The sequence below is a fragment of the Streptomyces sp. NPDC050433 genome (genome assembly GCF_044458565.1).
Classification (GTDB): domain Bacteria; phylum Actinomycetota; class Actinomycetes; order Streptomycetales; family Streptomycetaceae; genus Streptomyces.
Map to the genome: position 1 here is coordinate 1 of NZ_JBITIB010000015.1, position 57,051 is coordinate 57,051.

A 57,051-nucleotide genomic window follows, 5' to 3' on the forward strand; every position below is an offset into this window, starting at 1 on the left:
GTTGGCCGAGGCGTAGGCGGCGAACACGCCAATCTGGCAATTCTCCGTCCGGCCCGCAGTGCCCGAGTACTGCCGCTGGACACCGGCCGAGGTGACGCCCTTCTTGATGAACCCGGTGTCGTCGATGATCAGGGTGCCGTCTTCGTCGCCGAGCTTCTCGGCGACGTACTCCTGCAGGTCGTCGCGGAGCTCCTCCGCGTCCCAGCGTGCACGGTTCAGCAGGTTCTGAAGCCCGTCCGGTGTGCTGTGACCTGCGAATTCGGCGAGTTGCCAGCCGTTCTTACGGCTTACCGAACCCAGCAGGCCGCGCACATAGGCCCGCATCCGCCACCGAAGGTCCGCCCGACTGAACCGCCGCCCCACCCGCAACAGCAGCTCTTCCAGTTCAGCCGCCCACTCTGCAACCAGTTCCGTCTCTTCCACAACCATGACAACGGACACGCCGAACCGCCGGTCACGAACTGCCGCAACATGACGGGCCGTCAGCTCGCTACACTCGGAAAGAGGCACCTGACCAGCCACGATAGCGAACTACCGCTGGAGTACTAGCCGCGCCGAACTGCCTGTGGAGCCGCCATCTCGACGACACCCCCGGCGACCAGAAGTACGGGGCGCCCGCCGGACCGGCCGTGAAATTCGGATGAGCCGGCCGGCGGGCGTCGGCTATGGTCATTCAAGTCCGGTCCGAAAGGCGCGAGTTGACCTTACGGAACGGATCCATGAATTCATGAGCAGCACCTCCCGGTGCGTGGGCCGCGGCTACTTCATAGGGTGAAATCACGCCGCACGCCGTTTTGATCTCGGGGGGCACAAGCATCGGGGCGTCCGGTGCGCAGGTGACGGATACTTCTTTCTTCCAAAAGGGGACCCGGGTTCGAATCCCGGCGGTCCGGCTCCGGCCGGGCTGTGGTGCAGTGGCCCAGCATCCATGTCTCCGTCGCCGACTTCGATCTCGGGCGCCCCGATGCCGTGTTGTTGCCCCTCACCCTTTGCCCCCGCCTTTACGGGGCGCAGGCCTCTGCGATCGAGAGGCTGTTCTCGTACAGGTGATGCCGGGTGATCCGGCCGTTCTCGACGGTGAGGCGCAGCGCGAACGGGCCCTCGAAGGACTTTCCCGTCGCGCGTACTGTCCCCGACAGGTGCCCCGTCAGGACGGCGTCGGTGCCGTCGACGAGGAACGTGTCGACGGAGGCACGTGCGTCCTCCGGCACGGTGTGTTCCATCAACTCCGTGAACTGGGCGGCGCATTCGGCCGCGGTGGAGCGTGGGCGGATCCACGGAACGGTGGGGTTCTCGGCGAGCAGCCAGTCGACCTCGTCGGAGAAGAGTTCGAGGAGCCGACCGGTGTCCCCGGCCACGCGGGCGGTAAGGAACTCCCGAACGACGGCCCGCGTGTCCTCGGCGACGGAACTCGTGGCGGTGAACTTGACGGGCATTGCGCTCTCCTCGCTGCTGCACCGGATCCGGCGGAGGCTCCCGTCGGTGTGACCGATCCTCACAGGGGGAAGGGGGACCGGTCGATTACCCCGGAGGTAAGCCCCCGTGGGACGGTGGCGCCAGCGCCTGGAGTGCGGACAGGGCGCCGCCCGCGAGCGGCGACGGCGGTGCGGACTCCTGCGGGACCGTTCGGAAGGCGCTCGGCGACATTCCGTAGACCGCGCGGAAGCGGCGCGAGAAGTGGTACGCGTCGGCGAAGCCGCATTGGACCGCTATGGCCCGCAGCGAGAGGTTGCTCAGCCACAGCAGCGGCTCGGCCCTCGCCAGGCGGAGCCGTTCGATGCCTTCGACGGGGCTGACACCGAGCTGTCGCCGGCAGATACGGCACAGCGTGCTCTCCGAGATCCCTGCCGCCCGCGCCAGCCGCCCCAGGGCCAGCGGCCGGGCCACTCCGTCGGACCAGTGGGCGCGGACCGCGGCCATCATCGCGACCAGCGGTTCGGGGAGCGTGTGCGCGCCGGTTCCGTCGCCGGGGCCGGACGCGAAGATGAGAAGCAGCAGCCGCAGGGTCTCCTCGGCGTGCCGTTCCCAGGTCGGCGGGCGCGTCGCGCCGAGTGTCAGGAGGTACTGGCAGAGCGCGGCCATCGGGTCGCCGCGCCCCGTCAGATCCCGGACGACCGGCCAGCCCGTGTCGTCGGGCGCTTCCGCGCCGCCTCGCGCGCCGGAGCGCAGCCGGAAGTGCGTGTAAGCGTGCCGGGTGGGCCGGTGGGTGTCCCAGTGGAAGGTGTCGCGCATACCGGGCCGTACGAGCAGCAGTGCGCTGAGCGTCAGCGGGACGGTCAGGTCGCCGCAGACCCAGCGGGCACTGCCGTGCAGCAGCCAGACGAACTCGTACGTTCCCGCGTCCCTGGGGCCGAACACCGAACCGGGCGGGTAGTCCGCCACCGCGGGCCCCAGCCGGGCGACAAGCGGGCGTGAACGGCTTGCCCGCGGAGCTGAAGCCGCCGGTGGGCGGGTCAGCTCTCCAGGGGTTCGGCGTAGCGCCGGAACTCCGCGCGGTCCCGGTGCATCGCCCAGAGCGTGTCGGCGAGCACCGCCGGGTCCTTGCGGGGATGGCCGGGGGTGATCGCGCCCGGAATGATCAGCTGCGCCGCGTGGATGCGATCGCCGGCGAGGACGTCGTGCAGCATCTGCGCGTAGGCGCTCTCGGCCGCGAAGGCGATCGAGGTGCCGGCCCGCTCGGGATGGGGCTGGACAGCGCTGCCGCCGTTGATGAACAGCAGCGTGCCGCGCCCGAGGGAGCGCATGCCGGGAAGAACCTGCCGGACGGCCGTCATCGGTCCGACGACGGAGAACGCCAGCGGGCCCTCGATGTCGGCCGGGCCGGTCTCCAGGACCGGCTTCATGAAGTCCTGGCGCGGGATGGGGCTGTACTGCAGGACCTCCACCGGCCCGAGGTCCGAGGCGGCGGCGTCCAGGGCGGCGGCGAGAGCGGCCGGGTCGTGCACGTCGGCGGCGAAACCGCGCGCGTTCACGCCCTCACCGCCGAGGTCGGCGGCGAGGGCGTCGACGTGCTCCTTGGTACGGGACAGGAGGGCGACGTCGAAGCCCTCACGGCCGAACCGGCGCGCGACCGCGCCGCCCAGACCCGTGCCTGCTCCGACGATGGCGATGGTGGTCATTCGGGGTCCTTGTCAGCGGGGGACGAGCCGGAGGGTCGCGCCGCGGGCGTCGTCGGCGACGACGGGGTCGACATACGTGTGGCTGTAGTGGGCGTACTTGGTGCGGTAGGCGTTGTCGATCCGGTCGTTGACGGCCGGGTCGTCCTCCTCGACGAAGGTGACGTCCTTGTCCACACCGCCGGAGCTGATGTGCCCCTCGTGCCGGGCGGTGGCGGCGCGGTACCAGGTGCCGTGCCGCCCACGGACGGCACGCACGTGCAGGTCGTCGCCGTCGCGGACCACCCAGATGGTCGTCGACTCGCGTGGTGTGTTGTCGCTGCCCAGAGGGGCGATCTCCAGTTCGTCCGTGTGCTCGATCTTGTTGAGTTCGTCCTTGGTCCAGGTGGCCATCGAAGCGCTCCTTCGTCGGGCCGGCGTATCCGGTTCCACTCCGGCAACCATGACGTGTGACACGCACCTTTACGAGTCGGACACGGCATCCAGGCGCCGGAGCGGTGCTCGCCGCCCTCGCCGGATTACTCCATCCGGGTGATGGACAGTTCGGAGATTCAGGGGCTCAGCCGCTCAGTGGAAGACATGCGAGCGGTTGGCCTCAGGACCCGGATTCAGTCCCCAGCATGATGTGCGGATCCTGTACGCCCGCGAGCTTCGCGAACGCGAGGACGTACTCGCGCGTGGCTGCCTGCAACTGGCGCAGTTCACCGCGACATTCCGCCGCGCGTGGCCAGGCGGACTCCGGCTGGTCGGGGTTCGCGTTCTCGAACTCCCGCAGCAGTGGGTGCCACTTGGAGAGGAACGGGCGGAGCTCACGATTGAGCAGGGTCACCGCCAGGTTCTCCACGGTGAAGCCCTCGCTCAGCGTGGACGGGCGGCTGGCTTTGAGGGTGTCGCGTGTGGTGGCGAACAGGCCGTAGAGAGAAGTGAGAGCTTCGCGGATCAGTCCTTCGTCGTCACCGAGGCGCTGGGTGGAGGTTCGGGTGACCGACTCCACGAACAACTGCCACGCCACCTGCTGGGCGTCGTTGTTCACCACGAAGGTCAGCTCGCTCAGTTGGGGCACGGTGATCCTTACCTCGGTCAGCCTCGCTGTCCTTCGGTAGAATTCCGCCGCGAGAGCCACCACCACGCCGACGATGGCGCCGACGATGGCGAACGCGTAGCTGGTGTCGGCTCGGCTGATCGCGTGGAGGGCGACGCCTGCCCCGCAGCCTGCCAGGGCCGCCAGGACCACCCGCGTTATACGCCCGCTGAACAACGTCGTCATCGATCCCTCGCTTGTGCTTCCACGTGTGAGATGCCCGTCAACCGTGGTTGACGGGAGGTTCCTGGTCGTTCATGCCCACCGGCTGACGTCCCATGGCCGAACATCATGCCGAACAACCCTCGCTCGACGAGGGGCGGGTGGGAGAATCGCGTCGTTCAGCGGCAGGGCGCCTCCACGTCCAACCCCTCCAGGTAACGGTCCCGTTCCTGATGGGACAGGGCTGACTCACCAGCCCGCACAGCAGGTCGCGCCACGGCTCCACGCCGACCGTACGGCGGACGACCTTGAGGTCGGGGCCGAGAGTGAGCATGCCGTTGGCAGGGCCGGGGACGACCTGCATGTTGGCGCCGGGCTCCGCGAAGGCGGCCGGGGGATCGGTGTCAGGGTAGGAGCCCGCGATAAACGAACGCACCACGTGGAGCGCGCGGCCCGAGGCCGACTAGTGGCGGGGCCATGGCCTTCCGCCGAGCCGTTCGATGTCGGTGTTGAACCGCTTCAGATACGCGGCGAACGCGGCGATGTCCTCTTCCGGCCAGTCGGCCATCACCCGGTCCAGCGACCGGACGATGCCCTCCCGCTCCTCGTCCAGCACGCGTGCGCCCTCGTCCGTGATGCGGAACTTGCGGGCCATACCGCCGTCGGGATCCGGGATGCGTTCCACGAGGCCCGCGCGCATGGCCGCGGCCGTCTGCCGGTTCAGGGTGGAGGCGTCGAGCCCGAAGGCGTCGCTGAGTTCACCGATCGACATCGGCCCCTGCAGACGAATGCGGCTGAGGAGGATGTAGGCGCTGCGGTCCAGGAGGGCGTCTTTGCGGCGTCCGCCTTTCTGGTTCAAGAACGTGTGGCGGCCGAGCAGCATCTGCTCGTACTCGACCTCGTGCGTGGCCCCTGCCATCCCTGTGTCGCCTCCTGCCTCTCTCGCCGGGCCATTCTCGCACCACGACGGAACGGCCCGGACATCATCTTCTCATGATTATGCATCATGCATGTAACGTGCGAGATGCACACGATATGTATGATGCACATGTTCGTTTCAGGTTGGACAGTCCTAGGAGTCCCTTTTCATGGATGCCCCACAGCTCGCGTCCCGCTCGGGCGGTGTGGTCGCCACGCTGGCGCTCGCCGGCACCACGGCCGCGATCATGCAGACACTGGTCACCCCGCTCATCGCGGACCTGCCGAAGATCCTCAACACCTCGGCGTCGAACGCCACTTGGGTGATCACGACGACCCTCCTCGTGGCGGCGGTCTGCGTGCCGGTCGTCGGCCGGCTGGGCGACCTGATCGGCAAGCGCCGCATGCTCCTCATCTGCTCGGTGCCACTCATCCTGGGCTCGGTGGTCTGCGCTCTCTCGTCCTCCGTCATCCCGATGATCATCGGGCGCGGCCTCCAGGGCATGGGTATGGGCATGGTGCCGCTGGGCATCGCCCTGCTGCGTGACGTCGTTCCGACGGAGAAGCTCAGCTCGTCCATCGCGCTGGTGAGCGCGTCCATGGGCATCGGCGGCGGCCTCGGCCTGCCGATCGCCGCAGCGGTCGCGCAGTACGCGAACTGGCGGGTGCTCTTCTGGGGCTCCGCCGTTCTGGCCACGATCATCGCCGCTCTGATCTGGTTCCTGATCCCGAGCGTGCCGGCCAGCGCCAAGGGCCAGCGGTTCGACGCGCCCGGTGCGCTCACCCTCGGCGCCGGTCTGGTCAGTCTGCTGCTGGCGATCTCCAAGGGCGCCGACTGGGGCTGGAGTTCGGGGACCACGCTCGGTCTGTTCGCCGCCGCCGTCGTGCTCCTGGTCGGCTGGGGCGCGTGGGAACTCCGTACGACCGACCCGCTGGTGGACCTGCGCACCACGGCCCGCCCCCGGGTCCTCCTCACCAACATCGCGTCGATCTTCGTCGGGTTCGCGATGTACTCCAGCATGCTGGTGATGCCGCAGCTGCTCCAGTTCCCGGAGGCCACCGGCTACGGTCTGGGGGAGTCGATCCTCGCCTCCGGCCTGTGGATGGCACCTGGCGGCATCATGATGATGATCGTCTCCCCGCTGGGCGGCAGACTGACCAACGCCCACGGCCCGAAGCTCACCCTCCTCAGCGGGGTCCTGGTCATCGCCGCGGGCTACGGACTGTCCATCGCGCTGATGGGGTCGGCATGGGGAATCATGCTGGCCATCATGGTGATCAACAGCGGTGTGGGCCTCGCGTACGGTTCGATGCCGGCGCTCATCATGAGCTCCGTCCCGCTCTCCGAGACCGCCGCGGCGAACAGCTTCAACACCCTCATGCGCTCGCTCGGCACGTCGATCGGCGCCGCGGTGATCGGCCTGGTCCTCTCCCAGATGACGACCGACTTCGGTGGCTTCGCCATCACCTCCGAGAGCGGCTTCCGTACGGGCCTGCTCATCGGCTGCGGCGTCGCCCTGGTCTCCGCCGCGATCGCGGCCGTCATCCCATCCGTGCGCACGGTCACCGGCGGCCTGGAGAAGACAGACGCGAGCGCCGCCGAGCCGGAGAAGTCGGTGGCCAAGGCTTGAGCTGCGCGCGCCGCCCGGTGTCACCACGTCCGCGCTCCCACAGCCCGGTCAAGCGCCCGACGTCGGTCGGCGCGGCACCGACGAACAGCAGCGGGACCAGCATGCCGTCGCCGGTGAGGGCCGTCGTGCGGGACGAGTTGGGGGTCTTTTCCGGGGCCAGGGCCAGCACGTCCCGCCAGGCGATGCGCCACGTACGGAACAACTGCCGTGCCACCAGCCGGTCTTCGTACACCACCGTCCCGCACCGCCACAGCGCGACGACCCCGAGGAAGACCGGCGAGAGCAGGGCGGCCACGCTGAGGACGATCAGCAGCGGGAGACCGTCCACGAGAAAGGGCGAGACGACGACCAGTATCCCGCCCCCGCCGCACAGCAGAGTCACCAAGGCCCGGAAAATTCCGGGTGGGCGGTACTTGATGACCGGAGTGCCCGTGTCCGCGGTGTCGTCCGTCATCGGACCATGCCACCACAGGATCCCGGCGGTCAGGACGCGTTTCGGCCGGGCTTCACCCGTAGTTTCACCGCCAAGAGCCGGAGCGCACCGCGCCGGGGGATGACGGCCACGCACGCCAGTGCCGCCAAGGCCCAGAGCAGCGGTACGACCATCGCCCAGGCTGCCGAGGCCGAGTACACCAGCGCGGCGCCGGCCGCGCCGGCGGTCAGTGCGAGAAGCCGGGCCAGGGGGCCCAGGTCCGCGCGGCCGACGCCCCGTGGCCCGCTGGCGCCGACGACCAGGTGGGTGAGGGTGCCGGTGAAGTACGTTCCCGGCCCGCCGGCCGCGCCCGCCCCGGCCAGCGCGGCGGACTGAATGCCCATCGCGGCGGCCACCGCGACGAGCACGACATCGCGCCACGGCTGCGCGGGCGCCCCGCCCGCCACGCCCCAGGCGACGGCGACCGCCACCAGGACCACGACCTCGACGGCGAGCCAGTGCACCACCGCGCGGGGCCAGCGCGTCTCCGATGGTTCCGGCAGTCGCCCGGTGAACGGCGCCACGACGGCGACCCCCGCGACATAGCCCGTCAGTGCCAGCAGCGGCACGGCCGGTCCGCCCTCGTCGCCGGTCCCCGTCAGCGCGAGACCCAGTAGCACGAGATTGCCGGTCATCACGCCCGCGAAGACCCGCCCCAGCGCGGTGAACGCGAGCACGTCCACCGCGCCCGAGGCCCCGGCGAAAAGGATCAGCGCACCCCACTGGGCGCGCCCTGGACGCACCGGCTCGGTCGTCGACACCCCGTTACCCGCCTCCGCGTCAGCTGCCCGAAGAGGCCACCAATACGGCGCCGAGGCCTGCCCCGCAGCATGCCGAGCCGATGCCGCCGACCCGCTCACCCGTCCGGCGCAAGCCGTGCCGTGCACCTAGTCTTCCTTGGGGTCCTCCGCGTTGCGCCAGATCGTCAAGTCGAAGGTGAGGTAGGTCGAGTCGCCCGTCTCCGCCTGGCCGCGGTACGTCGCCACCGCGATGTGGCCCGCATCACTGAGCACGCAGAACTGCGATCCGTCGCTGACCTGGTCGAGGGTGATCTTCTCCGTATAGCGGGTCTCGGTACGGCAGGTCTCCAGGGAGCCCTTCTGCGAGTTGTTCAGCAGGACGAACTTTCCGTTGTCGGAGGCGATATGGTCGTCCGTGAACGTTTGGTCGGAGTAGTAGTACAAGTCCCGGCCGCCGTAGAGATCGTCCCCCTGTTTCGGCTTTGGGGGGTTGTCGGCGAGCATGACCACGTAGTTCTCCGACACGTCGATGCCCTTGTACGTGGCGGGCTTCGGGTCCGGCCGCTTATTCCCCTCGCCGCTGTCCGAATTGTTGCTGCCGCTACTGCCGCTACTGCCGCTACTGGCGCTGCTGCCGCTGCCGCCGGGCGAGTTGGACGCGTCGTCATTACTGGAGCCGTCCGGCAGCAGGGAGCCGATGACCCCGAGGACGACGATCGCGCCCACGACCGACGCGGCGACGATCAGCCCCGTCCGCTTCGACTTGGGCTGCCGAGGGGGCACATAGGGAGCGTGGACGACGGGCGGCGCGGGGTGGTAGCCGATCGGCCGGGTCTGGTGGCCCGGCGGAGGCGTGGGCTGCATCGGGTGGCCGGGCGGCGGCACCGGGCCGGGCACGCCCGGCGCGCTCTGCGTCGGCGCGGCGGCGGCCGGGGAGAACCCGGTCGGCGCATACGGGTTCACCGCTCCCGGTGCCGGATTCTGCGGCGCGAACTGCGTCGGCGGGTGCTGCGGCGCGAACTGGGTCGGCGTCGGCGCCACGCCGGGCATCGGCGGCGGCGTCTTCGCCGGTTCGGGCAGCCGCAGCCGCTCGGTGATCGATCCGGCGACTGCCTGCGGCAGCCAGTCCTCGCCCTGGCGCAGCGCGACGGGTGAGATCTCGTGGCACAGCTCGATGATCTCCGTCAGGCTCGGCCGGCCGTCCGGGTCGCGGGTCAGACAGCGGGTCACCAGCGGCAGCAGCTCGGTGGGCACCCGGCTGAGGTCGGGATCCTCGTGCACGATCCGGTAGAGCACCGCGTGCGACGACCCCTCGCCGTACGCCGGCGAACCGATCGCCGCGAAGGCTGCGATCTGGCCGAGGGCGAAGATGTCGGTGGCGGGGCTGACCGTACCGGCCGACGCCTGTTCGGGTGCCATGAACGACGGGGTGCCCACGCTGACCCCGGTGCCGGTGAGCGCGGTGGTGTCGGCGGCTCGGGCGATGCCGAAGTCGATCACGCGGGGGCCGTCGGAGGCGAGGAGCACGTTGGCGGGCTTCAGGTCGCGGTGGACGATGCCCGCGCCGTGGATGACATGCAGCGCCTCGGCGACGCCGACGGACAGCAGCAGCACGCTCCGCAGCGGCAGCGCGCCGTGCTGGGCGACGGCGTGCGCGAGAGAGGGACCCGGCACGTACGCCGTGGCCAGCCAGGGCTGTGAGCCGTCGGTGTCGGAGTCGATGACCGGCGCGGTGTACAGACCCTGCACCCGCTGCGCGGCCTGGACCTCCCGCTGGAAGCGCCGCCGGAACTCGGGGTCCTCGCTGAACTCGGGCCTGATCACCTTGAGTGCGATGGGCCGCCCGCCCGGTGTGTAGGACAGATACACCTTTCCCATGCCGCCGGTACCGAGGACGGCCGCGAGGCGATATCCGCCGACGACGGCAGGGTCGCCTTCCTCAAGCGGTTTGAAGAGGTTGGCGGAAGGTGTACTGGTCATGATGAATCATCCCCTGTTAACGGCAGTTCGGCTCCTGCCGATGCCCCGAAGTCAACCGGGAGCGTATCGACTTTCCTTCCCCGTCCTCGCCACCAGGCGCAACAACCGTGCAACAACCCGGTCGCGACAGCGCTGCGCCCCCCCCGGCGACTTCGCGCATTGCCAGGGTCCTTCGCTTCGCTTACCTTTGCATCGTGCATCCAGGTGTCAGTCTTGTCACGCGCATTCACGTCGACCTTCTGCGGTCGGCCAGCGCGCTCTGTCTCTGAGCGCCGCCTGACGCGTAGTCGCGCTTCCTCGCGCCGCGCGCGGCACCGAGTTCACCTCTGAGATCGCGCGACGTTCGTCGCCTCTTCATCCTTCCTTCCCCCTTCCTTCTTCTTTTCTTCTTCCATCGCCCCGCGCTCCACCGGGGGTTGCCGCGTTCGGCTGCCACGTGCTGCCCGCGTGCGGCGTGTGCGGTGAACAACTCACCCCGCTCGACAGCGAATCGGAGTACTGACATGAGCGACGAATACCTCTGGTACATCCCCAACACCGTCGAGTCCGGCCACCGAGGTGACGACACGACCGACGGGTGGGGCACGCTCGGCTTCTCCACCGAGATCGCCCGAGCCGCCGAGGACCACGGCTGGGGCGGCGCCCTCATCGGTACGGGGTGGGGCCGGCCGGACACCTTCACCCTGGCCACCGCGCTGGCCGCCCGTACCACCACGTTCAAACCGCTGGTGGCGATACGGCCCGGATACTGGCAGCCCGCGCACTTCGCGAGCGCCGCCGCCACGCTCGACCGGCTCAGTGGGGGACGCCTGTTGGTCAATATCGTCAGCGGACTCGACAACGCCGGGGCGTACGGCGACGGCGAGAGCGACCCGGCCCGCCGGTACGACCGCACACGGGAATTCCTCCAACTCGTACGCCGGCTCTGGACGGAGGAGAAGGTCGCCTTCCGGGGCGAGTTCTTCCAAGTCGAGGACTCGACGGTGAGCCCACGGCCGTACGACGCCGAGAACGGCCGGACCCCGAGGCTCTACTTCGGCGGCGCCTCGGCGGCGGCGGAGGCGGTTTCGGCCACCGAGGCCGACGTCCAGCTCTTCTGGGGAGAACCGCTCGACGGCGTGGCCGAGCGGATCGACCGTCTCAGGAAGCTGAGCCAAACCCTCGGACGTACCCACGCACCGCTGGAGTTCGGCCTGCGCGTCACGACGCTGGTCCGCGACACGAACGAGGAGGCCTGGCGCGACGCCGAGGCGAAGGTGGCCAAGCTGGCCGGTGGCCCCCGTGATTCGACGATGGACAGCGGGCGCCGTCGGGCCGTCGGCCAGCAGCGCCTTCACGACCTCGCGGAACGCGGTGAGGTGCTGGACTCCTGCCTCTACACCACCCCCGGCCGGGTCGGCGGCGGGGGCGCCGGGACCACCTGGCTGGTCGGCTCCCCGGACGAAGTGGCCGCCGCCCTGCGCAAGTACGGCGAACTCGGCATCACCCACTTCGTGCTCTCCGACACGCCGTACAAGCCGGAGGTCGCCCGCATCGGCGACCAACTGCTCAGCCGGCTCCGGGAACGCGCCCCCGTGTGACGGCCCGGTCGGACAGTGGCCGGAGCCGGCCATGTCACGGCGACTGAGTTCGTACGGCTCCGAGCCCTCGCCCGTCGCCGCCGTCCACCCGGACGGCACCCGAGTGGCGCTCGCCGTCAAGGGCGGTATCGCCGTCATCCGTGTGCGCTGAGTCGGGCGGAGCGCGCGGGGTCCGGGGCCGGCATGAAGAAATCCTCATCCCGGCTTCATGCTGCCGATCGCCCAGCTCACCACGATGGAGACATGGCTTTCTCACCACGTCTGGCGGCCCTGGCGGCGGTCGTCGTCATCCCGCTCGGTATCGCCGCGACCAGCTACGCTATGACCGACAGTCCCGAGGCACCCAAGGTGCCCCCCGGTGTACAGCTCGACAACACGCCGAGTGATTCGCAGAGCGGCACACCGGGCGACCGGGGGAGCACCGGACCCGGCTCCTCGCCCACGGGTTCACCCACCGGCACGCCCACCGGTTCGCCGGGCGCGACACCCGGTGGCACCGTCGTTCCGGGGCCGTCGGCCGGCGACGGTGACGACGATGACGACGACTTCGGTGATGACGGTTGACGTTCCGAGGATCTCCGCCCGTGTGCGGATCCTGCTGTGGCTGCTGGTGGTGATGACGGTGTCCCTGGGCGCCGTGGCCGTTACGGTGCGTTCGATCCTCCACCGGGACGTGGAACACCGCATCAGCCAGTTGCTGTCCCAGGAGACGGGCGAGTTCGCGAACTTCGTGGTCCAGGGCGTGGACCCGGACACCGGCCGCAGTTTCGGTGATTCGCGCAAGCTGCTCCAGACCTTCCTGCAACGCCAGTACGCCGACCGGGACGAGGAACTGCTGGGCCTGCCCCGGTCCTCCGCGAGCCGGTCCGACATCGTCAGACAGCGCCGCGACATCCCCGACCACATCGCCCTGTGGCGAGACGGCAAGTCGCTCACCCGCATCGTGGCGGCCAAGGAGTCCTCCGGCACGCTGCACCGCTCGCAGGGGGAACTGCGCTGGGCCAAGGTCACCATCCGGCCGCTCGGCGACGAGCCTCCCGGCGCCCTGATCGTCGCCTTCCACACGGACCGTGAACGGGCCGTCGCCGACAAGACGTTCTGGACGCTGCTGGCCCTGTCGGGCATGGCGCTGATCCTGGCGAGCGGCATCGGCTGGGCCGTCGCCGGCCACATCCTGGCGCCCGTCCGCCTCGTACGGAAGACCGCCGCCGAGCTGACCGAGCGTGATCTCACCCGGCGTATCCCGGTGGAGGGGCGGGACGACATCGCGGCGCTCGCCGAGACGTTCAACGGAATGCTCGACCGGCTGGATCAGGCGTTCGCCGCGCAGCGGGTGTTCGTCGACGACGCGGGGCACGAGCTGCGTACGCCCATCACCATCGTGCGCGGGCATCTGGAACTGATGGGCGACGATCCGGCCGACCGGGAGGAGACGATACGTCTCGTAACGGACGAACTCGACCGGATGAGCCGCATCGTCGAGGACCTGCTCCTGCTCGCCCGAGCCGAGCGGCCCGACTTCGTCCGACCGGAACCGGTCCAGCTCGCGGAGCTGACCGCCGACGTCTTCGTCAAGGCCAGGACGCTCGGCGAGCGGGAGTGGCTGCTCGACACGGTCGCCGACCGTGAGGCACCGCTGGACCCGCAGCGGATCACTCAGGCGATGGTCCAGCTCGCCCAGAACGCCGTCCAGCACACAGTGCCCGGTCAGCGCATACGGATCGGTTCGCAGACGCACGGCGAGCGGATCGAGCTGTACGTCGCCGACAACGGCCCCGGCATTCCGCCGCAGGACGCCGACGTGATCTTCGAGCGGTTCCGGCGCGGTACGGCCCGCCGGGGCGCGCGCACCAGTGGCGCCGGACTCGGACTGGCCATCGTCAAAGCGATCGCGGAAGGCCACCACGGACGGGTCGAACTGCGCCGTACCGACGGCGGCGGTGCCACCTTCGTACTCATTCTGGAGACCGACTCATGAATCGCATTCTCATCGCCGAGGACGAAGAACGGATCGCCTCCTTCGTCGAGAAGGGGCTCCGTGCCAACGGCTTCACCACCGTCGTCGCCGACGACGGCGACACGGCGCTCCACCACGCCGTGTCCGGCGGGTTCGACCTGGTGCTCCTCGACATCGGCCTGCCGGGGCGGGACGGATTCACCGTTCTGCGGGAGATGCGCGAGGCGCGCGTCACGCTGCCCGTCATCGTGCTGACGGCCAGGGACTCCGTACGCGACACCGTGGCCGGCCTCGAAGGCGGCGCCGACGACTGGATGACCAAGCCGTTCCGCTTCGAGGAACTGCTGGCGAGGGTCCGGCTCCGGCTGCGTACGGCGGCGCGCGCACCGGAGGTCACCATGCTGCGCAGCGGCAGCCTCAGCCTCGACCTGCGCACGCGCCGCGCACGGGCGGACGAGCGGACCGTGGACCTGACGGCGCGTGAGTTCGTGCTGCTGGAGATGTTCCTGCGCCACCCCGGCCAGGTGCTCTCGCGCGAGCAGATCCTGTCCCATGTCTGGGGCTACGACTTCGACCCGGGCTCCAACATCGTGGACGTCTATGTGCGGGCGCTGCGACGGAAGCTGGGCGCCGAACGCCTGGAGACGATACGGGGGATGGGCTACCGCATGCCGTGACGGCGGACATGCTTCACGAGACGCCCCGTCGCGGGGCGCGGGGCCCGGCGCGCGGCTGAATCGCGCAGATGAAGCGGCTTTCACGCAAGCCTCATTCGGACCTCACGGCCCGCACCCAGGCTGATCGTTGTGCCCCTCTCACTCCGACAGACCGTCTCCCTCTGCGCCGTTCTGAGCCTCTGCGCCCTGCTCGCCGTGCCCGGCAACTTCCACGGCCTCGGCGCCGACGCGCGGTTCACGCTCGTCGTGTTCACCCTCGCCACGTACACCTGGATCGCGACCTCGGTGGACGACACCTATGTCGCGCTCGGCGCCGGACTCGCGCTCACCGCGACCGGGGTGATCAGCAGCGAGACGCTTTTCGCGACCCTCGGCGACGAGACGGTGTGGCTGCTGATATGCGCCTTCGTCCTGGCCGCCGCCGTCACCAAGACCGGGCTCGCGGGCCGTGCCGCCGCCTTCCTGGTCGGTGGGGCGGGCACCGTACGGCAGTTGGTGCATCTGACCACCGCCGGGCTGGTCGTCACGGCCTTCGCCGTTCCGGCGACCTCCGGCCGTGCGGCCCTCGCCCTGCCGGTCTTCCTGGCGCTCGCCAAGGCGCTCGCCGATCGGAAGCGACTGGTGGTGATGCTCGCGCTCCTCTTCCCGACGGTCATCCTGCTCTCCGCCGTCGCCACCCTGATCGGCGCCGGCGCCCATCTGATCACCGTCGGCGTGCTGTGGGAGCAGACCGGAGAGGAGCTGAACTTCGTCACCTGGCTGATCCTCGGGCTGCCGCTCGCCGTGGCCTCCTCCCATCTGGCCGCCGAACTGGTCCTCCTGACGACCACCCGCCGGGCCGACCGGACCGGGCCCGTACGGATCACCGCGTCGCAGATCCAGGAGCACTCCGACGCCCCGGTGGAAGGATCGCTGACCCCGCCGGAGGCGCGGTGCCTGCTGCTGCTGGGGACCGTCGTGGTGCTGTGGTGCAGCGAACCGCTGCACGGCGTGTCGCCCGCGGTGGTCGCCCTCATCGGCGCCGTCGTCGCCGCCTCGCCGGCGCTGGGCACGGTCGGCCTCAAGGACGGTCTGCGGACGGTGCCCTGGCCGCTGCTCCTGTTCATGGCCGCCACCATGGCGATGGGCATCGCGCTCTCCGAATCGGGGGCGGCCGACTGGCTGGTGGGGTGGGTGCCGGGCGGGGCGTCGACGCCGCCGTGGATGTTTCTCGCCGGTGTGGTCGTGATCAGTACGGCGGCCCACCTGGCGCTCCAGTCCCGCTCGGCCAGGTCCTCCGTGCTGGTTCCGTTGGTGGTGGCCGCGGCGATCGCCGCCGGAGTCAATCCGGTCGCCGCCGCGTTCGCCTCGACCGCCGCGGCCGGCTTCTGCCACACCCTCCCGGCCTCCGCGAAGCCGGTCGCGCTCTTCGCCGACGTGCCCGGCACTCCCACGTACACCCCGCGCGATCTCCTGCGGCTCTCGGCCCTGCTCGCGCCACTCACCGCGGCCCTCGTGCTGCTCTTCGCCCTCGCCGTCTGGCCGCTGCTCGGCGTGCCCGTCCATCTGGAGACCCAGCCATGAGCTACCGCATCGTCATCGCCCCCAGCGGGTTCAAAGAGTCTCTTTCCGCGGCTCAGGTGGCCGCGTCCATCGCCGAAGGCGTCCTACGGGTGATCCCCGACGCCGACATCGACCTGATCCCGCTGGTGGACGGGGGAGAGGGTACGGCGGAGGCACTGGCCCTCGCGGGCGGCGGCCGGCTGGTGCCGTGCACCGCGACGGGCCCGGTGGGGCTGCCTGTCCCCACCCACTTCGCCCTGCTCGGCGAGGCCGACCCCGCCTCCGGTCCCGTCACCGCCGTCGTGGAGATGGCCGCCGTCGCCGGGCTCTCCCTCGTACCCGCCGACCGGCGTGATCCGGGGGCCACCACCACGTACGGCGTGGGCGAGTTGATCCGGGCGGCACTCGACCACGGAGCGCGGCGTGTGCTCGTCGGCTGCGGGGACTCCGGTACGTCGGACGGGGGCGCCGGAGCACTCCAGGCGCTGGGCGCCCGGCTGACGGACCACCACGGCCGCGAACTTCCGCCGGGCGGCGCGGCGCTCGCCGAACTGGACCGTATCGACACGTCGGGACTCGACCGGCGCCTCGCCGGCACCGAACTGCTCGTGGCCTGCAACCCCTTCAACGTCCTGTGCGGTCCGCACGGCGTGGCACGCGTCTTCGGGCCGCAGAAGGGCGCGAGCCCGGCCGATGTGGAGGTGCTGTCGGCGGCCCTGGAGCGCTGGGCGGCGATCCTCACCCGCGATCTGCCGCCCCTGATCGACCTGCGGACGGCCCCGGGCACCGGGGCCTCCGGCGGTCTCGGGGCGGGACTCGCCGCACTGGGGGCGCGGCTGATGCCTCGCTTCGAAGTCCTGCTCGACCGGCTCGACCTGGACGCCAGACTGGCCCGCGCCGACCTGGTGATCACGGCCGAGGGCGCGCTCGACCACCAGACCGTACGCGGCAAGATCCCCGCCGAGGTCGCGAGCCGCGCCCATGCGGCCGGAGTACCGGTCTTCGTGCTGGCGGGCACGATCGGGCCGGGGGCGCACATGGTGCGCGCGATCGGCGTCGACGCGTACAGCGCGATCCTGCCGGCGCCGATGTCGCTGCCCGAAGCGATCGAGGGAAGCCGCGAGATCCTCGCGGACGCCACGGAACGCTCCCTGCGGATCGTGGAGTTGGGCACCCGGCTGGCTGTCCGAGCGGCGTGACGCGTGGTCGCCCTCCGTCCGTGGGGTTCGTCGCCGCCGCCTCCGGTGACCGTGACGTCATGCCGCGCGGCGCGTACGCCGCGCGGCGGTCACATTCCGCCGAGTCGGTCCGTCAGTGCTGTGTACCCGGCAACTACGGCGGAGGAGTTCGTTATGAACGCTCGACTGAACGTGTTCGGCAACGCGACCGCGGCCAAGGTCCTGAAAGGCTTCATCTCGGCGAGCAAGGTGGTCGCGGATTCGGCGTTGCCGACCGCCACGCAGGAACTGGTGAAGATCCGCGCGAGCCAGATCAACGGATGCGGTTTCTGCACCGACATGCACACCAAGGAGGCCGTGGTGGCGGGCGAGACCTCCCTGCGCCTCAATCTGATCGCCGTCTGGCGCGAGGCCACGGTGTTCACCGACGCCGAGCGCGCCGCGCTGGAGCTGACGGAGCAGGGCACCCGTATCGCTGACGCGGCCGGTGGGGTCCCGGACGAGGTCTGGGCGAACGCGGCCAAGCACTACGACGAGGAGCAACTCGCCACTCTGGTCTCGCTGATCGCCCTCATCAACGCGTTCAACCGTATGAACGTCATCGTCCAGCAGCCCGCGGGCGACTACCAGCCGGGCCAGTTCGGATAGCACCTCGGCCGTCCGGTCAGGCCGCCGGAGACCGGCGCGGGGCCGGGATCCGGCTCCCCGTCACGGTGACGCAGTACCCAGTCGTCGAGGTCGCGTGCCGCTTCGAGCGGCGCGGCAGCCAGGTAGGCCCGCCACCAACTCACCTCGTGGCGCGGTTCGTCGGAGGTGGACGCCTCGTCGGAGTCGTCCGCCTCGGCGGACCGTGAGTCGTCCCGGAAGCGCTCGAACGCGACCGCCGCCGTAAAGAACCGATGTGCGGCAGCGAGGACTTGAGCGGCGTCGCCCGACGTCGCACCCGCCGGGCGACCGGCGCCGTCGGCACACAGCTCGTGCTTCCCGATCGGGACGGCCGCGCGCGCGAGTTCGGCCAGTTCGTACGCCGCGAACGCCATCTCCAGCCTCGCTCGCGCCGCCTGCGGATACGGCGCCCCGGTGTCACCTCCGGCCATGTCAGCCGGCCTTCGTTCCGCGTAGGAAGTAGAGGACGGTCATCGTGACGGCGATGGTCAGGATGATGCCGCGCAGCAGCCCGGCAGGGAGTCGGCGCGCGACGTGGGCCCCCGCGAAACCCCCCGCCACCCCGCCGACCAGCATGGCCGTGAGGAGAAGCGGCGTGCCGAGGGCGTCCGAGGCGACGAGGAACAGGACGGTCGCGCTGAGATAGACGGCCGCGACCTGGGCGATCCGCATCGGGTTGCCCGCCGCGGCGTCGAGACCGAGGCCGATGCTCCACAGCGCCAGCATCATGATGCCTATGGCCCCGCCGAAGTATCCGCCGTACACGGCGAGGACGAACTGGGCGATCAGGACGGTCCTGGGGCTCATGCCGGTCCCCACCGGGCGCCCCCTCGCCGTGCTCAGCGCGCGGGAGAGGGGGCGGCCGAAGGCGAGGACCACCGTGGCGAACGCGAGCAGCCACGGTACGGCGGCGCTGAACGACGCGCTGGGCAGGGTCAGCAGCAGGCCCGCGCCGAGCGCCCCGCCGATCACGCTGATCGCGGTCAGCGTCGGCGTGGACGTCTCGCCGACCGGGGTGAGTTCGCGCCGGTAGACCCACGCGCCGGCGACGGCACCGGGTACGAGGGCGATGGTCGACGACGCGTTCGCCGTCACCGGAGAGAGGCCCGCCGCGACGAGAGCGGGCAGGGCCACGAAGGTGCCGCCGCCACCCATGGCGTTCAGCGTTCCGGCGACGGCACCGGCCAGCAGGACGAGCACAATCTCGGGAGGCACCCGTCGAGCATCACCCCGCGTCCGGTGCGTGCACAATGCGCCATTTCTGTAGTCAGCCTAAGCCTGTGCCATAGGCTGAAGGGGTGCGCTATGACTTGGACGACCTGCGGCTCTTTCTCGACATCCTGGCGGAGGGGTCGATCACGGGAGGCGCGCGCCGGGTGCATCTGAGCCTGCCGTCGGCCAGCGCGCGGGTGCGCGCGCTGGAGCACAACGCCGGTGTGGCGCTGCTGATCCGCGGTCGGCGCGGAGTGCGGCCCACCCCGGCGGGGACGACGCTGGCCCGCCACGCGCGCGACGTCCTGGCACAGACGGCACGGCTGGAAAGCGCCGTGGCGAGCTACACCCGGTCCCCGACCGCTCCACTGACCCTGCTGGGCGGCGGCTCGGCCATGCAGGGATTCGTGCCGGGGGCCCTGGTCTCGTTCCTGCGCGCGCACCCGGACGTCGACGTCCGGGTCTCCGAGAGCCGTACCCCGCAGACCGTGCGACTGCTGACCGACGGCGAGGCCGACCTGGGGATCGTCATCGACGACGAGGAGGCACGCGACTGCGGCCTCGACACGGAGCCGCTGGGCGACGACTCCCTTGTCGTGATCGGCCAGGCCGGCGGGATTCTCGCCGGGCGAACGGGGCTGACCTACAGCGAGGTCGCCGAGCACCCTCTCGTCGGGCTGGACGCCGACTCCTCGCTACGACGCTGGATGGAGAAGAACCTCGGCCCGCACGCCCCGGTGGTGCGCTACCGCACCACCGTCGCGAGCCTGAACATCCTCGTCGCCCTCGCCGCGGCCGGAGTCGGGCTCGCCGTCGTACCGCGTCGCACCGTCGACCCCCACCTGGCGCTCGACGTATGTGACCTGGAAGACCCCTGGGCGCGCCGCCTCCATCTGCTGGCCTGGGGCGCGAAGTCCGCCCGGACCTCGCCGACGGCCACCGCCGCGCTCGCGGAACACCTGCGCCACGCGGCGCGCTCGGACACTCCCTAGAAACCACTCGCGGACATGTCCCGACCACCGGCGCCGGCGTCGGCGTCGTCGGGTTGTTCGTGCTCGCTCCTGGCGGTCTCCAACAGGCGCCACCAGGATGTGACGGTCGGTCTCCGCCGCAGCAGCGCCCGGCGTTCACGCTCGGTCATGCCACCCCAGACACCGAATTCCTCACGGTTGTCGAGGGCGTGGGCCAGGCACTCGGTACGCACCTGACAGCCCAGGCACACGGACTTCGCCCTGTTCTGCTCCTGGCCCTGCACGAACAGGGTGTCCGGGTCGATCTTCCGGCAGGCACCCCGACCGCCCCACTCCGACTGTGCGTTCATCGCGTCGCCCCCTTCCCCTGGAAGGTCAGACGCTACAAAACGCTTCATCGTTGCGACAGATGGCAATTCGCCGATCACCCCTTCGGGTGACCACTCGCACAACGGCGGTACGCCCGGACCGCGTTACCTACTTCGGGTCGCGGCTGAACTGCACCGTCGACCAGCGGTAGCCGAGCGCGGCCAGGCCGACGGACCAGGCGACCGCGATCCAGGTGAGCGCCAGTGCGAACATCGTGAGCAGCCCGAACGCCGCCAGCCACTCCAGCGCCGTGGCGTCCGTGGACCGGAATCCGATGGCCACGCCGACGGCGCCGACGAGGACCACGCTGGCGATCGACTGCAGGACGCTGCCGAGGACGTGCCCGATGATCAGAGAGCCGCGGTGGATCGCCATCGTACGGAACCGGGCGATAAGGCCCTCGGTCATGTCCATGGAGATGTACACCGCGGCGCCGATGACGGTGCTGCCGATGGTCATCAGCAGGATGCCGGGGACGATGTAGGAGATGTACGCGGAGCGGTCGGCGCCGCTGCCGCCGATGCCCGCGCTCATGGTGTCGCCGAAGATGTAGACGAAGAGCAGCAGCAGCATGATCGGCGTGAGCAGCAGGTTCAGGGTCGCCGACGGGTAGCGGCGGGCGTGCAGGAGGTTGCGGCGGAGCATCGTGTTGGAGTCGCGTACGGCGAGGCTGAGGGTGCTCATCGGACCGCGTCCTTGGGCTGGTTGGGGTGGTTGGTGTCGGTGGTGAGGGCGAAGAACACGTCGTCGAGGTCGGGGGTGTGGACGGTCAGTTCGTCGGCCCGGATGCCGGCGGAGTCCAGCCGGTCGAGGATGGTGCGCAGGTCGTGCTGGCTGCCGTCGCTGGGGATCTGGAGGGACAGTGCCTCGTCGTCGCGGGTGGTTTCGCGCAGGGTGGTGGCGGCGGTCTGGTAGGCGTGGGGGTGGGTGAAGCGGAGTCGTACGTGTCCGCCGGGGATGAGGCGTTTGAGTTCGTCGGGGGTGCCTTCGGCGGCGATGGTGCCGTTGTTGAGGACGGCGACGCGGTCGGCGAGTTCGTCGGCTTCGTCGAGGTACTGGGTGGTGAGGAGGACGGTGACGCCGCCGGTGACGAGTGTGCGGATGATCTGCCACATGTTGTGGCGGGAGCGCGGGTCGAGGCCGGTGGTCGGTTCGTCGAGGAAGATGATCCTGGGGCTGCCGACGAGGGTCATGGCGAGGTCGAGCCGGCGTTTCATGCCGCCGGAGTAGGTGGCGGCGGGCTTCTTCGCGGCGTCGGTGAGGTCGAAGCGGTCGAGTAGTTCCGCGGTGACCCGGCGCCCCTCGGCCCTGGGCAGGTGGTGCAGGTCGGCCATGAGAAGCATGTTCTCCTCGCCGGTGATCAGGCCGTCCACGGCGGAGAACTGGCCGGTGACGCCGATGGCGGCGCGTACCTGGTGGGGTGAGGTGGTGATGTCGTGTCCGGCGACCTGGGCCTGGCCGCCGTCGGCGGTGAGGTGGGTGGACAGGATCTGGACGATGGTGGTCTTGCCTGCGCCGTTGGGCCCGAGAAGCGCGAAGACGGTGCCGGACGGGATGCGCAGGTCGATGCCGTCGAGGACGGTCTTGTCGCCGTACGACTTGCGTAGCCCGGAGGTGGAGACGGCGACGGTCGGCGGGCGACCGTCACCTCGCCTGGATGTGGGCATGACAGATGAAGGCATGGGCGTTCCCTTCGAAGGCTGAAGTGTCTGAAGTGCCTGAAGTGGCTGGGGGAGCGGGGGCGTTGGCGCGCGGCACGGTCGCGCCGCGCACGGCTCCGGCTGTCCGGATGCTGCCCTTTGGGGTGCGCTGGTCTGTTACGTGGGGCCGCCGCTCCAGGGCGTGTCCACACATCGCAGGGGAGGTGCCCCGCGCGGCGGGCGCGAGCCCCGCCCTCCGTGCCTGACAAATCGCGCCTTGACGCGCGCCCGCCGCGGAGCGGCTGGTGTCAGCTGGATGGAGCCGGTGCCGCCGAGGGCGGCCGGCACCGGGCCGGTGTCACTCGCAGAACACCTGCACCTTTGCGTCGGGGTCGTCGATGTCGACGCTGACCTCGTCGAGATGCTCGATCAGCTCCTCCAGGTGCTGCGGCTTCAGCTCGGTGAGGTCGATCGGTACCCCTGACTTGTGCAGTTGCTCATTGACCTTGGTGAGCGCCTGCGGAGGGACAAGGCTTGTGAGCTTGACCCCGGCGCGCAGAAGTTGGAGCGGGACCTGGATGTTGATCCGGCTCTGCCCGTCGCCGCCGGTGCCGTCCTCCGAATTCACCACCACGCGCAGGTACTTGGGGCGGGATTTCGGGCGGGACACGCCACCCGGTGACGGGTCGGACGCATCCCGTTCGACGGCGACGATCAGCCGCTCCGCCTCATTCGCCGTGATCTTGCCCCCGGCCAGCATCTCCAGGATCTGGCGGCGCTGCTCGTTCATGGTCGCTCTTCCTCTCTCACTCATCTGACGCTTATCCGCAGGGCAGTTCGGCCCTGCTCCATCTCGAACCGGGTGCCGGGCAGCGCCCACAGCACTTGCCCGGCGCCGCGCAGCGCCCCCACCGCGCTCACTCCGGTGACGCGGCATGCGACCAGCCCGGCCGTCAGGGCGAGGAGCAACAGCGGTGAAAGGAGCACCAGGACCGGCAGGACGGGGACGTACAGCCGTAGCCGGCGCCCGTCGGCACGGCGATAGCGCACCGTGACCAGGTACGGGATCATCGGGCCCTCTCCAGCTCGGCCAGCGCCTCCTGGGCGCTGATCTCCCCGCGCTGGAGGCGGTCGACGACGTCGGCGCTGGTGGGCGCCGGGTCGGTGTCGACGAAATCGAGGTGTTCGGCGATCCGCTTCAGCCGGGACTTGATCGTCGGGTAGCTCACCCCGAAGATCCGCTCCATCTCCTTGATGGAACCGTGCGACCGTACGAACGCGGCAACGAACACCTGATCGTCGACGCCGAGTTGAGCCAGCTGCGGCGGCTCGAACTGCCCCTCGACCGCGACGCCGCTGTCGGTGAGGCGGACCCGCTCGACGACGAACGGCTGCCCCTGTGTGAGGTCCGTCAGTTCCTGCCAGTCCACCCTCGGCTCCCTTGCTCTCGGCGACACGCTCGCGATTCATTTTTATCTTGAGTTTTTTAAGACGTCAACGTGCGAACATTGATTTTTCTAAGTGGATCTTCAATGTTCTGTATGGCCCATCGGACTCGACACCTCGGTCCGATACCGTGCGCCGACACCGGCAGAGCGCGGAGGAGCGGACGATGGAGCTGAAGCGGCGCCTTGGGGTGTTCGACGCCGTGGTGATCGGGCTCGGCTCGATGATCGGCGCGGGCATCTTCGCCGCGCTGGGCCCCGCCGCAGGGGCGGCCGGGTCCGGGCTGCTCATCGGCCTGGCCGTCGCCGGAGGTGTGGCGTACTGCAACGCGAAGTCATCGGCACGGCTCGCCGCCCGCTACCCGGCCTCCGGGGGCACGTACGTCTACGGCCGCGAACGGCTCGGAGAATTCTGGGGCTATCTGGCCGGGTGGGCGTTCGTGGTCGGCAAGACCGCCTCCTGCGCGGCGATGGCGCTGACCTTCGGCCTCTACGCGTGGCCCGGCCAGGCGCACGCGGTGGCGGTCGCCGCCGTGGTGGCGCTGACCGCCGTGAACTACGCCGGGGTGCGGAAGGCGGCGTGGCTGACCCGCGTCATCGTCGCCGTGGTCCTGGCGGTCCTCGCCGCGGTGGTCACCGCCTGTCTGGCCGGCGGCTCGGCGCGGGCCGCACACCTGGACATCGGATCGGACGCCGCCTTCGGCGGGGTGCTCCGGGCCGCCGGGCTGCTGTTCTTCGCCTTCGCCGGATACGCGCGCATCGCCACCCTCGGCGAGGAGGTCCGGGATCCGGCCCGTACGATCCCGCGGGCGATCCCGCTCGCCCTGGGCATCACCCTGGTCGTCTACGCGGCCGTCGCCGTCGCCGTCCTCATGGTGCTGGGACCGGCGCAACTGGCGGACGCGAGCGCACCGTTGTCAAACGCCGTCCATGCCGCCGGATCCGGCTGGCTCGCGCCCGTGGTGCGCGCCGGGGCCGCGCTGGCCTCGCTCGGCTCGCTGCTTGCGCTGATCCTCGGCGTCTCCCGTACGACCCTGGCCATGGCCCGCGACCACCACCTGCCCCACGCCCTGGCCGCCGTACACCCCCGACGTCAGGTGCCGCACCGCGCCGAACTCGCGGTCGGCGCCGTCGTCGCCGTACTGGCGGCGACAGCCGACGTGCGCGGCGCGATCGGATTCTCCTCCTTCGGAGTGCTGGCCTACTACGCCGTCGCCAACTCCGCCGCCCTCACGCTCACTCCGGCCGAAGGGCGCCCGGCCCGGATCATCCCGCTCGTCGGGCTGGCCGGCTGTCTCGCCCTGGCCTTCGCCCTACCGCTGACCTCGGTGCTCTCCGGCGCCGCCGTACTGATCGCGGGCGCCGTCGTCTACGCGGTGCGGCGTCAGGGGCGGTTGGTGAGATAGCCGCCCATGGAGGTGAAGTAGTCCGTCGCGGACAACTCACGGCCGTCCTCGGTGCGTACGCGCGTGATGGCCAGCCCGTGGTTGCGGCCGGTGCGCGCGTCGGCTCCGGCGACGATCACCACGCCGTCGCCCTCGCGGTAGAAGATGCGGCCGGGCGTACCGCCGTAACGCCCCTCGGACACCACCGCGGCCAGCACCTCAAGTCGCTTGCCCCGGTGGAAGGTGAAGGCGCTGGGATACGGCTCCGACTGGGCGCGGACCAGGCGTGCGAGGTCTTCCGCCGGCCAGGTCCAGTCGATGCGGATGTCCTCGACCGACCGCTTGTGGAAGAAGCTGGCCTGTGAGCGGTCCTGCTTGGTGAACTCCGTCTGCCCGTCGGCGATGAGGCCGAGCGCCCCGATGGTGACCGGGGCGATGAGGTCGACGGTCTTGTGGAAGAGGTCGGTGGCGGTGTCCGTCGGTCCGACCGCAACCGCCTCCTGCCGGACGATGTCTCCGGCGTCGAGTTCGTCGTCCATCAGGTGTGCGGTGACGCCCACTTCGGGCTCGCCGTTGATCAGGGCCCAGATCAGCGGGGAGAATCCGGCGTACTTCGGCAGCAGCGAGTCATGGACGTTCAGCGTGCCGTGGCGCGGGAGGCCGAAGATCCGCGGCGGGATCCACGTACGCCAGTTGTTGGCCACGATGATGTCCGGGTCGGCCGCCTTGAGGCGCTCGAACAGCTCCTCGTCGTCCGGGCGGTTGCGGATCAGCACCGGCACGCCGTGCTCCTCGGCGAGGTCGGCGACGGAGTCGCTCCAGATCTTCTCGTACGCGTGCTCGCTCTTGGGGTGCGTCACGACCAGCACCACGTCGTGCTCGGAGTCCAGGAGGGCTTGCAGGGTGCGGTGCCCCCAGGTCTGGTAACCGAACATGACGACCCGCATGGGGTTCCTCCTCAGAGCAGGGATGGACCGACGGAGAGTTAAGCAAGGCTTACCTTAGTTTGCAACTCGCTTATACGGCACCCCAGTCGATGGGCGCCGGCCGCCCGAGGCCCTATCGACAGCCGTCGGAGATTAGCTTAGGCTCACCTAAGTTCGGATGGGTGGCCCTGTCGGCGCGCCCGCTTTTCGTATCCCCCGCACCTGACAAGCGGCTTCCCCGTATGAATGGGAGTGACATGTCACAGGTTCTTCCTGGCGACGCAGCACTGGTCCACGACCTCATAGGCATCGGCTTCGGGCCGTCCAATGTGGCCATGTCGATCGCGGTCAGCGAGCACAACGCACGCGTCGGCAGTCAGGAGCCCGTCACCGCTCACTTCTTCGAGCAGCAGCCGCGCTTCGGCTGGCACCGGGGAATGCTGATCGACGACGCGACCATGCAGGTGTCCTTCCTCAAGGACCTCGTGACGCTGCGGAACCCGACCAGCGAATTCAGCTTCCTCTGCTATCTGCAGAGCAAGGGCCGGCTGATCGACTTCATCAACCACAAGAGCCTCTTCCCCCTGCGGGTGGAGTTCCACGACTACTTCGAGTGGGCCGCCGCCAAGGTCGACGACATGGTCTCGTACGGTCACGAGGTCGTCGGTGTCACCCAGGTGGTTCGTGACGGAGCCGCGGAGTACCTGGACGTGACGGTACGGTCGGCGGACGGGCTCGCGGTCCACCGGGCCCGCAACCTTGTCATCGGCACCGGGCTGCGCCCCCAGATGCCGCAGGGCGTGGAGCGTGGCGACCGCGTCTGGCACAACTCCGAACTGCTGAAGAGGGTCGCCGAGTTGGAGGGCACCTCGCCCTCCCGGTTCGTCGTCGTCGGCGCGGGGCAGAGCGCCGCCGAGAACGTCGCCTACCTGCACCGCAGCTTCCCGCAGGCCGAGGTCTGCGCGGTCTTCTCGCGCTACGGCTACAGCCCCGCCGACGACAGCGGTTTCGCCAACCGGATCTTCGACCCCGAAGCGGTCGACCAGTACTTCGCGGCGCCCGACGACGTCAAGAGCCGGCTGATGGACTACCACGGCAACACCAACTACTCCGTGGTCGACATCGACTTGATCGACGAGCTCTACCGGCAGAGCTATCAGGAGAAGGTCCTCGGCACCGAGCGGCTGCGCTTCCTGAACGTGTCGCGCCTCGTCGACGTCAAGGAGACGGCGGACAAGGCCCGTGCCACGGTGAAGTCCCTCGTCACGGGCGAGGAGACCTTCCTGGACGCGGACGTCGTGGTCTTCGCCACCGGCTACGACCAGGCCGACCCGGTCGGCCTTCTCGGTGAGGTCGCCGAGCGCTGCCTGCGCGACGACGAGGGACGTGTGCGCGTCGAGCGGGACTACCGCGTCGCGACGGACGACGACCTGCGCTGCGGGATCTATCTCCAGGGCGGTACGGAGCACACGCACGGCATCACGTCCTCGCTGCTGTCCAACACCGCGATCCGGGTCGGCGAGATCCTGGACTCGCTGCTCGACCGGGGCGCCAAGTCCGCCTCCGGAGGCGCCCGCCAGGTCGCCCGGGGCAGCGGCAGCGCCGCCGCCCGCTAGAACCTGTCGGCCGCATGTGAGACGCCCGACCGGGCCCCTTTCCCTCGTAGATCAACGGGATGACGTACCTCGACATGAGCACGACTGCAGTGGAACGCCCGATACCCAAGGGCACGACGGAAGTTCGTCGGCACCGGGCCGCGGGGCTCGGTGTGCTGGCGATGATCCTCCTGGTCACGGGGGTGGTCTCGCTGGCCGTCGGAGCCCGCGCGCTGAGTCCCGCCGAGGTGTGGCACGGACTGTTCGCGGCCCCGGACGGCGACCAGCGGCTCACCGAGATCCGGCTCATCGTGCACACCGTGCGGGTGCCCCGGACGGTGCTGGCGATCGTGGCGGGCATCGCCCTGGGGGTCGGCGGCGCGCTGATCCAGGGGTACACACGTAACCCGATCGCGGACACGGGTCTGCTCGGGGTGAACGCGGGTGCCTCGTTCGCCGTGGTGACCGCGATCGCGCTGTTCGGGTTCACCAACCCTTTCCAGTATGTGTGGTTCGCCTTCCTCGGAGCGGCGGTCGCCGGTGTCGTCGTGTTCGGTCTCTCCAGCATCGGGCGCGGGGCCGGCAACCCGCTGACGCTCGCACTGGCGGGGCAGGGGGTCACGGTGTTCCTCGCGGCGATGACCACGGCGATCTCACTGTCGGACCAGCAGTCGCTGAACGCGCTCCGGTTCTGGAACTCGGGTTCCGTCGGAGGTGTCGGCTTCGGCGTCATCTGGCCGGTGGCCGCTTTCATCGCGGCCGGGCTGGTGCTGGCGCTGTTCACGCTGCCCGCTCTCAATCTGCTCAATCTCGGCGACGACGTGGCGCGTGGGCTGGGAGTGAACATGGCGCTGAGCCGGACCGTCGGCATCGCCGCCATCACCCTGCTGGCGGGCGCGGCGACGGCGGCGTGCGGCCCCATCGCGTTCCTCGGGCTGATGGTGGCCCATGTGGCCCGTTACCTCACCGGGCCGGACTACCGCTGGCTGGTGCCGTACGCGGGTCTGCTCGGAGCTCTGATCCTGTTGGTGAGTGACATCGTGGGGCGATTGGTGGTGCGGCCGGGCGAGTTGGACTCGGGCGTCGTCGTCGCCCTCCTCGGCGCCCCGTTCTTCGCGGGCCTCGTATGGCGAGGAAAGTTCAAGAGCGCATGAACAAGACAGCCGAGAAGCGTGAGAAGCACGACGAGCGGGTCAAGCGATCGGTGGTGCCGGGCGCGCGGCTCGGCCGGCTGTCGTTCGTCTGGCGGCCCTGGATGGTGCTGGTCACGCTGCTGCTGACGGCGGCGACCTTCCTGGTGTTCTGCGTGTCCATCGGCGTCGGCGACTTCCCCATCGGCCTGTCTCGGGTGATCGCCACGATCCTCGGCCGGGGCGAGCAGGTCGACGAGTTCGTCGTCATGGATCTGCGGATGCCGCGTGCCCTCGCCGGTCTCGTCGTGGGGATCGCGCTGGGGGTGTCCGGGGCGATCACGCAGTCCGTCGCACGCAATCCGCTGGCCAGCCCGGACATTCTGGGGATCACCTGGGGCGCCGGCGCGGTCGCGGTGTTCCTGGTGACGGTGTCGAGTGGTACGACCGCGGCGGTGGTCAGCTCCGTGGGCCTGTCCGCGGCGGCGCTCGCCGGCGGCCTCGGTACGGGGCTGCTGGTGTACTTCCTGGCGTGGCGGCGCGGGATCGACGGCTTCCGTCTGATCCTGATCGGCATCTCGGTGAGCGCGGTGATGCAGGCGATCACGACCTGGCTGCTGGTGCAGGCCGACATCAGGGATGTCGCGCGGGCCCAGGTGTGGTTGATCGGCTCGCTGGACAACCGGTCGTGGGACGACGTACGTGTGGCGCTCTGGTGCACGCTCGCTCTCCTGGTCGTCGTGGCCGCCGCCGCCTTCCAGTTCAAGCCGATGCATCTCGGCGACGACGTCGCCGCGGGCCTGGGCGTCCGGTACTCGAGGGTGCGGGCGGTGCTGCTGCTGTGCGCGGTCCTGCTGGCGGCCGTCGCGGTGGGCGCGGCGGGTCCGGTCGCGTTCGTCGCGCTGGTGGCGCCGCAGGTGGCGATGCGTCTGGTCCGGTGCCCCACACCGCCGATGGTGGCCTCCGGCCTGGTCGGCGCGCTGCTGCTGATCGGCGCTGACCTGGTCGCGCGCGCGGGGCTGCCGATCACGCTCCCGGTCGGTGTTGTCACCGCCGCGATCGGCGGGCCCTTCCTCGTCTACCTGCTGGTACGGGCGAACCTCCGCCAGACAGATAGATGATAAAAAGGTTAGGCAAACCTAATAAGGGGGGCTTGTGGCCGCTCAGTCCATCACCGGGATCGAGTCCGAAACCGGGTCCGAGACCGAGACCGAGACCGAGTCCGGGATCAAGTTCCGGACCAGTGACGTCGCACGGCTGGCAGCGAGAGGCGTCACGGTCGGGTACGGCGGCCGGACCGTCATCGACGGTCTCGACGTGGCGATCCCGCCAGGGGTGATCACGACGATCATCGGCCCCAACGGCTGTGGGAAGTCGACCCTGTTGCGTACCCTGACGCGGCTGCTCAAGCCGGCCAGGGGGATGGTCGTGCTCGACGGTGAGGACATCGGCAGGCTCAGGACCAGGGACGTGGCGAGGAAACTCGGCCTGCTGCCGCAGGCGCCGGTCGCGCCCGAGGGGCTGACGGTGGCCGATCTGGTCGCCAGGGGGCGCCATCCGCACCAGAGTTGGCTGCGGCAGTGGTCGTCGGACGACGCCGATGTCGTCGAGCGCGCGCTGGCCATGACCGGGGTGTCCGATCTGGCCGACCGTCCTGTCGACTCGCTGTCCGGCGGGCAGCGGCAGCGCGTCTGGATTTCGATGACGCTGGCTCAGGGCACCGACCTGCTGCTGCTGGACGAGCCGACGACCTATCTGGACCTGGCGCACGCGATCGACGTGCTCGACCTGGTGGACGATCTGCACGAGTCGGGGCGCACCGTGGTCATGGTGTTGCACGACCTCAATCTGGCCACGCGCTACAGCGACAACCTCATCGTGATGCGGGAGGGTTCGATCCTGGCGCAGGGGCATCCGCGTGATGTGATCACCGCCGAGTTGCTGCACGAGGCGTTCGGGCTGCGTGCCCAGGTGATCGACGCCCCGGTGGGTGACAGCCCGATCATCGTGCCGCTGGGTCGTACGCACGTCTGAGCGGGTCCAACCCCTGGTTCAACTGGGCCGATTCAAAGGTTAGGCTAGGCTAACCTCACCGCCTCAGGGTAAGGTTTGGCTGCCCTAAGAAAAGGGTGCAGCGGTCAGCGCGAACACAAGGGATCCCGGATGCTTCTCCATAGAACGACGCTCGTGAATCCGTGGCGGCGACTGGCGGCGACACTGTCCGCCGCGGCCCTCGGTGCCGGCCTCCTCACGGCGTGCGGCTCCGACTCGAAGGACGAGACGCCGAGCGACGACGCCCCCGCCGCCGCGTCCGGGGCGTTCCCGGTCACCGTGGAGCACGCGTTCGGATCCACGGAGGTAACCAAGGCCCCCAAGCGCGTCGTCACCGTCGGCTACACGGACGACCAGGCCGCCCTGGCGCTCGGCGTCAAGCCGGTCGGCATGGTCGACCAGTACCCGAACCCGGCGGGCAAGACCCCCGACATCAACACCCAGTGGCCCTGGGTGAAGGACAAGTGGGGCGACACGCGTCCCGACGTCATCATGAAGAACGGTGACCCGGGCCCCAACTACGAGAAGATCGCGGCCCTGCGCCCGGACCTGATCATCGCGGTCTACTCCGAGGTCGACCAGGCCGCCTACGACAAGCTCTCCAAGATCGCCCCGACCGTGGGCCGTACCAAGGCCGAGAAGGAGCCCTTCAGCGCTCCCTGGCAGGACAACGCGCGCCAGATCGCCAAGGCGCTCGGCAAGGAGGACGAGGGCGCCGAGCAGGTGCAGGGTATCCAGGACAAGCTGGACGCGGCCAAGAAGGCGAACCCCGAGTTCGCGGACCAGACCGCGGTCGTCATCTCCTGGTACAAGGACTCGATCGCCCCGTTCACTTCCACCGACGTGCGCGGGCAGCTGGTGACCGGCGCCGGGTTCAAGTACCAGACCAAGATCGACGAGATCGCGGACGGCGGTTTCTCCACCGAACTGTCGCCCGAGCGCATCGACCTGATCGACGTCGACCGCATCTTCGTCGTCAACGACAAGGCGGACACCGAGGCGTTGAAGAAGTTCGAGCTGTTCGCCAACCTGCCCGCGGTCAAGAACGGGAACGTGTCCTACCTGCTGGACAGCGAGGGCCCGGCGGTCGGCGCGGCCATGTCCCAGGGCACCCTGCCGTCCCTGCCGTACGCCATCGACGAACTCGTCAAGTCGGCCAAGTAGAGATGACGACGGTGATCAGTCAGCGACGAGACCCGAAGCCCTGGTGAGCGCCACCGACACACGCGTCGCCCCGGCGGCCCTGCGTACGGCGACCGGAGGCGAGGCCACCCGGTGGGTCGTGGCGCACTGTCGCGAAGCGCCGTGGCTGACCCTCGCCACCATGCTCACGACGGTGGCGGGGGCGGCGCTCCAAGTCCTCCCGGTGCTCCTGCTCGGGCAGGTGGTCGACGGGGTGGTCGGGGGCGAATCGCGCTCGGTGCTGGTCACCGTCGGGGTGTTGATGGGGGCCGCCGCGCTGCTCGGCGCGGCGGCCACCGCCGTGTCGACCTATCTGATCGGGCGCCTCGGCGCGGATCTGCTCGCCCGGCTGCGGGAACGGGCCGTCCGGGCGGTGCTCGCGATGCCGAGCGCGCGGATCGAACAGGTCGGCCGGGGCGACGTGTTGTCCCGCGTCGGTGACGACGTGGCCGTGCTGTCCAAGGGCATCCGTACGGCCATTCCCACCGTGTTCTCCGCGGGCGTGCTGGTCGTCATCGCCACGGTCGGCATGTTCGGGCTGGACTGGCGGCTCGGCCTGGCGGGCGCCGGCGCACTGCCCGCGTACGCGCTGGCGCTTCGCTGGTACCTTCCCCGGTCCGCCCCGCTCTACCGCAAGCAGCGGGTGGCCCAGGCCGACCGCGCGCAGGCGTTGATCAGTGGACTGAACGGCATCGACACGGTCCGGGCGTACCGCCTGGAGGAATCCGTCCGCGAGACGGTCACCCGTGAGTCGTGGCGGGTGCGGAATCTCGGTATCGAGGTGTTCCGGTTCTTCGGCCGGTTCGTCGGCCGGGAGAACCGGGCCGAGTTCATCGGACTGGTCCTGATCCTGGTCGTGGGTTACGCCCTGCTGGAGGCCGACGCCGCCAGTCTGGGTGAGGTGTCGGCGGCGCCGCTCATGTTCCACCGGCTGTTCACCCCGCTGGGCGCCATCATGTTCACCTTCGACGAGGGGCAGAAGTCGGGCGCGAGCCTGACCAGGCTGGTCGGGGTGCTGGGGGAGGACGCGGAGGACCGCCTGGTGGGCGACGGATCCGTCGCTCCGGCCGACTCCGCGTCGTACACCGTGACGGTGGAGGGGCTGACGTTCAGCTATCCCGACACCGACGAGCCGGTCCTCAGAGACATCAACCTGACCATCCCGGCGGGCGGTTCGCTCGCTCTGGTGGGGGCGACGGGCGCGGGCAAGTCGACCCTGGCCGCGCTGATCGCCGGCATCGGCACGCCGCAGGCCGGGTCGGTACGCATCGGGGCGCACGACCTCGCCGGTCTGGACGAGGCCGGCGCGCGGGCCCTGGTGAGCATCCTGACGCAGGAGACTCATGTGTTCTCCGGTCCGCTCGCCGACGACCTGCGGCTCGCCGCGCCGGAGGCGAGCGATGAGCGGCTGATGGACGCGTTGCGCACGGTCGGTGCCGACGGGTGGGTCGACGCGCTGCCCGAGGGACTGACCACCGTGGTCGGTGAGGGCGGCGAGCGCCTGGACGTCACCAAGGTCGCCCAGATCGCCCTGGCCCGCCTGGTGTTGGGCCGCTCGCCCGTGGTGGTGCTCGACGAGTCGACCGCCGAGGCGGGCAGCGAGGGCGCCGCCGAGCTGGAGCGGGCGGTGCTGGCCGCGTGCGCGGGCCGGACCACGCTGTTCGTGGCGCACCGACTGACGCAGGCGATGGCCGCGGACCGGATCGCCGTGCTGGACGCGGGGCGGGTGGTGGAGCGGGGGACCCATGACGAGCTGGTGGCTCTGGGGGGCCGGTACGCGCGTCTGTGGCAGGCGTGGCGAGAAGGTAGTTAGGCAAACCTAAGTAAATTTAGGTTAGGCTAACTTTCATGCCTGGAAGGGATGCTGAGTCTTCGATGATGGAACCGAGCGCTCGTCTCGTGCTGCTTTCTCCCGCCCGCGTGGCCGACGTACGCCGACGGGCCGGTGACTACTCCGACCGGACCATTGTCGAGGCGTGTGCCGTCGGGCTGTCCTACTGGGCGACGGGCCGCAGTCCCGAGGGCATAGACCTCGCGCCCGGCACTCTGTTCGCTGACGTCCTCGGATGGGTCGACAACGGCGGTGCCGGGCCCGTCGGTTGGGGCATCCGGGAGGTCGCTGAGGCCGGTCAGGACGGTGCGGATGGTGCGGACGGCTGGAGCATCGCCGTCCCCGAAGGCGTCGTTCCGGCCGACGCGCAGCTCGCGCTGGACGATCTGGCCGACTTCCCGGACCGCCCCATCGGCACGATCGCCCCCTCCGACGTGGCGGCGAGGATCGAGGCCCTGACCGAGTGGAACGACACCACGGCCCACCGGATCCGCCCGACCGTCGTGGAGATGTTCCGCGAGCAGGTCAGGAACAGGCCGGACGCGGTCGCCGTCGTCGATGAGCGGCGATCTCTGACGTACCGTCAAGTAGCCGGACTTTCCAGCCAGTTGGCCCACCGGCTGATCGAACGCGGACTCAACTCCGAACAGGTCGTCGGTATCTCGCTCGGCCGCTCCGCCGAGATGGTGATCGGGCTCCTCGCCGTACTCCAGGCCGGCTGCGCCTTCGTACCGCTCGATCCGCAGTGGCCCGCCACGCGCCGCGCGGTCGTCATTGAGGATGCCGGAGTCGTACTCCAGCTCAACGCCTCGCGTGAGCCCGGTCCGGGCGAACCGGACGGCGAGGCCGTCGATCTCGACGACTGGCGGTTCGGCTCGTACCCCGTCGAGGGGACCGGGATATCAGCCCCCGGCGCGGCCCTGGCGTATGTGATCTTCACGTCCGGTTCGACCGGTCGGCCCAAGGGCGCGATGATCCGGCACGAAGCGATCAGCGAGCGCCTGCTGTGGCAGGTCAACGAGATCCTGGGCTTCGGCCACGACGACGCGTCGCTGTTCAAGGCGCCGTTGTCCTTCGACATCTCCATCAACGAGATTTTCCTGCCGCTGGTGTCCGGCGGCAGACTGGTCGTCCTGCGGCCCGGCGGTGAACGCGATCCGCACCATCTGCTGAGCGTGATCGCCGAGCAGCGCGTCACCTTCACCTACCTCGTGTCGTCCATGCTGGACGTCCTGCTGGAGATGGCCGGCGACTCCGGGCGCCTCGACAGCCTGCGGCATGTGTGGTGCGGCGGCGAGGTGCTGACCCCGGAGCTGTACGAGCGGTACCGCACCAAGCTCGACATCCCGCTATACCACGGCTACGGCCCCGCCGAGACGACGATCGGTGTCTCGCACGTCATCTACCGAGGCGCCGCCGAACGCCTGTCGACATCGATCGGCAAGGCCAACCCCAACACCCAGTTGTACGTGCTGGACGACGAGTTGCGCCCGGTTCCTGTCGGGGTCGGCGGCGAACTGTACGCGGCCGGCTTCCTGTTGGGGCGTGGATACGTCAACGCGCCCGGCCTCACGGCGTCCCGCTTCGTGGCCAACCCGTTCGCCACCGACGGGTCCCGGCTCTACCGGACCGGCGACCTCGCGCGGTTCGCCCCGGACGGGTCGCTGGACTTCCTCGGCCGCGCCGACAACCAGATCAAGATCCGTGGCATGCGGCTGGAGATCGAGGACGTCGAGGTCGGTCTCGCCGAACACCCCGGCGTACGGCACACCTGTGTCGTCGCGAAGAAGAACGCGGCGGGCGGCACCTACCTGGTGGGCTATGTGATCCCGGCCGCCGGGCACGAGGGCCTGCGGGCGGACCAGGTCACGGCATGGGCCACCGAGCACATGGTGGAGTACATGGTGCCCGCCCACACCGTCGTGATGAAGGAGTTCCCGCTCACCGCGAACGGCAAGCTCGACCGGGCCGCGCTGCCGGAGCCCGCGATCGGGACGGGGCCGATCATCGCGCCCACCACCGAGAACGAGCGCGTCGTGTGCGCCGTGGTCGCGTCCGTGCTGCGGCTGGAGGAGGTCGGTGTCAACCAGGACTTCCTCCAGCTCGGCGGAGACAGCATTCTGGCGATCTCGCTGCTGAGCGCGCTGCGGGACGCCGGTCTCTACGTCACGACACGGCAGATCCTCACCCACAGCGTCGTAGGGGCTCTGGCGGCGGTGGCCGGCCGCGAGGACGTCTCCACGGTGGACCGCCGCGACGTCGCGACCGGGTCCGTCGTGGGCTCGCCCGTCGTGCAGTGGCTCGGCGAGACGACGGACGCGATCGACGGCTTCGTACAGTCGGTGGTGCTGAACACCCCGGCGGAGCTGACCGCCGACGCTCTGGACGCGATCCTCGCCGCCGTCTCCGGGCGGCACGACATGCTGCGCGCGAAGCTCGTACGAGGCGAGCGCTGGAGCTTCGACATCCCGGCCGCGGACCCGGACGCGGAGTCGGACCGTTCCGTCGTGGCCTGGCAGGAGAACGACCGTCCGCTCGACGAGTGCGTCGCGCTCGCCACCGACAGGCTCGACCCGGACAACGGCGTGATGCTGCGCGCGGTCTGGCGCCGCGAGGAGCGCCAACTGGTCGTCGTCGTCCACCATGTGGTGATCGACGGCGTGTCCTGGCGGATCCTGATGGACGATCTCGCCACGGCCTGGCGCCAGTTCACCTCGGGTACACCGATCGAGCTGCCCCCGGTGGGCACGTCGTTCCGCCGCTGGACGCAGTTGCTGGAGCGCGCCGCGTTCGACGCGGACAGTGACTACTTCCGGCGCCGACTGCCGGGCCCGGACGCTCCGGTGGGCAGGCGTGCCCTGTCCGATGCGGACACCGTCGCGGGCGAGCGGACGCGCACCGTCACGGCAGGCCCCGAGATCACGGCCGCGCTGCTGGGCGAGGTTCCGGCGAAGTTTCACGCGGGCGTCAACGACGTGCTGCTGACGGCGCTCGCCGTCACCCTCGCCCGGTGGCGCCGCGATCTCGGCCAGGACCAGACGTACGCCCACATCGAACTCGAAGGCCACGGCCGTGAGGGCCGGTTCGTGGCGGGCAGCGCCGGCTTCGAGCCGGAACTCATCCGTACCGTCGGCTGGTTCACCACCCTGTTCCCGGTGACCGTGGACCCCGGAGAGGCGGCCGATCCCACCGCACCCGCGTATCTGTCCGCCGCGCTGAAGGCGGTCAAGGAAGACCTCGCGCGCGTGCCGGACAACGGCGTTTCCTACGGTGCCCTGCGGTACCTGAGCCACACCGAGTTCGACGCGCCAGCACCGCAGGTGCTGTTCAACTATCTCGGCCGCTTCGACGCCGGAGCCTCCGGTGACTGGCAACTCGCGGGCACCACAGGTCAGTTGGGCGAGAAGCGGGACCCGAGGATGCGCCTGCCGCGCGCCCTGGAGTTCAACGCGATCGCCGAACCCGCGTCGACCGGCGAGTACGAGCTGGTCACCACCATCTCGTGGCCCGACGGCATGTTCACCGACGAGGACGCCGCGACGCTCGGTGAGTACTTCCGGGACGCCCTGACCGGGCTTGCCGCGCTGGCCGCGCTCGACCAGGGTGGCCACTCTCCCAGCGACTTCCGTCTGGTGCCCCTCACCCAGGCCGATGTCGACGCCCTGGACGGCCCGGCTCTGCGGGACATCCTGCCGCTGACCCCGTTGCAGGAGGGCCTGTACTTCCACTCGGTCTTCGACGACGACTCGGCGGGCAGCTACGTCGAGCAGCAACTCCTCACGCTGGACGGTGAGGTGGACGCCGACCGGCTCGCGGCGGCGGCCACCCGGTTGCTCGCGCTGTTCCCGAACCTGGCCGCCCGGTTCACCGCGCTCGCCGACGGCCGTGTCGTCTCCGTCCTTCAGAGCGGTGTGCGGGCGCCCTTCAGCACGCTGGACCGCCCCGGCATCACCGACGACGAGATCCGCGACCACGCCGAGCGCGATCGCCGCGCCGGGTTCGACCTGGCCACCGGGCCGCTGATGCGGTACACGCTCATCCGCGCCGGCTCCGGCCGCAATGTCCTCGTGCAGACCGTGCACCACATCATCGCCGACGGCTGGTCGGTGCCGCCGATGCTCCGCGCGCTGCTCGCCGAGTACCACGCGCCCGGCACCGTACACCCGCTCGGCGGCTTCTCCGACTACGTGAACTGGCTCGCCGAACAGGACGACGACGAGAGCGACCGGGTGTGGCGCGACGAACTCGCCGCCCTGCCCGGCCCCTCACTGGTCGCCGAGGGACACACCCCGTCCGACCGGTTCGCCGACACGTCTGTGGCGGACGAGCACTCCATCGACGCCGACGCCGACGCCGACGCCGACGCCGACGCCGCCGTCCGGTCCGCCGGCGTACCCCTGAGCGTCGCCGTGCACAGCGCCTGGGCGGTGACCCTCGGGGGCCTCCTGCACGGCACGGACGTGGTGTTCGGCTCCACGGTGTCCGGACGCGACGCCGATGTGCCCGGCATCGGGGACATGGTGGGTCTGTTCATCAACACCATCCCCGTGCGCGCCCGGTGGGCCGACACGACCACGGCGCGCGACCTGCTCGCAGCCGTGCGGGAACACCAGAGCGCCGTCCTGCCCCACCAGCATGTCTCGCTGGCGAGGATCGGCCGCGAGGCAGGGGTCGGCGCCCTCTTCGACACCCTGGTGGTGTTCGACGTCGCGACCGATCCGGACGCTCTGCGGGGCCCGGACGACACACTGGTCATCACCGACATCGTGAACGAGGGTGCCCCGCACTACCCGTTGACGCTGGTCGTGGAACGCACGCACGACGGGCGTCCGCGCTTCAACCTGATCTACGACGGCGCACTGCTGCGGGAGACGAGCGCCCAGACGATCCTGCGTACGTTCACCCGCACCCTCACCGGCCTGCTCACCCGGCCCGACGCACCGGTCGCCGAGCTGGTAACCGATCTGGCCGCCGGCCTGGCACCGGAGGCCGACCGCAGCCCAGCGCCGATCACCCCGATCACGCTCGGCGGACTCTTCGACGCCGCCGCGCGGCGCGACCCGGCCGCCACCGCCATCACCCAGTGCGCTCTCGACGGCGGTTCACGGTCCCTGACCTACGGTGAACTGGCCGCCGCCAAGGACGAGTTGGCCTCCGCCCTGCGCGCCGCCGGAGTCCGGCCGGGCAAGCGGGTCGCCGTCGCCGTCCCGCGCTCCGTCGAGCAGGTCGTCGCCCTCGTCGCGGTCGTCACGGCGGGCGGCGCGTACGTGCCGCTGGACCTGGCGTACCCGGACGAACGCCTGGAGTACATCCTCGCCGACGCCGCCCCGCAGGCGGTCCTCGTGGACCGGGACCAGCGCGACCGCTTCACCGAACTGCTCGCCCGAGCGGGCGTGTCGGCCGATGTCCTCGTCCAGGGGGACGACCTCCCGCTCGCCACCGTGCGGCAGCCCGAGACCAACTGGCACGACCCCGCGTACGTGATCTACACCTCCGGATCGACCGGCCGGCCCAAGGGGGTCGTCGTCCCGCACTCCAGCGTGGTGACTCTCCTCGCCAACACCCGCCCCGACATGGACTTCGGACCGCACGACGTGTGGGTCCAATTCCACTCCTTCTCCTTCGACTTCGCGGTCTGGGAGCTGTGGGGCGCGCTGGCGCACGGCGGTGAACTGCTGGTGCCGGAGTACGGGCTGACGCGCTCCCCGGTCGACTTCCACCGGCTGGTCCGCGAGCGCGGAGTGACCGTGCTCAACCAGACCCCGTCGGCGTTCTACCAGTTCATCGAGGCCGACCGGCACGCCGACGAGTCGGCTGCCGCCCTGCGCCGGATCATCTTCGGAGGTGAGGCGCTGGACCTCGGCCGGCTGCGCGGCTGGGTCGAGCGGCACGGCACCGGCTCGCCCGAGCTGGTCAACATGTACGGCATCACCGAGACCACCGTCCATGTCACCCACCGGGTGCTGACGGACGACGACTTCGGCCCCGGCGACGCCGTCAGCCCGATCGGGGGGCCGATTCCCGGCCTGGTCACCCATCTGCTCGACGACCGGCTGCGGCCGGTCCCGCCGGGCCGGGTGGGTGCCATCTACGTCGCCGGCGACCAGGTGTCGCTGGGCTATCTGGGCCGGCCGGGGCTCACCGCGGGCCGGTTCGTGGCGAACCCGTTCGCCGACGACGGCTCCCGTATGTACCACACGGGGGACCTCGCCCGCCGCACCCTGGACGGCGAGCTGGAGTTCGTCGGCCGCGCCGACGACCAGGTGCAGCTCAAGGGCTTCCGTATCGAACTGGGTGAAGTGGAGTCCGCCGTCAGGGGACTTGACGGTGTGGCCGACGTGGCCGTCACCGTGGCGGACAGCGGCGATCACCTCGTCGCGCACGTCGTGGGCCGGGTGCCCGGTGACCTCACGGGCCTGCTGTCCACGAAGCTGCCCGCGCACATGGTGCCGGGCCGGGTCCTGAACGCCGGGACACTGCCGCTGACGGTCAACGGCAAGCTGGACCGCACGGCGCTGGCCGAGCGGGCGAGGACGCATCATGGGGGCGCGGGGAACCGCGCGACCAGCCACGAAGCACTCGCAAGCGAAGACTCGGCGACGGCGGCCCTTCCTGCGGAGCGCACGAATGATGCCGTCGTGGCCGCGCTCGTCGGCATCTTCGCCGAGACACTGCCCGGCACCGCCGTGGACGGTGACACCGACTTCTTCATGGCCGGGGGCGACAGCATCGTCGCCATCACCGTGATCAACCGCGCCAGGGCGCTCGGGCTGTCGATCGCGCCGCGCGACGTATTCCTGTTCAGGACACCGCGCGCACTCGCCGAGCACCTGGGGACGCGCGCACCGCGGGCCGAGGCGCCCGCACCGTCCCGCCGCGAGGACGGTCCGCTGACACCGACGCCGATCATCCTGCGCCAGCGCGAACTGGGCGGATCACTCGCCCGGTTCGCCCAGGCCAGGGCGCTGGTGGCCGCCGAGGGCACCGGCTTCGCCGACGCCGAGCGCGCCGCGAACGCCGTCGTTGCCGCGCACCCGGTTCTCCGGCTGCGGCTGCGCGTCGAGCACGGCGTGTGGGCGCTGAGCACCGAGCCCGCCCGCCCCGTGACCGTCGCCCGTACGGAAGCGACGGAAGCGCCCCACGCGACCGACGCCACCGCCGTGGCGAACGAGGCCGCCGGGCGGCTCGATCCCGAGTCGGGGGACGTCATCGCGTTCTCCTGGCTGGAGGCGAGCCGGACCCTGGTCGTCACCGTCCACCACATCGCCGTCGACTCGGTGTCCTGGCTGGTCATCCTGGACGACCTGGCCACCGCCATGAGCGGGGCGGCCCTGCCGCCGCCGACCACCTCCTACGCGGAGTACGCCGAGGCGCTCGCGGCCCGGTCCACCCAGGTGATCGACGGCCTCGGGCACTGGGTCGGCACGCTCCAGGCACCCGCGCTGCTGCCTTCCGTCCAGGATCTGCGTGAGACCACCGTCGTACTCCCGCCCGAGGTGAGCGACGCGGTGACACGTACCGCGCCCGCCGCGCTCGGCGTGGGGCTCACCGAGCTGCTGTGCGGCGCGCTGCGCACCGCGCTGACACACATTCAGCCCACCCCCACCGACCTCGCGGTCGAACTGGAGCGGCACGGCCGCGTCCCCGCCGTCGACCACCACGATTACACCCGTACGGTCGGCTGGTTCACCTCCATCGCGCCCGTACGGCTCACTGCCCACAGTGACCCGGTGGCCGCCGCGCACGAGGTCGCCGAGCGCCAGCCGGACGAGCACGGGCATGTCGCCTACGGGCAGCTGCGCCATCTCAACCCGCAGACCGCCCCGCTGCTGACCGCCCGCCCGCAGGTGCTGTTCAACTACCTCGGCCGGGGCCGCGAGTCCGAGGCGCTGCACCTCACCGGCGCCGACCAGGGCAGCCCGTACGCCGTCGAGGTCAACGCGTGGACCGACGACGTCACCGGATCCCTGCACGCGGCCTTCACCCTCGCCGACGGCATCCCCGACGCGATCACCGACCACTGGCGGAGCGCGCTGGAGCGGGTCGCGGACGCCTCGGCGACGGCCGAGCGCACGGCACCGGTCACCCCCCTTCAGCGGGGCCTGTTCTTCCAGGCCCAGATGGCGGGTTCGGCCGGACACTACGTCGCGCAGAGCTACTTCACCTTCGGACGGCGGCTGGACACCGACGCGCTGGCCGAGGCGATGGCGTACGTGATCGCGCGACACCCCGTCGTGGGCGCCGGCTTCACCACCGATGACGACGGAAACCCGGTCCAGGTCCTCAAGGCGGGCCGCGGGGTCGACGTCCGTACGGTCGAGCTGTCGACGCAGGCGGAGGCCGAGGTCCTGCGCCTCCGGGACCGGGACACCGGATTCGACCCGGCGGAGCCGCCGCTGATCCGGCTGACCGTGCTGCGGCTGCCCGGCGAGAGGGACGGCCTGCTGCTCAGCTACCACCTGCTGCTGTGGGACGGCTGGTCCCGCGAGATACTGCTGCGCGACCTGTTCGACGCGTACGAGGCCGTTCTCGCGGGCGAGTTGACGGCCGCCGTCCCGGCCACACCGAGCTTCGAGGAGTACGCCCGGACGCTGGCCGCCAAGGATCCCGCCGTGCCGGAGCGCTTCTGGGCGGAGCACCTGGCCGGTCTCAGCGGGCCGACGCTGCTCGCAGGCGCCCGGCCGCCCCTCTCGGACGATCTGCCGCGCGCCGTCGTGCACACGCTCTCCGCCGAACTGTCCGCACTGCTGCGGGAAGCGGCCAAGACGTACGGCGTCACCCTGAACTCGGTGCTCACCGGCGCGTTCGGCCTCCTCCTCGGCGCACACACCGGTCGCGGCGACGCGGTGTTCGGCGTGACCGTCTCCGGCCGGGAGGGCGAGGGACTGTCGGACATCGTCGGCGTGCTGCTCAACACCGTGCCCATGTGGACGCGGGTTCGGCCGGACGACACCGTCGGCGCGTACCTGTCGGCCGTACAGACGGCCAGGGTCGAGGCGATGGAGCACGAGCACCTGGGGCTCGGCGAGATCCAGCGGGCCAGTGGACACGCCACGCTGTTCGACAACCTCTTCGTACTCCAGAACTTCCTGGACATGGACGCGTTCGCCGAGATGAACGCGCGGCACGGCATCGAGTCGGTACGGGCCGACGACTCCACGCACTATCCGTTCACCTGGGTCGTCACGCCGGGCGACCGGCTCACGGTCAAGCTGGAGCACCGCGACGACGACCCCGACAACGCCCGCCGGCTCCTCGACGACTACCTGCGCGTGCTGGAGGACCTGGCCCGCTCGACGGGTCCGGTCGGCGCGCTGCGGGGGCTCGCGCCGGCCCCCGAGCCCGCCGGGCGTACGGACGTCGGTACGGACACCGTGGTTGACCGGTTCGACGTGGCGGCGGACCGTGACCCGGAGCGGGTCGCGCTCGTCGCCCACGGCCAGACCATGACGTTCGGTCAACTCCGTGACCGCAGCCGCGCGGTGGCGGGTGTCCTCGCCGGGCGTGGCATCGGCCCCGAGACGAACGTGGGGCTCGCGATCCCGCGCTCCCTGGAGTCGATCGTGGCGCTGTTCGCCGTACTGCGCGTCGGCGCGGCGTACGTACCACTGGAGTTGGACCACCCGGACGAGCGGATCGCGGCGATCGTCGCCGACGCCCGCCCCGAGGTGATCCTCACCGTGAGTGCCGTGTCGCCCCGGCTGACCGGCGAGGTGGCCGAACGGGGCGAACTGATCGAGCTGGACCGGCCGTTGCCCGCTGCCGAGCCGTACCGGACGTTCGCGGCGGACGACCCGGACCGGCTGCGGCACCCCGCGTACACGATCTACACCTCCGGCTCGACCGGGAAGCCCAAGGGTGTGGTGACCGAGTACGCGGGGCTCACGAACATGCTGATCAACCATCAGCGCCGGATCTTCGAGCCGGTCCTGGCCGAGCACGACCACCGGGTCTTCCGGATCGCGCACACCGTGTCGTTCGCGTTCGACATGTCGTGGGAGGAGCTGCTGTGGCTCGCCGACGGCCACGAGGTGCACATCTGCGACGAGGAACTGCGCCGCGACGCACCCAGGTTGGTCGCGTACTGCCTGGAGCACGGCATCGACGTCATCAACGTGACCCCGACCTACGCACAGCAACTGGTCGCCGAGGGACTGCTCGACAACCCGGAACGGCGGCCGGCGCTGGTGCTGCTGGGCGGCGAGGCCGTCACCCCGACGCTGTGGCAGCGGCTCGCCGAGACCGAGGGGACGGTCGGCTACAACCTGTACGGACCGACCGAATACACCATCAACACCCTGGGAGTCGGCACGTTCGAGTGCCAGGACCCGGTGGTGGGCGTCGCGATCGACAACACCGATGTGTATGTGCTCGACCCGTGGCTGCGACCACTGCCCGACGGCGTCCCCGGCGAGCTGTACGTGTCGGGCATCGGCATCGCGCGCGGCTATCTCGGGCAGCCCGCCCAGACCGCGCACCGTTTCGTCGCGTGCCCGTTCGGCGAGAGCGGCGAGCGCATGTACCGCACCGGGGACCTCGTGGTCAGGCGGCCCGACGGCAATCTGACCTATCTGGGCCGCACCGACCAGCAGGTCAAGATCCGGGGGCACCGGGTCGAACTCGGCGAGGTGGAGGCCGCGTTCGCGGCGCACCCGGCGGTGCGCTTCGCCGCCGCGGTCGCCCAGCCCGACCCACAGGCCGACGGGGCGTACCGGCTGGCCGCCTATCTCGTGCTGGACGGCGCCGACTTGGCGCGGGTGGCCGGCGAAGTGGGCGCCGCGCTCCCCGACTTCCTGCGGCCGACGCACTACGCCCAGGTCGACGGCATCCCGCTGACGGTGAACGGGAAGGCTGACACCAAGGCACTGCCGGAGGCCAAGCCGCTCGGCTCGCTGACCACGGCGGGTGAGCGTGGCCCGCGGACCGAGACCGAGACCACCGTGTGCGAGTTCTTCGCCGAGGCACTGGACCTGGACGACGACGAGGTGAGCGCCGTGAGCGACTTCGTGTCCCTCGGGGGGCACTCCATGCTGGCGGTGCGGCTCATCGGGCTGCTCCGCCGTGAGTACGGTCCTGTGGTCACCATCCGTGACCTGTTCACCCTGCGAACCCCGGAAGCGATCGCCCGCCATCTTGATGAAGACTCCTGACCCGCGGCGGCCCTCATCAGGGCCGGACATCCTGCGGACCGCGCTGCGCCGCAACGTCGGCGCCATGGCCAAGGGCACCGCCCTCATGGGCATGTACCAGGCGGCGGAGACCGCCTTCCCCATCGCGCTCGGCCTGATCGTGGAACACGCGATGCGGGACCGGAGCCTCGGGGCACTCGGCCTGTCGATCGCCGCGCTGGCCGTGATCATCACGACCGTGTCGCTGTCGTGGCGGTTCGGGATGCGCGTCCTGCAGAAGGCCAACACGACCGAGGCGCACCGCTGGCGGGTACAGGTCGCGGCCTGCGGACTCCAGCCGGTCGCCAGGGACGTCGACCTGAAGTCCGGCGAGGTGCTGACCATCGCCACCGAGGACGCCGACCAGACCGCCGACATCATCGAGGTGGTGCCGCTGCTCATCAGCTCGCTCGTCGCGGTGCTCGTCGCGGCGGTCGCGCTGGGGATGGCCGACCTCCGGCTCGGCCTGCTGGTGATCGCGGGGACGGTCGCGATCCTGTCGATCCTCGCCGTCCTGTCCAAGCGGATCGGCGCCGGCACACGCGAACAGCAGGCGCGGGTGGCGCGGGCGGGCGCGAAGGTCGCCGACCTGATCACCGGCCTGCGCCCGCTGCACGGGTTCGGCGGCAACCACGCCGCGTTCCTCTCGTACCGAAAGGTCAGCTCGGACGCGAAGCACCAGGCGATCACCGTCGCCAGGGTGAACGGCGCGTACGCGGGCGCGGCGCTCGCCCTCAACGCGGTCCTCGCCGCGGCGGTGACCCTGACGGCCGGCTGGCTGGCGTTCGGCGGCCGGATCACCATCGGGGAACTCGTCATGGCCGTGGGCCTCGCGCAGTTCATCATCGAACCGCTGAAACTGTTCTCGGAGATGCCCAAGTACGTGATGATGGCGCGCGCCTCGGCCGACCGGATGGCGCTGGTGCTGACCGCGCCGCCGGTGGCGGCGCCGGGGCCGGAGCGCCCGGCCGCGGGCGGAGACCTGGAGGTCGACTGCGTACGGTACGGCTCCCTGAACCGGCTGAAGTTCGGCGTACCGGCAGGTGAGTTCATGGCGATCGCCGTCTACCAGCCGCGCGCGGCGGCCGACTTGGCGTCGATCCTGGCCGTCAATGTTCCGCCCGAGTCGTACGAGGGGGTGGTACGCGTCAGCGGGCAGGCGCTCTCGGACCTGTCGATCGAGGCGGTCCGCGAGCACATGCTGGTGAACCCGTACGACGGGGAGATCTTCGCGGGCACCCTCCGTACGAACATCGACCCGTCGGGCGGCAGCCGGATGGTCCCCGAGGCCGTCGAGGCGTCCATGCTGACCGATGTCGTCGCCCTCCACCGCGACGGGCTCGACTACGCGGTCCGCGACCGTGGCGCGAACCTCTCCGGAGGACAGCGCCAACGGCTGTCCCTGGCCCGCGCCTTGGCGACCGACAGCGAGGTCCTGGTCCTGCACGACCCGACGACGGCCGTCGACGCCGTCACCGAACAGCTCATCGCGCGCAACGTCGCGAAGCTGCGCCGGGGCCGTACCACCGTCGTGATCACCAGCAGCCCGGCGCTCCTGGACGCCGCCGACCGGGTCCTCGTCCTGGACGAGGGGGTCGTCGTCGCCGAGGGCACCCACCGCGACCTTCTCGCCACGGACGAGGACTACCGCGCGGCGGTGACTCGCTGACCCGGTGATCTGCCGGGCGCGGTTCGGGTTCGGCCTCAACCTCGGCCGAGCGCCCAGGCGACATCCCTGAGCAGGGCGTGCCGCCAGCCCGCCCGGTCGTGGCCCGACGGCGACCGTGACACGCGCACGGTCGCACCGGCCTGTTCGGCCAGAGTCTCTGTCAGCTCGCAGTGCGGCAGCATCCGCGTCTCGTGTTCGCCGACGTCGAACGCGCAGCGCAGACCGGACAGATCGGGGCGCTCGCGCAGGCGTACGGCGACCGCGCCGCCGACCGGACCGCCCAAGGGGTCGGGCAGCTCGGCGGCGCCGGGTGTCCACCAGAACGACGCCGACTGGCACGCGACGCGGGACACCAGGCCGGGGAAGTGGAGCGCCGCGTACATCGCGCTCAGCCCGCCGAGGCTCTGCCCGGCGACCACCAGCCGGTCCCAGTCGGCGATGACGCCGCTCTCCGCCACCAGGGGCCGCAGTTCGTCCCGTACCGCCTCCCACAGCTCCGGCCAGCACCCGAACTCGGCGTCCCTGTCCCTGGCCGGCAGGAAGACGAGCGTGACGGGTGGCATGTCGCCGCCGGCGACGGCCGAGTCGAACGCGCTCATGGCCGGGTGCAGATGGAGCCAGTCGTCCCCGTCGAGCAGCAGGACCACCGGTCCGCCGCCGCCCGCCGGATGGACGCGTACGGTACGCCGCCCGCCGAGCCGTTCGCTGTTCCAGCGCAGCCGCGTACGGGGGAGGGGCAGGACGACGTCGCCGCCGGCGCCGAGGACGGGCCAGTGCGGCTGGGCCGGGGCGTCCGGGGTCGCGGCGATGGACCGGTCGCCGCCGGCGCCGACCGGGTTGAACGGATCGGCGTACGGCGTGCCGCCCGCGAGGAGTTGGTAGGTCACCCGCAGCCGGGCGGGCATCCGCACCTCGGCGTACCAGCAGTCCGTCTCGCCCCATCGGCGCAGGGGAACGGGCTGGGACCAGCTCTCGAAGTCGACGCTCGCCTGGGACCCGCGCCACAGGAACAACGTCAGCCAGCCGCCGTCGTCGGCGGGGACCGACACGGGCGTCCGCGCCGCAGCCCAGAACTCGTCGGTGCCCGGCTCGCCGGTCAGTCCGAATTCAGCGAAGGCGTTCTCCCGGCCGGCCGCGAGGCGCATCAACGTCTCCTTGTGAGAGGGAAGGGGAAAGGCTAGGCTCGCAAGTGATTAGGGGAGCCTAACCTAATGTGGCCTCTCCTTCCATTGGCTTGACGCACCCACCCGACGCGGCCCGGCCCGTCGGCCCCGAGGAGGCACGCCCCCATGAGCACCAACCCCTTCGACGACCCCGAAGGCCGTTTCCTGGTCCTGGTGAACGACGAGGGACAGCACTCGCTCTGGCCGTCTTTCGCCGAGGTGCCCGGAGGGTGGACGATCGTCCTCGAAGAGAACACCCGACAGGCGTGCCTGGACCACATCGAGGCCAACTGGACCGATCTGCGCCCCCGATCGCTCGCGGCGTCCACGGACGCCTGACGGCCAGGGCCGATTCGGCGACAGGCGAAAGGTCCTCGCGGCGAACCGCTCCGGCAGCCGACATATCGGAGGGGCACCGCTGATGCTCTGCGCCAGACTGACCAACGCGCGCTTCCTCACTATGGATCCGGACCACCCCGTCGCTCACGACCTGGGTATCTGGCGGGGCCCCCTCGTCGGCAGCTCCGACCGCCCCGTCACGGACGGATCACCGTTGCGAGCCGTCCGGTTCATGGTCGAGCGGGCCTCCGGGTCCGGCCAGGTGATCGGCCCGGACGAGGGCATCACCGTCGACGAGGCCCTGCGCGCCTACACGGTCGCCGGTGCGGTCGCCTGCCGCTGGGAGGACACCCTGGGGAGCCTCACTCCCGGCAAGCGCGCCGACCTGGTCGTGCTCGGCGACGACCCTCGGCGCGTCGACACCTCACGCATCGGGGACATCGAGGTGGTGGCGGCCTATGTCGACGGGGAGGAGGCGGGGAGGCCGGCGGCGTGAGCGGCGGTGTTCCAACAGGGCCACTCCGCATTGGACTTGAAAGTTAGGTAAGGCTAACCTTCTCTCGTTTTGACTCGTCGGAGGGACACGGCGCCGAGCCGTCCTCCGATCGTGGAACCGAGGAAGGAAAAGCCTTGATCACGGCTACGCCGCGCCCCGCTCTCCTGTCGTCGCACGCGCCCTTCGCACCGGCACCCTCCGTGCGCCGCGCCCGTACAGGGGAAGCGGCGGCACTCGCCGAGCTGTCCCGTCCCTTCGTACGCTCGGGAGTGCTACGGGAGCGGCCTCTCTCGCTCTATGCCACCCACGCGGCCGACTTCCTCGTGATCGAGGCCCCCGGCCCCGCCCTCGACGGCTGTGTGGGCCTGCGCGTGCACCCGGCGGCGCCGGGGGAGAGCGGGGGACCGGCAGGCGTTCTCTACAACTTCTGCGTGGCCGGGCACCGGCAGGGACGCGGAGTGGGAGCCGGACTCCTGCGCGCCGCACTGGCCGTGGCGCGCGCCCGGTCGCTCGGGGCGCTGTTCACGGCGACGACCGGCGGTGGCGGCCTGTTCCTGCGGTACGGCTTCACGCCCACGGCCGCCCAACTGGCGCCGCCGTCCTGGGCGGCGTCCCTGGACCCCCGGCGCGACGCGCGTATCCTCAGCCGGGTGCTGTGACCGTCGGCGGCCGTCAGGCCGTGTTCGTGAGGTGGTCCAGACTGTCGTCGGCGAACACGGTGGTGCCGGGGCCGGTCGCGTCGAGGACACCTCGCAGCACCGCGTGCGGCACCCGGCCGTCGAGCACTTGTGCCCGCCGCACACCGCCGCGTACCGCCCGCAGACACCCCTCCATCTTCGGCAGCATCCCGCTCGCCAGCCCCGGCAGCAGCTCGTCCAGCGCGTCGGCGGTCACCTGCTCGATCACCTCGGTGCTGTGCGGCCAGTTCGCGTACAGCCCCTCCACATCGGTGAGGACGACCAGCCGCGCGGCGTCGAGCGCCACGGCCAGGGCCGACGCCGCGAGATCCGCGTTGACGTTGTAGACCTGTCCGTCCGCACCGCGTGCCACCGGGGAGATCACCGGGATGTGGCCCTGCTCCAGAAGCGTGCGCACCATGTTCGGGTTCACGTCCACGACGTCGCCCACCAGGCCGATGTCCACCGGCCGGCCGTCCACGCGCGCCGGCCGCCGCACGGCCGTCATCGTGTGCGCGTCCTCGCCGGTCATCCCCACGGCGAAGGGTCCGTGGGTGTTGATGTGGCCGACCAGGTCCCGTTGGACCCGCCCGGACAGCACCATGCGCACCACGTCCATGGTCTCCGGTGTGGTCACCCGCAGACCGGCCTCGAACCGGGTCTCCAGGCCGAGGCGGTCGAGCATCGTGCTGATCTGCGGCCCGCCCCCGTGCACGACGACCGGGCGCAGACCGGTGCGCCACAGCTCCACGACGTCCTGGGCGAAAGTCCGCCGCAGGCTCTCGTCCACCATGGCGTTGCCGCCGAACTTGACCACGACCACGCTGCCCCGCGGATCCCCCGCCGTCCTGGAGGGTGGTTCGGCTGCCCGTTCCGTCATGGTCTCCGTCTCTCGTGGTGTCTGTGTGTCTGCGAGATCGTTCTTAACTTAGCCTAACCTAAGTAGCGACGATCTCAAGCTGTGTCGAACTTCCTCCTGGCGTCCGCATAGAGGGCAACTGTCCGCTCGCGCAAGAGAGTTGCCGGACCGTCGGCTGGCCACTTTTCGACGTTTGTGGAATCTGGGGCCAGGGGTATTGATCGACCTGGTTCGCAATGGCTTGTTTAATTCGCCTTCCGTTCAGCGCGCCGCTTTGAAATTCGCGCTTCAGTGATGATGTGCCGCCCTCGGACAGTGGCGTATATGAAGGAGTGTCACCCCGTGTCTGACCCAGCGAATGACGGCATACCACTGCGGAAACTACGGACGATCGTGGCCGAAGTTCTTGAAACGGATGAGGCGGGCGTCGAGGACGACGCGCTCTTCTACGAAGACCTCGGCCTCGATTCGCTGGAGAAGACCGAGGTCGTGGTCCGTGTCGAGCAGGAATTCAAGGTGAAACTGAGCCCCGTCGAGGCGGCGGCCATGCGCTGCGTCGAGGACTCCGTGGCCGTCCTTCTGGACAGGCTGAACAGCCCACCGGAGACAGAGCCGGAGCCCATCGACCTGGTCGAGCGGCTGGTGGGGGTCCACCTCGCACAGGGGCGTGGTGAGCGGATCGCGTACACCGACCCTGATTCCGGCGACCTCTCCTACGGAGGGCTGCACGACGCCGCCGCGCGGTACGCGCGAACGCTCGCCGCAATGGACACCCCCACCGGCACCCGAGGACTCGTCGTCGCCGACGACTCCGTCACCACGGTCGCGGCCGTCCTCGGCATGTGGTGGCACGGGTGCGTCCCCGCGGTCGTCAGCCCACTCCTCAACGACGAGGAACTCGGCTACATCGCCGACGACTGCCGGGCGAACGTGATCCACCTGGATGCCGCGCCCAAGCGGCAACGAGCCCTGGAAGCCCTCTTCTCCGGCCGTCGCCGATTAACCGGCCAGGACGTCCGCGCGGACGGTGCCGTTGCCGACAGCGGCGCGGCCGACGCGGGTGATCACGTCCAGGACGACAGCGCCGCCGCCGTCCGCTGGCCCTCGGACCGCGAGGCGCTGATCCAGTACACCTCCGGAAGTACCGGCCTGCCCAAGGGAGTCCGGCACAGCGCGGGCGCCGTCGTGGCGGCCCTGGCCGGGTTCGGCTCGCTGCTCGCGCTGCGGGAGGACGACACGGTGCTGTCCACGGCACGGATGTCCTTCGGGTACGGATTCGGCGGGACGGTGCTCTTCCCGCTCGCGGCCGGTGCCCGGGCGGTGCTCATGCGCGGCGGCGTCGACGTGCACACGGTGACGGCCGCCCTGGAGCGGTACCGGCCGACGGTGCTCTGGTCGGTGCCTCGCCTGTACGCGGCGATGGCCGACGCCGCCGCCACCGCCACCGGCGAAAGCCTGGCGACGGAATCGGTGCGGCTGTGCGTCGCCGCCGGTGAGAATCTGCCCGCCCGGCTGAGCCGGCGTATTCAGGACACCTTCTCCGCCGATCTGATCAACGGGCTCGGCGCGACCGAGGTGCTGCACATCGTCGTCGCGACCCCCGCCGACCGGCCGATGCCGGGGACGATCGGCCTGCCCGTACCGGGCGTTGAGGCCACGATCCGTGACGCCGACGGCCTCGCGATGCCCGACGGCGTCGAAGGACGGCTCCACATCAGCGGCCCCACGGCCGCGCTCGGCTACATCGGCCGGCCCGACGCCGCGGCCGGGACGTTCGCCGACGGCGGCGTGTACACCGGCGACATCGCGATCCGCAACGACGACGGCACCGTGGTGCATCTGTGCCGCGCCGACGACCTGCTGAATCTCGGCGGATACAAGGTCCCGCCCGGCGAGATCGAGGCGGTGGCGCGCGCCGTCGAAGGCGTTCGCGAGTGCGTGGTGGTGGGCCAGGCCGACGAGAACGGGCTGGAACAGGCGGTCCTGTACGCCGTCGCCGGGACCGGATCGGACACCTCGCAGGTCCGCCGGTCCATCACCGCCGCCATCCGCGCCCGGCTGGCCCCCTACAAGCGCCCGGCGCGGGTGGAATTCCTTGACCAACTGCCTGTCACCTCCACCGGAAAGCTGGCCTCCTTCCAGCTCCGTAAGCGGGTGAACCAGTCTTGACCTGGGACATCACCGGGAGCGGAGCGATCGCCAACATCGGCCGCACACCCGGCGAGATATTCGACGCGCTCTGCGCCGGGCGGGAGACGCGCAGCCCGCTGAAAGTCTTCGACAGCGGCAAGTACCGGACCCGCCACGCCTACGAGATCGATGACCGCCCCACCGGCCGGGACGAGCCGCTGCGTGCCACCAGGTGGCTGATCCTCGCCGTCCGGCAGGCTCTCGCCGACGCGGGCCTGTCCGACGACCTTTCACGGACGCCGGTGCTCGTCGGAACGACACTGCGGGAGCAGCGCAGTACGGAACTGTGGTGGACCGGTGCCGCCCCCGTCACCCCCGCCGACCTGCACTTCGGCGGCGCCCTGCGCGACGCGTTCGGCGCCGTCACCACGTACACCTTCGCCAACGCGTGCTCCGCCTCGCTGTACGCACTGGGCCTGGCCACCGACCTGATCGAGTCCGGTACGACCGACACGGTCGTGGTGGCGGGCACGGACGCCCTCACCGAAAGTGCCTTCGGGATGCTGGACCGGGTGCAGAACGAATCCCCCCAGGAGCTGCGGCCGTTCGACGTGTCGCACAAGGGGATGCTGATGGGGGAGGGCGCGGTCGCGGTCGTGCTCCGGCGCGCGGGTACGCACGACGGGCGTCCGCTGGCCCGGCTGAGGTCCGTCAGCATGAACTGCGACGCCCACCACGCCACGGCACCCGACGCCGACGGCATACGCGCGGCCGTGCGCGACGCCCATCGGCGGGCGGGTGTCAGCAGCGGGGACATCGACCTGGTGATGCTGCACGGCAGCGGCACGCCGCGTAACGACGAGACCGAAGCCGCCGTCCTGGCCGAGGTGTTCGCGGGGACGGGCCGTGCCCCGCTGATGACGGCCATCAAATCCATGACGGGCCACACACTCGGCGGATCCGGACTCCTCAGTCTGGTCATGGCCGTTCTGGCCATGCGGTGCGGCACCGTGCCGCCGGTGCTCGGCCTCGCCGAGCCCATCGAACAGGCGGCCGGACTCGGCTTCGTCCGTGACCGGGCGACCGCCGCCGAGATCACCACCGCGCAGATCAACGCCTTCGGTCTGGGCGGTATCAACGCGGTCGCGCTGGTCGGGGCGGCGGCATGACCGGCCCGGTGGTCACCGGAGTCGGGCTGGCCGTGCCGGGACTGCGGTCCGTACGGGACCTGCTCACCGCCCGGCCTCCCGCGGACGGCTTCGATCCGTCAACGGCCTTGAGGGGCCGGGAGATGCGCCACAAGGACCGGGCGTCGCGCCTCGCCCTGTACGCCGCCGAACAGGCGCTCGGCGACGCCGGCCTGCTCGACGAGAAAGGGCAACTCCGGGGAACGGCGGACACCACCACCGCCGTCGTGGTCAGCTCCAACCTGGGCTCCTTGCAGACGGTCTGCGACTTCACCGACACCATCGCCCGCGACACGGTCACCGGGCTGAGTCCGCTCGGCCTGCCTCAGACGTCGAGCAATGTCGTCGCCGGCTGGATCGCCATCCGCTACGGACTGCGCGGCCCGAACCTCACCGTCTGCAACGGGGCCACCAGTGGTCTGGACGCCCTGCACTGGGCCCGGATGCTCATCGACGCGGGCCGTTGCGGGCGAGCGGTGGTGGCCGGCGTGGAACCGGCCACCGAACACGCCGACAAGCTGCTCGGCCGGCCGGTTCCCGACGTGGCGTGCGCCGTCGTGCTCGAAGCGGCTGCCGAGGTCTCCGTACGTCCGGCGGGCGGGGGCTACGCGCGTCTGTCGGCCTACACGCGTGGCGCCGAACTCACGCCCACCGTCGCGGCCGTCGAATCGCGGTCACCCGCCCCCGTCGGACTCCGGCTCACCGGCGGACCCGCGCACATGCCGGCCACCCCCACCGGGCGGAGCCTGGACCTCACCGCGCGACTGGGCGACTGCTCGGGCGCCCTGGGAGTCCTCCAGGCCGCTGTCGCGGCCGTCCACATACGCGTGTACGGAACGACGGCGGTGCTCGCGTCCACGGGAGGCGCCGACGCCGATGACGCGGCAGCCGCCCTCCTGCTGACCGGCGGGGACATCGAATGAAAGGAGAATCCGCGGTGGAATCGGCAGTGGACTTCGAGGAATTGCGCCTCATCGTCGCCCAATCCCTCGAAATGGAACCCGAAGAGGTCGGTGACAGCGACCACTTCGCCGAAGACCTCGAAATGGACTCGCTGATGGCGCTGGAGATATCCACCCGGCTGGAGAGGCGTTACGCCGTAGCGGTCCACGACACCTCGGTCGGCGCCGTACAGAATCTCACCGAATTGCGCGATCTGATCGAAATCCTGCTGACAGAGGGGTCCCCGGCGTGACGGAAAGACGCGTCGCGCTGGTGAGCGGCGGCTCAAGAGGAATCGGCCGGGCGGTTGTCACCAGACTGGCCCAGGACGGATTCGACGTCGCCTTCTGCTACCTCGCCCGCGCCGACGCCGCCAAGGAGACCGAACGGCAGGCCTCCGCGCTCGGCTCCCGCGTCTTCGCCATGCGGGTCGATGTCGCGGACGCCGACGAGAGCCGCGCCTTCCTCGCCGCGACGGAGAACGAACTCGGCCCGGTCGACGCCGTGGTGACCGCCGCGGGCATCACCCGCGACAAGCCGCTGGCGATGATGGAGGACGCCCAGTGGCATGACGTACTGACCACCAACCTGGACGGCACGTACCACATCTGCCGTCCCGCCATCGAACGGATGGTCAGGCGCCGGGCGGGCTCGCTGGTGACCCTCTCCTCGGTCGCGGGGATCCACGGCAGCGTCGGCCAGACCAACTACTCCGCCGCCAAGGCCGGGATCATCGGATTCACTCGGGCCATGGCGAAGGAGTACGGCCGATTCGGCGTACGGGCCAACTCCGTGGCGCCGGGATTCATCGAGACGGAGATGACGGACGGCCTGTCCGAGCGGGCGAGGAAGAAGTATCTCGGCCAGATCCCGCTGTCGAGGTTCGGGGCGTCGGAGGAGGTGGCCGATCTGGTCTCGTTCCTCCTGTCGGCCCGTGCCTCCTACATCACCGGCCAAGTGCTGAGCGTCGACGGCGGGTTGATGATGTGACGAAGGGCAGGACGCGTATGAGACCCATCGCCCCACTCGGCCCGGTCACCCGGCGCAGACCTGTCGACGACCCCGCCGTGCGGCTGTTCTTCTTCCACCACGCGGGCGGCTCCCATCTGCTCTACCGCGGCTGGACACGCCACTTCCCGGACGACTGGGACATCTGCCTTCTGGACGCGCCCGGCCGCGGCAACGCGCAGGCCCTCCCTCTCATCGACAACTGCGCCGACCTGGTGGCCTTCTTCGACGACACCCTCACACCGCTGCTGAACCGGCCGTTCGCGTTCTTCGGCCATAGCGTGGGCGCCCGTGTGGCGTACGGGCTCACGCGCCGCCTCGCGGACACGAACCGCCAACTGCCCCTCTGGCTGGGGGTGTCGTCCTTCCGCGCACCGCAGCCGGATGCGGCGGGGCCGCCACTGGGCCGGAGCCTGGAATCCGACGCGGCGCTACGTGACTGGCTACGGGACACGGGCGGCGCCCCGGACCGCCTGCTGAGCGACGACAGCCTGTGGAACGCGTTCGCTCCCGTACTCCGCGGCGACCTGGGACTCGCCGACACCTGGGACCGCGACCCGCCGGGAACGCCCCTGCCGGTGCCGCTGACGGTCTTCGGCGGCGCGGACGACACCGTCGTCGTCCGCCACCAGCTGATCACCTGGCCCCGTCTGACGGACAACTTCCTCGGGCTGCACACCTATTCGGGCGCACACTTCTATCTGACCGACCACCGGGAGGAGTTGACCCGGCGCATCACCCGTACGGTGGGCGCCCTGCTCCACCCGTGAACGCTCAGCGCCCGACGGCCCCGTCGATCTGCTCCCGGAGGATGTCGGCGTGCCCCGCGTGGCGCCCCGTCTCCTCGATCATATGGACCAGCACCCACCGCATCGTCGGAACGGACGCCGGACGCGGGGGATGCGGGATGGGAAGGCTCAGGTCCGTACACCCTCCGATCACCCGGTTCGCCTGCTCGACGGCCTCCCGGTAGCCGGCGAGCAGTTGCTCCGCGGTCTCCTCCGGGGCGGGCCGCATGGTCGCGGCCCAGTCGGCCGGGTTCTCGCCCAGGAAGTGGAACCGTTCGACGGCAGTGAGGTGTTTGACCAGCCCCAGCACACTGGTGCCCGACGGCACGCCGGACGTGCGGCCCTCTGGCTCCGGCGCGCCGGTCGCCTTGTCCCCGACGGCGTCGCGCAGATAGTTGAGAAAGCCGAGGAGAGTGGTCTTCTCGTCGGCGTCGACGCGTGGCGGCCTCGTGTCGGTCATCAGGATCCTCCCTCGGGACATCGAGCTGATCACAGCTCGTGGACCCCACCATGCCCACACACCGTGCGACGAGCAAACCATCTTGCCGCAACGGCAATCGCCTCCGGAGGCCTGTACGTCGTCCGTCGAGGGCTGACGCACTCAGCGCCGCAGTCGCCAGGTGTGGACGTGCTCCCAGGTGAGGGTCTGCCACCAGCGGCCCGTCCAGTCGTCGCTGCGGGTGCGGTAGAGAGTGACCGTGTCACCGGGGAAGCTCTCGGGGAACGGCACGGGTAGCCCACCGACGTACTCCTCGACCTCTTCGGACAGGTCGGGGCGTACGTACATGTCGTGCGAGACCAGCGAGAGGTGCGCCCGGAAGGTGTCCCTGTCGAAACGGTGTTCCGCGGGGTTCGGTGCCGGGGACCGAAGGGGTGCGACGGCCTTGTCGACGCGGGCGGCGAGGTCCACGAAGGCGGGGTTCGGTGTGATGCCGTCGGCGAGATGGTGGACGTCGTAGACGAGTCCCACTCCCTGACGTCGGACGCCGGCGTTGTGGACGGTGAAGGGAGCGGCCTCGGCCAGGCCTCTGGTCACCGCGCCGACGATCGCTCCGACGGGCTCCGTGATGTGGCAGCTGCCGACCAGGGTCGCGTGGGGCGGGAACGCGCCGGCCGAGACGATCCCGTACTGCGCCCGCAACTGCGTGGTGACGGCGGTGACGGCGGCGCAGGTCGTGGGATCGGGG

At 70.4% G+C, this 57,051-nt stretch carries 50 protein-coding genes, 1 tRNA gene and 1 pseudogene (1 of these 52 only partly in view); 29 read left to right on the forward strand and 23 right to left on the reverse strand.

The window, feature by feature from the left end; genetic code table 11:
* Positions 1 to 429 (reverse strand): transposase (locus tag ACIBLA_RS19505; protein ID WP_399199353.1); only part of this gene is annotated, 429 nt, incomplete at its 3' end.
* 388 nt (positions 430 to 817) lie between these two features.
* Here ACIBLA_RS19505 and ACIBLA_RS19510 point away from each other — a divergent pair.
* Positions 818 to 893: transfer RNA gene (locus tag ACIBLA_RS19510), tRNA-Gly, on the forward strand.
* Between the two features lie 108 nt (positions 894 to 1,001).
* On the opposite strand, the gene ACIBLA_RS19515 is transcribed toward ACIBLA_RS19510, so the two are convergent.
* The 6 genes from ACIBLA_RS19515 to ACIBLA_RS19540 form a co-directional block, all read right to left on the reverse strand.
* A complete protein-coding gene (locus ACIBLA_RS19515) occupies positions 1,002 to 1,436 on the reverse strand; it encodes a nuclear transport factor 2 family protein (protein ID WP_363242576.1) in 435 nt (144 codons plus the stop codon).
* 85 nt (positions 1,437 to 1,521) lie between these two features.
* Positions 1,522 to 2,382, reverse strand: coding sequence for a helix-turn-helix transcriptional regulator (locus ACIBLA_RS19520; protein ID WP_363242577.1), 861 nt, complete (start codon positions 2,380 to 2,382; stop codon positions 1,522 to 1,524).
* Between the two features lie 71 nt (positions 2,383 to 2,453).
* Positions 2,454 to 3,119, reverse strand: a complete 666-nt coding sequence (locus ACIBLA_RS19525) for an SDR family NAD(P)-dependent oxidoreductase (RefSeq protein ID WP_363242578.1) — start codon at positions 3,117 to 3,119, stop codon at positions 2,454 to 2,456.
* A 12-nt stretch (positions 3,120 to 3,131) separates the two neighbouring features.
* Complete coding sequence (locus tag ACIBLA_RS19530; RefSeq protein ID WP_363242579.1) at positions 3,132 to 3,509, reverse strand: DUF2255 family protein; 378 nt, start codon at positions 3,507 to 3,509, stop codon at positions 3,132 to 3,134.
* A gap of 202 nt (positions 3,510 to 3,711) precedes the next feature.
* The gene (locus ACIBLA_RS19535) at positions 3,712 to 4,383 is read right to left on the reverse strand and encodes a hypothetical protein (RefSeq protein WP_363242580.1); all 672 of its coding nucleotides are present in this window, start codon (positions 4,381 to 4,383) and stop codon (positions 3,712 to 3,714) included.
* 439 nt (positions 4,384 to 4,822) lie between these two features.
* Positions 4,823 to 5,278, reverse strand: a complete 456-nt coding sequence (locus ACIBLA_RS19540; RefSeq protein ID WP_363242581.1) for a MarR family transcriptional regulator — start codon at positions 5,276 to 5,278, stop codon at positions 4,823 to 4,825.
* A gap of 169 nt (positions 5,279 to 5,447) precedes the next feature.
* On the opposite strand from ACIBLA_RS19540, the gene ACIBLA_RS19545 reads away from it, so the two are divergent.
* Complete coding sequence (locus ACIBLA_RS19545) at positions 5,448 to 6,908, forward strand: MFS transporter (RefSeq protein WP_363242582.1); 1,461 nt, start codon at positions 5,448 to 5,450, stop codon at positions 6,906 to 6,908.
* On the opposite strand, the gene ACIBLA_RS19550 is transcribed toward ACIBLA_RS19545, so the two are convergent.
* From ACIBLA_RS19550 to ACIBLA_RS19560, 3 genes are all read right to left on the reverse strand, one after another.
* Entirely contained in the window at positions 6,841 to 7,362 is a 522-nt protein-coding gene (locus tag ACIBLA_RS19550; RefSeq protein ID WP_363242583.1) for a hypothetical protein, read from the reverse strand. The two genes, ACIBLA_RS19545 and ACIBLA_RS19550, sit on opposite strands and share 68 nt — an antisense overlap.
* 29 nt (positions 7,363 to 7,391) lie before the next feature.
* Positions 7,392 to 8,141, reverse strand: coding sequence for a YoaK family protein (locus tag ACIBLA_RS19555; protein ID WP_363242584.1), 750 nt, complete (start codon positions 8,139 to 8,141; stop codon positions 7,392 to 7,394).
* Between the two features lie 126 nt (positions 8,142 to 8,267).
* The gene (locus ACIBLA_RS19560) at positions 8,268 to 10,100 is read right to left on the reverse strand and encodes a serine/threonine protein kinase (protein ID WP_399199286.1); all 1,833 of its coding nucleotides are present in this window, start codon (positions 10,098 to 10,100) and stop codon (positions 8,268 to 8,270) included.
* A 194-nt stretch (positions 10,101 to 10,294) separates the two neighbouring features.
* Between ACIBLA_RS19560 and ACIBLA_RS19565 the strand changes: the two genes are divergently transcribed.
* The 8 genes from ACIBLA_RS19565 to ACIBLA_RS19600 all read left to right on the forward strand — a co-directional run bounded on the left by ACIBLA_RS19565 (position 10,295) and on the right by ACIBLA_RS19600 (position 17,682).
* Positions 10,295 to 10,369 (forward strand): putative leader peptide, encoded by a 75-nt coding sequence (locus ACIBLA_RS19565; protein ID WP_363242677.1) that lies wholly within the window; start codon positions 10,295 to 10,297, stop codon positions 10,367 to 10,369.
* A 234-nt stretch (positions 10,370 to 10,603) separates the two neighbouring features.
* Positions 10,604 to 11,680, forward strand: coding sequence for an LLM class flavin-dependent oxidoreductase (locus tag ACIBLA_RS19570; RefSeq protein ID WP_363242587.1), 1,077 nt, complete (start codon positions 10,604 to 10,606; stop codon positions 11,678 to 11,680).
* A 243-nt stretch (positions 11,681 to 11,923) separates the two neighbouring features.
* A complete protein-coding gene (locus tag ACIBLA_RS19575) occupies positions 11,924 to 12,244 on the forward strand; it encodes a small hydrophilic protein (RefSeq protein WP_363242588.1) in 321 nt (106 codons plus the stop codon).
* Positions 12,216 to 13,658: an ATP-binding protein gene (locus tag ACIBLA_RS19580; protein ID WP_363242589.1), complete on the forward strand. Its 1,443-nt coding sequence runs from the start codon at positions 12,216 to 12,218 to the stop codon at positions 13,656 to 13,658. Before ACIBLA_RS19575 ends, ACIBLA_RS19580 begins: the two co-directional genes overlap by 29 nt.
* Positions 13,655 to 14,314, forward strand: a complete 660-nt coding sequence (locus tag ACIBLA_RS19585) for a response regulator transcription factor (protein WP_363242590.1) — start codon at positions 13,655 to 13,657, stop codon at positions 14,312 to 14,314. The genes ACIBLA_RS19580 and ACIBLA_RS19585 overlap by 4 nt, the downstream gene beginning before the upstream one ends.
* Before the next feature lie 129 nt (positions 14,315 to 14,443).
* Complete coding sequence (locus tag ACIBLA_RS19590; RefSeq protein ID WP_363242591.1) at positions 14,444 to 15,877, forward strand: SLC13 family permease; 1,434 nt, start codon at positions 14,444 to 14,446, stop codon at positions 15,875 to 15,877.
* Positions 15,874 to 17,055 carry a glycerate kinase gene (locus ACIBLA_RS19595; RefSeq protein WP_363242592.1) on the forward strand — a complete coding sequence of 394 codons (1,182 nt, stop codon included), beginning with the start codon at positions 15,874 to 15,876 and terminating at the stop codon, positions 17,053 to 17,055. The genes ACIBLA_RS19590 and ACIBLA_RS19595 overlap by 4 nt, the downstream gene beginning before the upstream one ends.
* Positions 17,056 to 17,208: 153 nt before the next feature.
* Positions 17,209 to 17,682: a carboxymuconolactone decarboxylase family protein gene (locus tag ACIBLA_RS19600; RefSeq protein ID WP_363242593.1), complete on the forward strand. Its 474-nt coding sequence runs from the start codon at positions 17,209 to 17,211 to the stop codon at positions 17,680 to 17,682.
* Here ACIBLA_RS19600 and ACIBLA_RS19605 read toward each other — a convergent pair.
* On the reverse strand, positions 17,658 to 18,131 hold the full coding sequence (locus tag ACIBLA_RS19605) for a hypothetical protein (RefSeq protein ID WP_363242594.1): 474 nt from the start codon (positions 18,129 to 18,131) through the stop codon (positions 17,658 to 17,660). The genes ACIBLA_RS19600 and ACIBLA_RS19605 overlap by 25 nt on opposite strands.
* Position 18,132: 1 nt before the next feature.
* Positions 18,133 to 18,915, reverse strand: a complete 783-nt coding sequence (locus ACIBLA_RS19610; protein ID WP_363242595.1) for a sulfite exporter TauE/SafE family protein — start codon at positions 18,913 to 18,915, stop codon at positions 18,133 to 18,135.
* Between the two features lie 83 nt (positions 18,916 to 18,998).
* Here ACIBLA_RS19610 and ACIBLA_RS19615 point away from each other — a divergent pair, with 83 nt between their 5' ends.
* Positions 18,999 to 19,904: a LysR family transcriptional regulator gene (locus ACIBLA_RS19615; RefSeq protein ID WP_363242596.1), complete on the forward strand. Its 906-nt coding sequence runs from the start codon at positions 18,999 to 19,001 to the stop codon at positions 19,902 to 19,904.
* Here ACIBLA_RS19615 and ACIBLA_RS19620 read toward each other — a convergent pair.
* The 6 genes from ACIBLA_RS19620 to ACIBLA_RS19645 form a co-directional block, all read right to left on the reverse strand.
* Positions 19,901 to 20,233 (reverse strand): WhiB family transcriptional regulator, encoded by a 333-nt coding sequence (locus tag ACIBLA_RS19620; protein WP_363242597.1) that lies wholly within the window; start codon positions 20,231 to 20,233, stop codon positions 19,901 to 19,903. The two genes, ACIBLA_RS19615 and ACIBLA_RS19620, sit on opposite strands and share 4 nt — an antisense overlap.
* 127 nt (positions 20,234 to 20,360) lie before the next feature.
* A complete protein-coding gene (locus ACIBLA_RS19625; protein ID WP_363242598.1) occupies positions 20,361 to 20,936 on the reverse strand; it encodes an ABC transporter permease in 576 nt (191 codons plus the stop codon).
* Positions 20,933 to 21,919: an ATP-binding cassette domain-containing protein gene (locus tag ACIBLA_RS19630; RefSeq protein WP_363242599.1), complete on the reverse strand. Its 987-nt coding sequence runs from the start codon at positions 21,917 to 21,919 to the stop codon at positions 20,933 to 20,935. Before ACIBLA_RS19630 ends, ACIBLA_RS19625 begins: the two co-directional genes overlap by 4 nt.
* 331 nt (positions 21,920 to 22,250) lie before the next feature.
* Positions 22,251 to 22,682, reverse strand: coding sequence for an SHOCT-like domain-containing protein (locus ACIBLA_RS19635; RefSeq protein WP_363242600.1), 432 nt, complete (start codon positions 22,680 to 22,682; stop codon positions 22,251 to 22,253).
* 20 nt (positions 22,683 to 22,702) lie between these two features.
* Complete coding sequence (locus ACIBLA_RS19640; RefSeq protein ID WP_363242601.1) at positions 22,703 to 22,963, reverse strand: hypothetical protein; 261 nt, start codon at positions 22,961 to 22,963, stop codon at positions 22,703 to 22,705.
* A complete protein-coding gene (locus ACIBLA_RS19645) occupies positions 22,960 to 23,322 on the reverse strand; it encodes a DUF2089 domain-containing protein (protein WP_363242602.1) in 363 nt (120 codons plus the stop codon). Before ACIBLA_RS19645 ends, ACIBLA_RS19640 begins: the two co-directional genes overlap by 4 nt.
* 182 nt (positions 23,323 to 23,504) lie before the next feature.
* Here ACIBLA_RS19645 and ACIBLA_RS19650 point away from each other — a divergent pair, with 182 nt between their 5' ends.
* A complete protein-coding gene (locus ACIBLA_RS19650) occupies positions 23,505 to 24,743 on the forward strand; it encodes an APC family permease (RefSeq protein ID WP_363242603.1) in 1,239 nt (412 codons plus the stop codon).
* On the opposite strand, the gene ACIBLA_RS19655 is transcribed toward ACIBLA_RS19650, so the two are convergent.
* Positions 24,722 to 25,669 (reverse strand): methionyl-tRNA formyltransferase, encoded by a 948-nt coding sequence (locus tag ACIBLA_RS19655; protein ID WP_363242604.1) that lies wholly within the window; start codon positions 25,667 to 25,669, stop codon positions 24,722 to 24,724. The genes ACIBLA_RS19650 and ACIBLA_RS19655 overlap by 22 nt on opposite strands.
* Before the next feature lie 236 nt (positions 25,670 to 25,905).
* Between ACIBLA_RS19655 and ACIBLA_RS19660 the strand changes: the two genes are divergently transcribed.
* The 8 genes from ACIBLA_RS19660 to ACIBLA_RS19695 all read left to right on the forward strand — a co-directional run bounded on the left by ACIBLA_RS19660 (position 25,906) and on the right by ACIBLA_RS19695 (position 46,275).
* Positions 25,906 to 27,264, forward strand: coding sequence for a SidA/IucD/PvdA family monooxygenase (locus ACIBLA_RS19660; RefSeq protein ID WP_363242605.1), 1,359 nt, complete (start codon positions 25,906 to 25,908; stop codon positions 27,262 to 27,264).
* Positions 27,265 to 27,338: 74 nt separating this feature from the next.
* Positions 27,339 to 28,397, forward strand: a complete 1,059-nt coding sequence (locus tag ACIBLA_RS19665) for an iron ABC transporter permease (protein WP_363242606.1) — start codon at positions 27,339 to 27,341, stop codon at positions 28,395 to 28,397.
* Entirely contained in the window at positions 28,394 to 29,494 is a 1,101-nt protein-coding gene (locus tag ACIBLA_RS19670; RefSeq protein ID WP_363242607.1) for an iron chelate uptake ABC transporter family permease subunit, read from the forward strand. The genes ACIBLA_RS19665 and ACIBLA_RS19670 overlap by 4 nt, the downstream gene beginning before the upstream one ends.
* Positions 29,495 to 29,600: 106 nt before the next feature.
* Positions 29,601 to 30,407, forward strand: a complete 807-nt coding sequence (locus ACIBLA_RS19675; protein WP_363242678.1) for an ABC transporter ATP-binding protein — start codon at positions 29,601 to 29,603, stop codon at positions 30,405 to 30,407.
* Between the two features lie 129 nt (positions 30,408 to 30,536).
* A complete protein-coding gene (locus ACIBLA_RS19680) occupies positions 30,537 to 31,589 on the forward strand; it encodes an iron-siderophore ABC transporter substrate-binding protein (protein WP_399199287.1) in 1,053 nt (350 codons plus the stop codon).
* Positions 31,590 to 31,632: 43 nt separating this feature from the next.
* Positions 31,633 to 33,420: an ABC transporter ATP-binding protein gene (locus tag ACIBLA_RS19685; RefSeq protein WP_363242610.1), complete on the forward strand. Its 1,788-nt coding sequence runs from the start codon at positions 31,633 to 31,635 to the stop codon at positions 33,418 to 33,420.
* 62 nt (positions 33,421 to 33,482) lie between these two features.
* A complete protein-coding gene (locus ACIBLA_RS19690; protein ID WP_363242611.1) occupies positions 33,483 to 44,588 on the forward strand; it encodes an amino acid adenylation domain-containing protein in 11,106 nt (3,701 codons plus the stop codon).
* Complete coding sequence (locus ACIBLA_RS19695; protein ID WP_363242612.1) at positions 44,575 to 46,275, forward strand: ABC transporter ATP-binding protein; 1,701 nt, start codon at positions 44,575 to 44,577, stop codon at positions 46,273 to 46,275. Before ACIBLA_RS19690 ends, ACIBLA_RS19695 begins: the two co-directional genes overlap by 14 nt.
* Before the next feature lie 35 nt (positions 46,276 to 46,310).
* Here the strand turns inward: ACIBLA_RS19695 and ACIBLA_RS19700 are convergent, their stop codons facing one another.
* The gene (locus ACIBLA_RS19700) at positions 46,311 to 47,420 is read right to left on the reverse strand and encodes an alpha/beta hydrolase-fold protein (protein WP_363242613.1); all 1,110 of its coding nucleotides are present in this window, start codon (positions 47,418 to 47,420) and stop codon (positions 46,311 to 46,313) included.
* A 144-nt stretch (positions 47,421 to 47,564) separates the two neighbouring features.
* Here ACIBLA_RS19700 and ACIBLA_RS19705 point away from each other — a divergent pair, with 144 nt between their 5' ends.
* The 3 genes and pseudogenes from ACIBLA_RS19705 to ACIBLA_RS19715 all read left to right on the forward strand — a co-directional run bounded on the left by ACIBLA_RS19705 (position 47,565) and on the right by ACIBLA_RS19715 (position 48,932).
* Entirely contained in the window at positions 47,565 to 47,777 is a 213-nt protein-coding gene (locus ACIBLA_RS19705; RefSeq protein WP_363242614.1) for an MbtH family protein, read from the forward strand.
* 172 nt (positions 47,778 to 47,949) lie between these two features.
* A pseudogene (locus tag ACIBLA_RS19710) lies at positions 47,950 to 48,273 on the forward strand (amidohydrolase family protein); the annotation flags it as partial.
* A gap of 134 nt (positions 48,274 to 48,407) precedes the next feature.
* Positions 48,408 to 48,932: a GNAT family N-acetyltransferase gene (locus ACIBLA_RS19715; protein ID WP_399199288.1), complete on the forward strand. Its 525-nt coding sequence runs from the start codon at positions 48,408 to 48,410 to the stop codon at positions 48,930 to 48,932.
* Between the two features lie 13 nt (positions 48,933 to 48,945).
* On the opposite strand, the gene argB is transcribed toward ACIBLA_RS19715, so the two are convergent.
* Positions 48,946 to 49,830, reverse strand: a complete 885-nt coding sequence (argB, locus tag ACIBLA_RS19720) for an acetylglutamate kinase (RefSeq protein WP_363242615.1) — start codon at positions 49,828 to 49,830, stop codon at positions 48,946 to 48,948.
* Positions 49,831 to 50,151: 321 nt separating this feature from the next.
* Between argB and ACIBLA_RS19725 the strand changes: the two genes are divergently transcribed.
* The 6 genes from ACIBLA_RS19725 to ACIBLA_RS19750 are packed head-to-tail and all read left to right on the forward strand — an operon-like array spanning position 50,152 to position 55,846.
* Positions 50,152 to 51,978 carry an AMP-binding protein gene (locus ACIBLA_RS19725; RefSeq protein WP_363242616.1) on the forward strand — a complete coding sequence of 609 codons (1,827 nt, stop codon included), beginning with the start codon at positions 50,152 to 50,154 and terminating at the stop codon, positions 51,976 to 51,978.
* Positions 51,975 to 53,108: a beta-ketoacyl synthase N-terminal-like domain-containing protein gene (locus ACIBLA_RS19730; RefSeq protein ID WP_363242617.1), complete on the forward strand. Its 1,134-nt coding sequence runs from the start codon at positions 51,975 to 51,977 to the stop codon at positions 53,106 to 53,108. Before ACIBLA_RS19725 ends, ACIBLA_RS19730 begins: the two co-directional genes overlap by 4 nt.
* On the forward strand, positions 53,105 to 54,049 hold the full coding sequence (locus ACIBLA_RS19735; RefSeq protein ID WP_399199289.1) for a beta-ketoacyl synthase N-terminal-like domain-containing protein: 945 nt from the start codon (positions 53,105 to 53,107) through the stop codon (positions 54,047 to 54,049). Before ACIBLA_RS19730 ends, ACIBLA_RS19735 begins: the two co-directional genes overlap by 4 nt.
* A 14-nt stretch (positions 54,050 to 54,063) precedes the next feature.
* A complete protein-coding gene (locus ACIBLA_RS19740) occupies positions 54,064 to 54,321 on the forward strand; it encodes an acyl carrier protein (protein ID WP_399199290.1) in 258 nt (85 codons plus the stop codon).
* The gene (gene fabG, locus ACIBLA_RS19745) at positions 54,318 to 55,058 is read left to right on the forward strand and encodes a 3-oxoacyl-ACP reductase FabG (protein ID WP_363242620.1); all 741 of its coding nucleotides are present in this window, start codon (positions 54,318 to 54,320) and stop codon (positions 55,056 to 55,058) included. Before ACIBLA_RS19740 ends, fabG begins: the two co-directional genes overlap by 4 nt.
* 17 nt (positions 55,059 to 55,075) lie before the next feature.
* Positions 55,076 to 55,846, forward strand: coding sequence for a thioesterase II family protein (locus ACIBLA_RS19750; RefSeq protein WP_399199291.1), 771 nt, complete (start codon positions 55,076 to 55,078; stop codon positions 55,844 to 55,846).
* Positions 55,847 to 55,850: 4 nt separating this feature from the next.
* Here ACIBLA_RS19750 and ACIBLA_RS19755 read toward each other — a convergent pair whose 3' ends face one another.
* Positions 55,851 to 56,324, reverse strand: a complete 474-nt coding sequence (locus ACIBLA_RS19755) for a DinB family protein (RefSeq protein WP_399199292.1) — start codon at positions 56,322 to 56,324, stop codon at positions 55,851 to 55,853.
* A 141-nt stretch (positions 56,325 to 56,465) separates the two neighbouring features.
* Positions 56,466 to 57,051, reverse strand: the 3' portion of a protein-coding gene (locus tag ACIBLA_RS19760; protein ID WP_399199293.1) for a 2'-5' RNA ligase family protein. It continues 98 nt past the right edge of the window; 586 of the gene's 684 nt are visible here — the last part of the coding sequence; the start codon falls outside the window, past its right edge; its stop codon occupies positions 56,466 to 56,468.

Excerpts from the sequence above, each read along its gene's own strand:
- ACIBLA_RS19655 (WP_363242604.1), bottom strand. The coding sequence starts at position 25,669 with ATGCGGGTCGTCATGTTCGGTTACCAGACCTGGGGGCACCGCACCCTG.
- ACIBLA_RS19515 (WP_363242576.1), bottom strand. The coding sequence starts at position 1,436 with ATGCCCGTCAAGTTCACCGCCACGAGTTCCGTCGCCGAGGACACGCGG.
- ACIBLA_RS19705 (WP_363242614.1), top strand. The coding sequence starts at position 47,565 with ATGAGCACCAACCCCTTCGACGACCCCGAAGGCCGTTTCCTGGTCCTG.
- ACIBLA_RS19755 (WP_399199292.1), bottom strand. The coding sequence starts at position 56,324 with ATGACCGACACGAGGCCGCCACGCGTCGACGCCGACGAGAAGACCACT.
- ACIBLA_RS19735 (WP_399199289.1), top strand. The coding sequence starts at position 53,105 with ATGACCGGCCCGGTGGTCACCGGAGTCGGGCTGGCCGTGCCGGGACTG.
- ACIBLA_RS19695 (WP_363242612.1), top strand. The coding sequence starts at position 44,575 with ATGAAGACTCCTGACCCGCGGCGGCCCTCATCAGGGCCGGACATCCTG.
- ACIBLA_RS19595 (WP_363242592.1), top strand. The coding sequence starts at position 15,874 with ATGAGCTACCGCATCGTCATCGCCCCCAGCGGGTTCAAAGAGTCTCTT.
- ACIBLA_RS19680 (WP_399199287.1), top strand. The coding sequence starts at position 30,537 with ATGCTTCTCCATAGAACGACGCTCGTGAATCCGTGGCGGCGACTGGCG.
- argB (WP_363242615.1), bottom strand. The coding sequence starts at position 49,830 with ATGACGGAACGGGCAGCCGAACCACCCTCCAGGACGGCGGGGGATCCG.
- ACIBLA_RS19575 (WP_363242588.1), top strand. The coding sequence starts at position 11,924 with ATGGCTTTCTCACCACGTCTGGCGGCCCTGGCGGCGGTCGTCGTCATC.
- ACIBLA_RS19570 (WP_363242587.1), top strand. The coding sequence starts at position 10,604 with ATGAGCGACGAATACCTCTGGTACATCCCCAACACCGTCGAGTCCGGC.
- ACIBLA_RS19545 (WP_363242582.1), top strand. The coding sequence starts at position 5,448 with ATGGATGCCCCACAGCTCGCGTCCCGCTCGGGCGGTGTGGTCGCCACG.
- ACIBLA_RS19640 (WP_363242601.1), bottom strand. The coding sequence starts at position 22,963 with ATGATCCCGTACCTGGTCACGGTGCGCTATCGCCGTGCCGACGGGCGC.
- ACIBLA_RS19635 (WP_363242600.1), bottom strand. The coding sequence starts at position 22,682 with ATGAACGAGCAGCGCCGCCAGATCCTGGAGATGCTGGCCGGGGGCAAG.
- ACIBLA_RS19670 (WP_363242607.1), top strand. The coding sequence starts at position 28,394 with ATGAACAAGACAGCCGAGAAGCGTGAGAAGCACGACGAGCGGGTCAAG.
- ACIBLA_RS19525 (WP_363242578.1), bottom strand. The coding sequence starts at position 3,119 with ATGACCACCATCGCCATCGTCGGAGCAGGCACGGGTCTGGGCGGCGCG.
- ACIBLA_RS19690 (WP_363242611.1), top strand. The coding sequence starts at position 33,483 with ATGATGGAACCGAGCGCTCGTCTCGTGCTGCTTTCTCCCGCCCGCGTG.
- ACIBLA_RS19750 (WP_399199291.1), top strand. The coding sequence starts at position 55,076 with ATGAGACCCATCGCCCCACTCGGCCCGGTCACCCGGCGCAGACCTGTC.
- ACIBLA_RS19650 (WP_363242603.1), top strand. The coding sequence starts at position 23,505 with ATGGAGCTGAAGCGGCGCCTTGGGGTGTTCGACGCCGTGGTGATCGGG.
- ACIBLA_RS19660 (WP_363242605.1), top strand. The coding sequence starts at position 25,906 with ATGTCACAGGTTCTTCCTGGCGACGCAGCACTGGTCCACGACCTCATA.
- ACIBLA_RS19665 (WP_363242606.1), top strand. The coding sequence starts at position 27,339 with ATGAGCACGACTGCAGTGGAACGCCCGATACCCAAGGGCACGACGGAA.
- ACIBLA_RS19550 (WP_363242583.1), bottom strand. The coding sequence starts at position 7,362 with ATGACGGACGACACCGCGGACACGGGCACTCCGGTCATCAAGTACCGC.
- ACIBLA_RS19700 (WP_363242613.1), bottom strand. The coding sequence starts at position 47,420 with ATGCGCCTCGCGGCCGGCCGGGAGAACGCCTTCGCTGAATTCGGACTG.
- ACIBLA_RS19530 (WP_363242579.1), bottom strand. The coding sequence starts at position 3,509 with ATGGCCACCTGGACCAAGGACGAACTCAACAAGATCGAGCACACGGAC.
- ACIBLA_RS19600 (WP_363242593.1), top strand. The coding sequence starts at position 17,209 with ATGAACGCTCGACTGAACGTGTTCGGCAACGCGACCGCGGCCAAGGTC.
- ACIBLA_RS19620 (WP_363242597.1), bottom strand. The coding sequence starts at position 20,233 with ATGAACGCACAGTCGGAGTGGGGCGGTCGGGGTGCCTGCCGGAAGATC.
- ACIBLA_RS19630 (WP_363242599.1), bottom strand. The coding sequence starts at position 21,919 with ATGCCCACATCCAGGCGAGGTGACGGTCGCCCGCCGACCGTCGCCGTC.
- ACIBLA_RS19535 (WP_363242580.1), bottom strand. The coding sequence starts at position 4,383 with ATGACGACGTTGTTCAGCGGGCGTATAACGCGGGTGGTCCTGGCGGCC.
- ACIBLA_RS19585 (WP_363242590.1), top strand. The coding sequence starts at position 13,655 with ATGAATCGCATTCTCATCGCCGAGGACGAAGAACGGATCGCCTCCTTC.
- ACIBLA_RS19560 (WP_399199286.1), bottom strand. The coding sequence starts at position 10,100 with ATGACCAGTACACCTTCCGCCAACCTCTTCAAACCGCTTGAGGAAGGC.
- ACIBLA_RS19605 (WP_363242594.1), bottom strand. The coding sequence starts at position 18,131 with ATGGCCGGAGGTGACACCGGGGCGCCGTATCCGCAGGCGGCGCGAGCG.
- ACIBLA_RS19540 (WP_363242581.1), bottom strand. The coding sequence starts at position 5,278 with ATGGCAGGGGCCACGCACGAGGTCGAGTACGAGCAGATGCTGCTCGGC.
- ACIBLA_RS19625 (WP_363242598.1), bottom strand. The coding sequence starts at position 20,936 with ATGAGCACCCTCAGCCTCGCCGTACGCGACTCCAACACGATGCTCCGC.
- ACIBLA_RS19580 (WP_363242589.1), top strand. The coding sequence starts at position 12,216 with ATGACGACGACTTCGGTGATGACGGTTGACGTTCCGAGGATCTCCGCC.